This window comes from Paraburkholderia dilworthii (genome assembly GCF_000472525.1).
GTDB lineage: Bacteria > Pseudomonadota > Gammaproteobacteria > Burkholderiales > Burkholderiaceae > Paraburkholderia > Paraburkholderia dilworthii.
Map to the genome: position 1 here is coordinate 1 of NZ_AWZT01000001.1, position 57,671 is coordinate 57,671.

At 60.3% G+C, this 57,671-nt stretch carries 49 protein-coding genes and 4 pseudogenes (1 of these 53 running past the window's edge); 28 read left to right on the forward strand and 25 right to left on the reverse strand.

Annotation, left to right across the window (positions count from 1 at the left end; all coding sequences use genetic code 11):
* Positions 1-93: 93 nt before the first annotated feature.
* A pseudogene (locus tag F759_RS40505) lies at positions 94-366 on the forward strand (DDE-type integrase/transposase/recombinase); the annotation flags it as partial.
* 133 nt (positions 367-499) lie between these two features.
* On the opposite strand, the gene F759_RS0100010 reads toward F759_RS40505, so the two are convergent.
* The 6 genes from F759_RS0100010 to catA all read right to left on the reverse strand — a co-directional run bounded on the left by F759_RS0100010 (position 500) and on the right by catA (position 5,653).
* Positions 500-898 (reverse strand): RidA family protein, encoded by a 399-nt coding sequence (locus F759_RS0100010; RefSeq protein WP_027798023.1) that lies wholly within the window; start codon positions 896-898, stop codon positions 500-502.
* Between the two features lie 34 nt (positions 899-932).
* Positions 933-1,709, reverse strand: a complete 777-nt coding sequence (gene benD / locus F759_RS0100015; protein WP_027798024.1) for a benzoate diol dehydrogenase BenD — start codon at positions 1,707-1,709, stop codon at positions 933-935.
* Complete coding sequence (gene benC / locus F759_RS0100020; RefSeq protein WP_027798025.1) at positions 1,706-2,728, reverse strand: benzoate 1,2-dioxygenase electron transfer component BenC; 1,023 nt, start codon at positions 2,726-2,728, stop codon at positions 1,706-1,708. The genes benD and benC overlap by 4 nt, the downstream gene beginning before the upstream one ends.
* 39 nt (positions 2,729-2,767) lie before the next feature.
* Positions 2,768-3,256 (reverse strand): benzoate 1,2-dioxygenase small subunit, encoded by a 489-nt coding sequence (benB, locus tag F759_RS0100025; RefSeq protein WP_027798026.1) that lies wholly within the window; start codon positions 3,254-3,256, stop codon positions 2,768-2,770.
* Positions 3,253-4,611 (reverse strand): Rieske 2Fe-2S domain-containing protein, encoded by a 1,359-nt coding sequence (locus F759_RS0100030; RefSeq protein WP_027798027.1) that lies wholly within the window; start codon positions 4,609-4,611, stop codon positions 3,253-3,255. The genes benB and F759_RS0100030 overlap by 4 nt, the downstream gene beginning before the upstream one ends.
* Positions 4,612-4,717: 106 nt before the next feature.
* Positions 4,718-5,653, reverse strand: coding sequence for a catechol 1,2-dioxygenase (gene catA / locus F759_RS0100035; RefSeq protein ID WP_027798028.1), 936 nt, complete (start codon positions 5,651-5,653; stop codon positions 4,718-4,720).
* 175 nt (positions 5,654-5,828) lie between these two features.
* Between catA and F759_RS0100040 the strand changes: the two genes are divergently transcribed.
* The 5 genes from F759_RS0100040 to F759_RS0100060 all read left to right on the forward strand — a co-directional run bounded on the left by F759_RS0100040 (position 5,829) and on the right by F759_RS0100060 (position 12,520).
* Positions 5,829-6,752 (forward strand): LysR family transcriptional regulator, encoded by a 924-nt coding sequence (locus tag F759_RS0100040; protein ID WP_027798029.1) that lies wholly within the window; start codon positions 5,829-5,831, stop codon positions 6,750-6,752.
* A 104-nt stretch (positions 6,753-6,856) separates the two neighbouring features.
* Positions 6,857-7,984: a muconate/chloromuconate family cycloisomerase gene (locus F759_RS0100045; protein WP_027798030.1), complete on the forward strand. Its 1,128-nt coding sequence runs from the start codon at positions 6,857-6,859 to the stop codon at positions 7,982-7,984.
* 74 nt (positions 7,985-8,058) lie between these two features.
* Positions 8,059-8,337, forward strand: a complete 279-nt coding sequence (gene catC / locus F759_RS0100050) for a muconolactone Delta-isomerase (protein WP_027798031.1) — start codon at positions 8,059-8,061, stop codon at positions 8,335-8,337.
* 244 nt (positions 8,338-8,581) lie between these two features.
* Positions 8,582-12,205, forward strand: coding sequence for an AAA family ATPase (locus F759_RS0100055; protein ID WP_027798032.1), 3,624 nt, complete (start codon positions 8,582-8,584; stop codon positions 12,203-12,205).
* Positions 12,206-12,262: 57 nt separating this feature from the next.
* Positions 12,263-12,520 (forward strand): DUF4242 domain-containing protein, encoded by a 258-nt coding sequence (locus tag F759_RS0100060; protein WP_027798033.1) that lies wholly within the window; start codon positions 12,263-12,265, stop codon positions 12,518-12,520.
* A 101-nt stretch (positions 12,521-12,621) separates the two neighbouring features.
* Here the strand turns inward: F759_RS0100060 and F759_RS0100065 are convergent, their stop codons facing one another.
* The gene (locus F759_RS0100065; RefSeq protein WP_027798034.1) at positions 12,622-15,900 is read right to left on the reverse strand and encodes an adenylate/guanylate cyclase domain-containing protein; all 3,279 of its coding nucleotides are present in this window, start codon (positions 15,898-15,900) and stop codon (positions 12,622-12,624) included.
* A 494-nt stretch (positions 15,901-16,394) separates the two neighbouring features.
* Here F759_RS0100065 and F759_RS0100070 point away from each other — a divergent pair, with 494 nt between their 5' ends.
* Positions 16,395-18,629, forward strand: a complete 2,235-nt coding sequence (locus tag F759_RS0100070) for a SulP family inorganic anion transporter (RefSeq protein ID WP_051377019.1) — start codon at positions 16,395-16,397, stop codon at positions 18,627-18,629.
* A gap of 42 nt (positions 18,630-18,671) precedes the next feature.
* Here F759_RS0100070 and F759_RS44965 read toward each other — a convergent pair.
* The 4 genes and pseudogenes from F759_RS44965 to F759_RS36965 form a co-directional block, all read right to left on the reverse strand.
* Positions 18,672-19,041: pseudogene (locus F759_RS44965) on the reverse strand (YciI family protein).
* Positions 19,042-20,174: 1,133 nt separating this feature from the next.
* Positions 20,175-20,327: a hypothetical protein gene (locus F759_RS43160; RefSeq protein WP_167333998.1), complete on the reverse strand. Its 153-nt coding sequence runs from the start codon at positions 20,325-20,327 to the stop codon at positions 20,175-20,177.
* Between the two features lie 124 nt (positions 20,328-20,451).
* Complete coding sequence (locus F759_RS0100090) at positions 20,452-20,649, reverse strand: hypothetical protein (RefSeq protein ID WP_027798037.1); 198 nt, start codon at positions 20,647-20,649, stop codon at positions 20,452-20,454.
* A 99-nt stretch (positions 20,650-20,748) separates the two neighbouring features.
* Positions 20,749-21,255, reverse strand: coding sequence for a phasin family protein (locus tag F759_RS36965; RefSeq protein ID WP_051377020.1), 507 nt, complete (start codon positions 21,253-21,255; stop codon positions 20,749-20,751).
* A gap of 510 nt (positions 21,256-21,765) precedes the next feature.
* Here F759_RS36965 and F759_RS0100100 point away from each other — a divergent pair.
* The 7 genes and pseudogenes from F759_RS0100100 to F759_RS0100130 all read left to right on the forward strand — a co-directional run bounded on the left by F759_RS0100100 (position 21,766) and on the right by F759_RS0100130 (position 29,589).
* A complete protein-coding gene (locus F759_RS0100100; RefSeq protein ID WP_027798038.1) occupies positions 21,766-22,011 on the forward strand; it encodes a PilZ domain-containing protein in 246 nt (81 codons plus the stop codon).
* Positions 22,012-22,335: 324 nt separating this feature from the next.
* Positions 22,336-22,807 (forward strand): annotated as a pseudogene (locus tag F759_RS40370) (helix-turn-helix domain-containing protein); the annotation flags it as partial.
* Positions 22,808-24,602: 1,795 nt separating this feature from the next.
* On the forward strand, positions 24,603-25,448 hold the full coding sequence (locus F759_RS0100110; RefSeq protein ID WP_027798039.1) for a gallate dioxygenase: 846 nt from the start codon (positions 24,603-24,605) through the stop codon (positions 25,446-25,448).
* Positions 25,445-25,804, forward strand: coding sequence for a protocatechuate 3,4-dioxygenase (locus tag F759_RS0100115; protein WP_027798040.1), 360 nt, complete (start codon positions 25,445-25,447; stop codon positions 25,802-25,804). The genes F759_RS0100110 and F759_RS0100115 overlap by 4 nt, the downstream gene beginning before the upstream one ends.
* A 102-nt stretch (positions 25,805-25,906) precedes the next feature.
* Positions 25,907-27,250, forward strand: a complete 1,344-nt coding sequence (locus tag F759_RS0100120; protein WP_027798041.1) for an MFS transporter — start codon at positions 25,907-25,909, stop codon at positions 27,248-27,250.
* Positions 27,251-27,363: 113 nt separating this feature from the next.
* Positions 27,364-27,906, forward strand: coding sequence for a hypothetical protein (locus tag F759_RS0100125; protein WP_027798042.1), 543 nt, complete (start codon positions 27,364-27,366; stop codon positions 27,904-27,906).
* A 210-nt stretch (positions 27,907-28,116) separates the two neighbouring features.
* Positions 28,117-29,589: an alkaline phosphatase family protein gene (locus F759_RS0100130; protein ID WP_027798043.1), complete on the forward strand. Its 1,473-nt coding sequence runs from the start codon at positions 28,117-28,119 to the stop codon at positions 29,587-29,589.
* 46 nt (positions 29,590-29,635) lie between these two features.
* On the opposite strand, the gene F759_RS0100135 is transcribed toward F759_RS0100130, so the two are convergent.
* Entirely contained in the window at positions 29,636-32,002 is a 2,367-nt protein-coding gene (locus F759_RS0100135) for a DNA polymerase II (RefSeq protein ID WP_027798044.1), read from the reverse strand.
* A 185-nt stretch (positions 32,003-32,187) separates the two neighbouring features.
* Here F759_RS0100135 and F759_RS0100140 point away from each other — a divergent pair, with 185 nt between their 5' ends.
* On the forward strand, positions 32,188-32,613 hold the full coding sequence (locus F759_RS0100140; RefSeq protein WP_027798045.1) for a PRC-barrel domain-containing protein: 426 nt from the start codon (positions 32,188-32,190) through the stop codon (positions 32,611-32,613).
* Between the two features lie 84 nt (positions 32,614-32,697).
* Here F759_RS0100140 and F759_RS0100145 read toward each other — a convergent pair whose 3' ends face one another.
* Positions 32,698-33,708 carry a DUF2891 domain-containing protein gene (locus F759_RS0100145; protein WP_027798046.1) on the reverse strand — a complete coding sequence of 337 codons (1,011 nt, stop codon included), beginning with the start codon at positions 33,706-33,708 and terminating at the stop codon, positions 32,698-32,700.
* Between the two features lie 356 nt (positions 33,709-34,064).
* Between F759_RS0100145 and F759_RS0100150 the strand changes: the two genes are divergently transcribed.
* Positions 34,065-34,268: a hypothetical protein gene (locus F759_RS0100150; protein ID WP_027798047.1), complete on the forward strand. Its 204-nt coding sequence runs from the start codon at positions 34,065-34,067 to the stop codon at positions 34,266-34,268.
* A 31-nt stretch (positions 34,269-34,299) separates the two neighbouring features.
* On the opposite strand, the gene F759_RS0100155 is transcribed toward F759_RS0100150, so the two are convergent.
* Positions 34,300-35,028, reverse strand: a complete 729-nt coding sequence (locus tag F759_RS0100155) for an OmpW/AlkL family protein (protein ID WP_027798048.1) — start codon at positions 35,026-35,028, stop codon at positions 34,300-34,302.
* 306 nt (positions 35,029-35,334) lie between these two features.
* Positions 35,335-36,264, reverse strand: coding sequence for a LysR family transcriptional regulator (locus F759_RS0100160; RefSeq protein WP_027798049.1), 930 nt, complete (start codon positions 36,262-36,264; stop codon positions 35,335-35,337).
* A gap of 151 nt (positions 36,265-36,415) precedes the next feature.
* Here F759_RS0100160 and F759_RS0100165 point away from each other — a divergent pair, with 151 nt between their 5' ends.
* The 3 genes from F759_RS0100165 (at position 36,416) to F759_RS0100175 (ending at position 39,940) form a co-directional block, all read left to right on the forward strand.
* Positions 36,416-37,285, forward strand: a complete 870-nt coding sequence (locus F759_RS0100165; protein WP_027798050.1) for an amidohydrolase family protein — start codon at positions 36,416-36,418, stop codon at positions 37,283-37,285.
* Positions 37,286-37,429: 144 nt separating this feature from the next.
* Positions 37,430-38,731 carry a dicarboxylate/amino acid:cation symporter gene (locus F759_RS0100170; RefSeq protein WP_027798051.1) on the forward strand — a complete coding sequence of 434 codons (1,302 nt, stop codon included), beginning with the start codon at positions 37,430-37,432 and terminating at the stop codon, positions 38,729-38,731.
* A gap of 123 nt (positions 38,732-38,854) precedes the next feature.
* Complete coding sequence (locus F759_RS0100175) at positions 38,855-39,940, forward strand: porin (protein ID WP_027798052.1); 1,086 nt, start codon at positions 38,855-38,857, stop codon at positions 39,938-39,940.
* A 44-nt stretch (positions 39,941-39,984) separates the two neighbouring features.
* Here F759_RS0100175 and F759_RS0100180 read toward each other — a convergent pair whose 3' ends face one another.
* A complete protein-coding gene (locus F759_RS0100180; protein ID WP_027798053.1) occupies positions 39,985-41,136 on the reverse strand; it encodes an MBL fold metallo-hydrolase in 1,152 nt (383 codons plus the stop codon).
* A gap of 83 nt (positions 41,137-41,219) precedes the next feature.
* Between F759_RS0100180 and F759_RS0100185 the strand changes: the two genes are divergently transcribed.
* Complete coding sequence (locus tag F759_RS0100185; protein ID WP_027798054.1) at positions 41,220-41,834, forward strand: TetR/AcrR family transcriptional regulator; 615 nt, start codon at positions 41,220-41,222, stop codon at positions 41,832-41,834.
* A gap of 419 nt (positions 41,835-42,253) precedes the next feature.
* The gene (locus F759_RS0100195; protein ID WP_027798055.1) at positions 42,254-42,436 is read left to right on the forward strand and encodes a hypothetical protein; all 183 of its coding nucleotides are present in this window, start codon (positions 42,254-42,256) and stop codon (positions 42,434-42,436) included.
* 8 nt (positions 42,437-42,444) lie between these two features.
* Here F759_RS0100195 and F759_RS0100200 read toward each other — a convergent pair whose 3' ends face one another.
* The gene (locus F759_RS0100200; RefSeq protein WP_027798056.1) at positions 42,445-42,858 is read right to left on the reverse strand and encodes a cupin domain-containing protein; all 414 of its coding nucleotides are present in this window, start codon (positions 42,856-42,858) and stop codon (positions 42,445-42,447) included.
* 88 nt (positions 42,859-42,946) lie between these two features.
* On the reverse strand, positions 42,947-43,909 hold the full coding sequence (locus tag F759_RS0100205; RefSeq protein ID WP_027798057.1) for a LysR family transcriptional regulator: 963 nt from the start codon (positions 43,907-43,909) through the stop codon (positions 42,947-42,949).
* Between the two features lie 161 nt (positions 43,910-44,070).
* On the opposite strand from F759_RS0100205, the gene F759_RS0100210 reads away from it, so the two are divergent.
* Positions 44,071-44,676, forward strand: a complete 606-nt coding sequence (locus tag F759_RS0100210; RefSeq protein WP_027798058.1) for a peroxidase-related enzyme — start codon at positions 44,071-44,073, stop codon at positions 44,674-44,676.
* A 24-nt stretch (positions 44,677-44,700) separates the two neighbouring features.
* Here F759_RS0100210 and F759_RS0100215 read toward each other — a convergent pair whose 3' ends face one another.
* Complete coding sequence (locus F759_RS0100215) at positions 44,701-45,960, reverse strand: MFS transporter (RefSeq protein WP_027798059.1); 1,260 nt, start codon at positions 45,958-45,960, stop codon at positions 44,701-44,703.
* Positions 45,961-46,062: 102 nt separating this feature from the next.
* Positions 46,063-46,989 (reverse strand): LysR substrate-binding domain-containing protein, encoded by a 927-nt coding sequence (locus tag F759_RS0100220; protein WP_027798060.1) that lies wholly within the window; start codon positions 46,987-46,989, stop codon positions 46,063-46,065.
* 250 nt (positions 46,990-47,239) lie between these two features.
* Between F759_RS0100220 and F759_RS0100230 the strand changes: the two genes are divergently transcribed.
* Positions 47,240-47,968 carry a DUF899 family protein gene (locus F759_RS0100230; protein ID WP_027798061.1) on the forward strand — a complete coding sequence of 243 codons (729 nt, stop codon included), beginning with the start codon at positions 47,240-47,242 and terminating at the stop codon, positions 47,966-47,968.
* A 25-nt stretch (positions 47,969-47,993) separates the two neighbouring features.
* Here the strand turns inward: F759_RS0100230 and F759_RS0100235 are convergent, their stop codons facing one another.
* Positions 47,994-49,964: a putative bifunctional diguanylate cyclase/phosphodiesterase gene (locus F759_RS0100235; RefSeq protein ID WP_027798062.1), complete on the reverse strand. Its 1,971-nt coding sequence runs from the start codon at positions 49,962-49,964 to the stop codon at positions 47,994-47,996.
* Between the two features lie 181 nt (positions 49,965-50,145).
* On the reverse strand, positions 50,146-50,529 hold the full coding sequence (locus F759_RS0100240) for a hypothetical protein (RefSeq protein ID WP_027798063.1): 384 nt from the start codon (positions 50,527-50,529) through the stop codon (positions 50,146-50,148).
* Between the two features lie 349 nt (positions 50,530-50,878).
* On the opposite strand from F759_RS0100240, the gene F759_RS0100245 reads away from it, so the two are divergent.
* Positions 50,879-51,157 (forward strand): HU family DNA-binding protein, encoded by a 279-nt coding sequence (locus F759_RS0100245; RefSeq protein ID WP_006049832.1) that lies wholly within the window; start codon positions 50,879-50,881, stop codon positions 51,155-51,157.
* Between the two features lie 177 nt (positions 51,158-51,334).
* Here the strand turns inward: F759_RS0100245 and F759_RS0100250 are convergent, their stop codons facing one another.
* Positions 51,335-52,453: a 3-deoxy-7-phosphoheptulonate synthase gene (locus F759_RS0100250; protein WP_027798064.1), complete on the reverse strand. Its 1,119-nt coding sequence runs from the start codon at positions 52,451-52,453 to the stop codon at positions 51,335-51,337.
* A gap of 738 nt (positions 52,454-53,191) precedes the next feature.
* On the opposite strand from F759_RS0100250, the gene F759_RS0100260 reads away from it, so the two are divergent.
* Positions 53,192-53,593: a hypothetical protein gene (locus tag F759_RS0100260; RefSeq protein WP_027798065.1), complete on the forward strand. Its 402-nt coding sequence runs from the start codon at positions 53,192-53,194 to the stop codon at positions 53,591-53,593.
* 89 nt (positions 53,594-53,682) lie between these two features.
* On the opposite strand, the pseudogene F759_RS0100265 reads toward F759_RS0100260, so the two are convergent.
* Together F759_RS0100265 and F759_RS0100270 are read right to left on the reverse strand one after the other, a co-directional pair.
* Positions 53,683-53,952: pseudogene (locus F759_RS0100265) on the reverse strand (pyrrolo-quinoline quinone); the annotation flags it as partial.
* A 154-nt stretch (positions 53,953-54,106) separates the two neighbouring features.
* On the reverse strand, positions 54,107-54,910 hold the full coding sequence (locus F759_RS0100270; protein WP_027798067.1) for a DUF72 domain-containing protein: 804 nt from the start codon (positions 54,908-54,910) through the stop codon (positions 54,107-54,109).
* Positions 54,911-55,455: 545 nt separating this feature from the next.
* On the opposite strand from F759_RS0100270, the gene F759_RS0100280 reads away from it, so the two are divergent.
* The 3 genes from F759_RS0100280 to F759_RS0100290 all read left to right on the forward strand — a co-directional run.
* Positions 55,456-56,022 (forward strand): carboxymuconolactone decarboxylase family protein, encoded by a 567-nt coding sequence (locus tag F759_RS0100280; RefSeq protein WP_027798069.1) that lies wholly within the window; start codon positions 55,456-55,458, stop codon positions 56,020-56,022.
* A gap of 378 nt (positions 56,023-56,400) precedes the next feature.
* Positions 56,401-57,072, forward strand: coding sequence for a peroxiredoxin-like family protein (locus F759_RS0100285; protein WP_027798070.1), 672 nt, complete (start codon positions 56,401-56,403; stop codon positions 57,070-57,072).
* Between the two features lie 94 nt (positions 57,073-57,166).
* Positions 57,167-57,671: the 5' portion of an SDR family oxidoreductase gene (locus F759_RS0100290; RefSeq protein WP_027798071.1), read on the forward strand. It continues 212 nt past the right edge of the window; only the first 505 of its 717 coding nucleotides appear in the window; it begins with the start codon at positions 57,167-57,169; its stop codon lies off the right edge, out of view.

Consider the following 57,671-nt stretch of genomic DNA (forward strand, 5'->3'; position numbering starts at 1 on the left):
GAAAACGCTTTGGCCACTCGATGAAAAAGACTCCAACGCCACGAACGACGCTTGCTCCGGGAATTGCCAAGGTGCTGAAGCGACTGCACTATCCGGGCAGTGGATAAGGCGGGCAACACCATCGATTTTCTGTTCCGAGCCAAGCGGGACAAGGCTGCTGCGCGGCGCTTCTTTGAAAAAGCAATCGCTCAGAACGGTTCCCCCGAGACGGTAACCATCGACAAAAGCGGCTCCAATCTGGCCGCGCTTCACGCGGTGAATGCCGAGCGCGAGATGCCCATCAGGGTTCGTCAGATCAAGTACTTGAACAACATCGTGGAGCAGGACCATCGGGCCATCAAACGCCGAACCCGACAGATGCTCGGTACTCGGACACAATCCCGAATCCTGCCGCGTCGTTCGCTCGACCAGGCAGTACTGCCGCAGCATAGCGGGTTGCTTGCCGGTTACTTCGCCAGACACGTTGACTCGGTGTTTCGGAAAATTGGTCGCTCCACCGTTAATCAGGCAGGACAGCGACAGCCTTTATTTCAACGATATAACCGGCTGTGCCCCCGAGCATGTGCGCGCCGATGGCCGTCCATGCGGGCATAGGGTGCGTCGTGAGATAGCGGTCACGTATTTCTATGAATAATGGTAAGTCGCGCATATCGGTGTGAAACGTGGTGACGTCCACCACGTCGCTCAGCGAAGCACCTGCAGACTCGAGTACTTTCTTCAGGTTCTCGAACGCTTGAACTGTCTGGGCTTCGCGACCTTCAACGAGTTTCATTTTGTCGTCGCGACCAATCTGGCCAGACACGTATACGGTGCTTCCGACCTTGACCGCGGGAGCGTAGCGAATTCTTTCGTACACCGCTTCCATTCCGGCCGGCACGACGGCTTTGCGTTCCTTCATTGCGGCGTCTCCAGACTAATTTCGTTTCAAGGCTCTAGCCGTTGTCGCCGCCGGCAACCGGCAACACGGCACCCGTGATGTAGCCAGCTTCGTCGGATGCAAGAAAGAGAATCGGCGCGACTTGCTCTTCAAGCGTCCCATAGCGCTTGAAGAAGTTGGACTCAGCTACCTGCTTCACGGCTTCGCTCATCCAGGCCCTTTCCTGGTCATTATCTCCGACTGCGTTGCGAGGCACGCGTCGCGGAGGCGCATCTGTCCCGCCCGGGGCAGCAGCGACCACGCGGATGTTGCGTTCGCCGTACTCCATCGCGAGCGACTGGGTTAGGGCATTGACGCCGCCCTTGGCAGCCGAGTAGGGCACGCGGCGAATACCTCGTGTAGCATTCGATGAGACGTTGACAATGGTTCCCCGACCTTGCGTCAGCATCTGAGGAAGGACCGCGTGGCACGCATACAGGGTTGGCATCAGCGAGCGGCGGATTTCAGCATCGATCTGGACCGGTTCGAATTCCGCGAAAGGCCGCATTCGAATGGCACCGCCCACTGCATTGACGAGGATGTCGATCCGGCCAAACTTTTGCGCTGCGAAAGTCATTGTCGAAGCTGCACCTTCATACGTCTCGAGGTCTGCGACGAAGCCGGCTGTCTGGGCACCAATTGCTTCGGCGGCGACATCGGAGACAAACTCGGCACGGTCCACCAACAGCACTTTCGCACCCTCCGATGCTGCACGCAGGGCGACGCCGCGCCCGATTCCCTGCGCCGCTCCAGTGACTACCATCACCTTGCCTTCGAACCTTTGCGCGTTCATGAGTCCACCAGTACTGCGTTGGGGGTAAATTTCTCGTAGTGAAAGCTCGTTGGCTCTACACCGTTTTCGTCGAAGTATTTGCGTACAGCATCCACCATTGGCGGCGGGCCGCACAGGTACACGTCGACATCTCCGTCGTTCAAACATTCTGCGGGCATGTGCTGGGTCACCCAGCCCTTGCGCGGGTGGCTGGATTCGGCCGCAGCCACAACGGTGCTAAACGTGAAATTCGGAAGCTTTTCCGTGTATGCCTGGATGGCTTCGACCAGCACCAGGTCGAGGTCTCGGGTCACGCCGTAGACGAGGTGCACCGTCTGCTGAGAGTTCGCACTGGCCAGTACTTCCAGCATCGACAGGAAGGGGGCGAGCCCCGTGCCGCCTGCGAGGAACAGCAAGGGCCGTTTGACAGGACGCAAATAGAAGATGCCCATCGGTCCGGTTAGCTGAACCTTGTTACCAGGCTGGGCCGATTCGAGCCAGGTGCTCATTACGCCACCGGGAATCTTCTTGATCAAAAAGCCGATTTTCGATTCGCCGGGCGACGATGAGAACGAGTAGGAGCGATGTTCGCTGCTGCCGGGTACATCGATGTTGACGTACTGACCGGCAAGGAAGACGGGCGGGGCGCCGTCCACGTCCATCTCAAGCACGACGGCCGCGTCGTTGTGCTCCTCGACCTTTGTGACCGTCGCGGCGAACTTGCTGTGTTCGGTCTTGCAGGCCGTCGACGATGCCGGGACCGCGATGACACAATTGCTCTCGGGAACCATCTGACATGTGAGGACGAGACCGCTCTGCTTCTCGTCGTCGGTAAGCGCGTCCTCTATGTAGTCATCGCCCAAATCGTAGCTGCCACTCTCCGCCCGACATTTGCAGGTACCGCATACGCCGTCAGAACAGTCCATCGGCAAGTTGATCCTGGCGCGAAAGGCGGCATCGAGAACCTTCTCTCCGGCCTTGCATTCGACGAAGCGGGTCACTCCGTCTTCGAAGTTCAGTGCAATGTTGTAGCTGGACATGTTGTCTCCTACTTCCTTGTCTCTATCCGACCGGTCGCATCAAACGTGATAGACGTCGAGCACCTGTCGGATATAGTCGTTCTTGAGTGCAATCTTCTTGCTGGAAATCAGCAGACGGTCGTCGACCGTGCGCACGGTTACGTACATCGTGCCGAAGAACTGGTCCGTAATCTTGTAGCGGTGAATAAGCGTGTTGAAGTTGTATCGAAGGTCCACTTCGCCATCACGTTCAGCCAGCACTTCCACATTGGTCACGTTGTGGCTCGTGCGCGGTTCTGGCATCGAAGCGCCGCTTCGTTCGGTCTTGATGCGGAATACGCGGTCTTCGAGGCCACCCCGGTCCGCGTAGTACATCAACGAGATTTGCCTCTGCGGATCCTCCGTCAGCGTGTCATCGTCGTCCCACGCCGGCATCCAGTAAGTGACGTCCTCTGTGTAGCAGGCGAGCCACTCGTCCCATTGACGGTCATCCAGGAAGCGGGCTTCCTGATAAAGGGCGCGACAGAGTTTTTGATAGTCGAAGCTCATACCGTCGCCTCCGCTTGTTCTTTTCGCAAGGCTTCGCGCATCACCTGCAACCAGTATTCGTGCTGAACCACAAAGAGGCCCTCATCTTCGCTACGTTCTCCAGAGATGAGCGGATTCAAGCCCATGCTCCTCGCGTTTTCATCCGGTCCGTGAATCCACAGCGGAGCACCGCGCGAGAGGTCGTTCCACATCGCCGTTGAACCGGCGTACCCGGACTGACACGCGCGAAATTCTTCAAGGTCGTCACTGGTCCCCATGCCCGATACGTTGAAGAAATCTTCGTATTGGCGAATGCGGGTCGCGCGGTCTTCGGCACTCTCGCCCTTGGGGGCGAAGCAGAATATGCTGACTTCGGTCCTGTCGACGCTAATCGGACGAACCACACGAATCTGCGTGCTGAACTGGTCCATCAGGAAAACGTTGGGATAAAGGCACAGATTGCGGGTCTGGTTGACGACGAATTTCCCCTTGTCTTCGCCGACGCGCGCTGTGATTTCGGCGCGGTGCCGATAAACCGGCCTCACTTCCGGGTTCATGGTGTTGGTCCACAGCAGGATATGCCCGTGCTCGAATCCGTACACGCCGGCAACCGACTTGCTCCAGCTATCCGCATCCACTGCCTTGGTGCCTTCGACCTTGCGTCGGCCCATCGTTGCGGCGTAGTTCCAGTGGACCGTGCTGACGTGATAACCGTCGCAGCCGTTCTCCATCTGCATCTTCCAGTTGCCGTCGTAGATATACGAGGAGTTCCCGCGCAATACTTCCAGGCCGTCCGGCGCTTGCGCAACGATCTGGTCGATGATGATCTTCGTCTCACCGAGGTAATCCTCGAGCGGCATGACGTCGGCATTCAGGCTGCCGAACAGGAAACCGCGGTAGTTCTGAAAGCGCGCAATTTTCTTCAGGTCGTGTGAGCCGTGTTTGTTGAATTGCACAGGGTATTCGGTGGTTTTCTCATCCTTTACTTTCAGGAGCTTGCCAACGTTCGAGAACGTCCATCCGTGAAAAGGGCAGGTGAAACTGCTCTTGTTGCCGTGCTTGCGACGACACAGCATTGCACCTTTGTGCGCGCAGGCATTGATGACCGCGTGTAATTCGCCGGTTTTGTCGCGCGTGACAACTATCGGCTGGCGACCAATCCACGTGGTGTAGTAGTCGTTGTTGTCAGGAATCTGGCTTTCGTGCGCCAGATAAACCCAGTTACTCTCGAAGATATGCTTCATCTCGAGTTCGTACAAATCGGCATCGGTGAAGATGTCGCGGCGACAACGGAAAACACCGTTTTCTTTGTCATCCTGCACGGCGTTACTCAGCAGGTCTTCCAGCTTAAACGCCTTGTCGATAGTTGCACACATGTCTGCTCTCCCTATGCGGACTCCGCGGACGAGCCCTTGCATCGGTTTAATGATTTATGCGGAGAATCAGGCAGCTAGCCGGTCAGAAAGCCGCCGTGTCGAGCGGTTACACTGCAGCTGATGCCCGCGGCCGATTGACGAGCTGGTTGTCTTTACCCTTAATCAGGGGACTCAGCGCGATGTCGAACTGAATTTCTTTGTACGCATCGGCTTTGAGGCCCAGGGCAATGCCACCCGTCTTGTCGACGACTTGAGGAACGAGTTCCTCGCGAGTCGCATAGGCGAAGTCGTCCCAAATCAGGGGGTCGCCTTCGATGTTGATTTGCGTCGTCAGCTTGCGCGTTTTATCGCTGGTGACGAAGAAGTGCACATGCGCCGGACGATTACCGTGCCGGGCAAGCATGTTCAGCAGTTGCTGCGTGGCTCCGTGCGGCGGGCAGCCGTAGCCTACCGGCATGAGTGTGCGGAATTCATATTTGCCATCGGCACCCGTTCGCACTGCGCCGCGAAGGTTGAACTCGCTCTGTGCGCCGGTCGGGTCGAAATGCGAATAGAAGCCCTTCGAGTTGGCGTGCCAGCATTCGACCACTGCGCCCGCCACGGGCTCGCGGTCGGGCCCAGTCACAGTGCCATGGATAATGAGCGGGTCAGCGTCTTCGTCAGGGTTGACATCAATTTTCGATACACCGTCACGCACCGGCGCGCCAGCGACATACAACGGCCCTTCAATGGTTCGCGGCGTGCCGCCATGAATGTCTGCGTCCAGGTCCTGCGCATCCATGCGGATGTCGAGATACTTTTCCAGACCGAGGCCAGCAGCCAGAAGCGCCGCTTCGCCGTCCTGTCCGAGTTTATTGAAGTAGGTCACGCCGGCCCAAATTTCATCGGGGGTCATGTCGAGGTCGTCGATGGCCTTGAACAGGTCGCCCAGCAAGCGATGGGTAATCTCCTTGGTGCGGGCATTGCCGCCCTCGCCACCAAGATTGGTGGCGGCCTTGAGAAGGGCCTGCGCTTCGTTTGTTTCGAACACTTTGACGTTCATTGTCTGCTCCTGATCTCTGTATTTTTCGATGGGGTTAACCCTTTGTTTCTGCCCGGTTGGAGTATGCTCAGAAGGTATAATCGGGTGTGAAACTCGGTATAAATGCAGGATAGTCGAGGGCAAACGGACCGGTCCAACACCGATTTAGTATCGGCCTATATCTGAGAGGTATTGAATGGAGCTGCGACACCTCCGGTACTTTGTGGCGGTTGCCGAGGAGCGGAACTTCACGCGGGCCGCGCAGCGCCTTCATATCGCGCAACCACCGCTCAGTCGGCAGATACAGCAACTGGAAGACACCTTAGGCGTGCAACTCTTTGAAAGAAACTCGCGCCCTCTGAAACTGACGGAGACGGGCAAGTTCTTTTACGGCCACGCAGTGCAATTGCTGGCACAGACTGCGGAGCTCGAGTCGATGACACGACGAGTGGGCAACATTGAGCGCAGCATGTCCGTCGGTTTTGTCGCATCGACCCTGTACGGGTTGTTGCCAAAAATAATTCGCCGCTTTCGCGACGAGAATCCGACGGTTGAGCTCAGCCTTCACGAGATGTCGACCACAGACCAGATAAGGGCGCTCAAGGACGGACGGATCGATGTCGGTTTTGGCCGCATCCGGCTAGAGGATGCGAACATTCGGCGAGTGGTTCTGCGAGAAGAGAAGATGATTGTCGCGTTTCCTCTCGGCCACCCGCTTTCGATTTCCAAGCCTGTTTCAGCCTTGCGGGACCTTGTCAACGAAACGCTGATCATCTACCCGAAAACGCCGCGTCCGAGCTACGCAGACCAGGTCCTCGCCGCCTTTCACGACCGAGGATTGAAGCCGCGAAAGGTCTATGAAGTCCGGGAAATCCAGATTGCGTTGGGGCTAGTCGCGGCCGGCGAGGGGATTTCCATTGTCCCGAGCAGCGTTTATGGCCTTAAGCGAGACGACGTGAGCTATAAGGAGCTGGACGACCCGACTCTGGTGTCGCCAATCATCATGAGTGTGCGTGCGATGGACGAGTCGCGCGACATCAGCGAGATGCTCGATCTCATTTATCGACTGTACGAAGAAGAGCAGGTCGCTTCCGTCGCCCGCACAGATGGGGGGCGGTAAGCCGGTTATACCTTGGCGGTATGACACTAGACGTCGATGGTCTTGGACAGGGGAAGATTGCGCGCGCAATACTTCAGCAACCCACCAACTTCGTCCCCTCAGGTATGAACCCCCAAATCACCTCCGTCGAAGCGATCTTAGTTGACCTTCCAACCATTCGCACGCATCAGCTTTCCATGGCGACGATGCAGCAACAAACCATGGTCATCATTCGCCTTCGCGCGAGCGACGACATCGAGGGCATTGGGGAAGCCACGACCATCGGCGGTCTCTCTTACGGCGAAGAAAGTCCCGAAGGCATCAAACTGACCATCGACACATACCTGGCCCCGGTGTTGGTCGGACAGGATGCGACGAATGTTAACGACGCGATGCTCAAGCTGAACAAGGTTGCCCGTGGCAATCGGTTCGCCAAGTCCGGTATCGAAACGGCGCTGCTGGATGCGCAGGGCAAACGTCTTGGCGTGCCGATGTCGGCGCTGCTCGGCGGAGCTGTTCGCAAGACCCTTCCGGTCCTCTGGACGCTCGCGAGCGGCGACACCGATCGCGACATAGAAGAAGCTGAAATGCTTCTCGCTGAACGTCGGCACAATACGTTCAAGTTGAAGATTGGACGGCGTAGCGTTCGCGACGACGTAGCTCACGTGTCAAAAATCAAGGCAGCCTTCGGCGACCGCGCCAGAATCACCGTGGACGTGAATCAGGCATGGAATGAAATTGATGCCGCGCTGGGAATTGCCGCGCTGGAAGCCGCCGGCATCGACCTCATCGAACAACCCACGCCTCGCGAGCAACGCGGCGCACTTGCCCGACTAGCTGCTCGTTTCATCGTGCCAATAATGGCAGACGAGGGGGTAACGGGTCCCGAAGACGCTCTCGAACTCGTACGTGGCTCCTGCGCTGACGTTTTCGCATTAAAGATTGCGAAGTCAGGTGGCATCTACGGAATGATGCGGACTGCGGCCATCGCTGACGCCGCCGGCGTGGCGCTGTACGGAGGCACCATGCTCGAAGGCAGCATCGGCTCGATTGCTTCCGCGCATGGATTCGGCGCGCTTCCTCAACTGTCATGGGGTACTGAGCTCTTTGGTCCACTCCTGCTTAAAGATGACGTGGTGACGGCTCGCCCCCATTATCGCGATTTCGACTTGCACATTCCTGAAGGGCCAGGGCTCGGACTCCATATCGATGAAGAGAAGCTCGCTTTCTACCGCCGGGATAAAAAGGCCTGAGCACACCAGGTCATTCGCCAGTCGAAATGACGCAATCACCCAGCCACTCAAGAAGCGTCTCGTAAGGAGCAACAATGCTGTATCTCGCAAGAATGGATGTACACCTGCCGCAGGATATGCCGGTTGCTCAAGCCGATGAAATCAAGGCCCGTGAAAAGGCATATTCGCAAGAGCTACAACGACAGGGGAAATGGCAGCAGTTGCACCGGGTCGTTGGTCGGTATGCGAACTACAGTATCTTCGACGTCGACTCGCACGACGAACTGCACGAGATTCTTTCTGGCCTACCGCTATTTCCATACATGTCGATTGAGGTGACCGCGCTTGCACGGCACCCATCGTCGATACGGTAGAGCCAGCGCCGTTAGGACGGCATTCGAACGTCGGCTCCCGCCGGTCTGTGAGGAGCCCGGCATCGCTGATCGCAGGGTCGCGAGTCGCCGCAATGTTCGTTGCTCTTACTTAAGCGGTGTCGCCTCACGCGGCTGACATTCCCGTCGCCTGATCGGGCAATCGTTGGAATGGGCGAGAACGTGCATGGACAAGTCGCGTTAGCACGCCGATCATAGTCCTCGACGGCACAGCAGAGTTCTAACGATGACGGACGATCTGACGACATGGCTGGTGCAGATTGGCCTCGGTGGGCACGCCACGAAGTTTGCATCGCAAGGGATCGACTGGGACGTGCTCGGCGACCTGTCCGAGGGCGATTTAAAGGAGCTCGGCCTGACGCTCGGCGACCGCAAGCGGCTCGCAAAAGGGCTTGCGGCACTGAGCGAATCCCACGCGCGATCGCTCGACCGCGCGAAGGAACGAGCAGACTTGCCTTCGCCGGCTGCGCGCGAAACCGTCGTGGCCGAGAGGCGGCAACTCACCGTGATGTTCGTGGACCTGATCGATTCCACGGCTCTCGCGGAGCGCTTCGATCCCGAGGACATGCGACGCCTGCTAGGGATCTATCATCAAGTTTGTGCAAGCGTGATCGAAGTTCATGAAGGTCACATCGCGCTTTACATCGGTGACGGCCTGCTCGTTTACTTCGGCTACCCGAATGCGCACGAAGACGATGCCGTCCGCGCGGTACTTTCCGCTCTCGCTGTCGTTTCGGCGCTTCGAGAGGCCAACGAGCGCATCGAAGTCGAGCACGGCGTACGCCTGCAGATGCGTATCGGGATCGAGACGGGACTTGTCGTCGCCGGCGCGATTGGCGCTGGATCCACGCGGGACCACCAGGCGATCGTCGGAGAGGCGCCAATCATCGCCGCAAGGCTGCAGTCGGTCGCTCCGCCCGACGCGATCGTCGTGGGCCCGGCCACTCAGCGCCTGATCGAAGGATCGTTCCTGCTCGAAGACCTCGGTTGGCAAGAACTGAAAGGGATCACTGGTCCGGTTCGAGTCCAACGCGTGCTGGCGCAAACGGATGCGATCGACCGCTTCGGAGTCAGGGCGGTCTACGGCATCACGCCGCTCGTCGGCCGAGCCGCGGAACTCGACATGATCCGGCAACGCTGGAAGCAGAGCGTCGACGGCGAAATGCGCTGCGTCGTGTTGAGCGGCGAGCCGGGTATCGGCAAATCTCGCGTGCTGCGGGCATTCGGCGACGGCATCAGGGGCGACAACCATGCGGTCGTTTCGCTCCACTGTTCCTCGTACTATTGCAACAGCCCTTTCTGGCCGGTATTACGCTGGCTGCGGCGCGCCTTTGGCCTTGGTCCCGACACGCCCGACTCATCGGATCTGAAACGGTTGGAGGTGGCAATTGCAAGACTCCGACTGGATGCCGACGAGACGCTTCTCGTGCTGACGACCTTGCTCGGAATTCCGGCGGGCGGGCGCCATCCGGTAATCGATGCCTCATCCCCGTCCTTCAAACGCCGCACGCTCGACGTGCTCGTCGCCATCATCGAAAAGTCGACGCAAGTTCAGCCGGTGCTCGTCATCGTCGAGGACGCGCACTGGATCGATCCGTCATCCCTCGAGTTCGTTCGGCTGGTGCTCGAGCGGCTCGTGGCCGCCCCGCTGTTGCTACTGCTCACGGCGCGGCCGGAGTTCGAACCGGGATGGATTTACCCTCATCTCGTACAGGTAAACCTCGATCGGCTCTCGCGGCGCGATTGCATCGCGATGATCGAAAGGCTTACCAATGGAAAGCGGCTGCCGCCTTTAGTACTCGATCAGATCGTCTCCAAAACGGACGGCGTACCGCTCTTCGTCGAGGAACTGACAAAGGCCGTTCTCCAAGGCGAATTGTTGCAGGATGCCGGCACGAGCTACGAGTTGAAAGGAACGCCGCAGACCATTGCGATCCCGGACACGCTACAGGGCTCGCTACTATCGCGGCTCGACCGGCTGGAGCCAGCCGTGAAGGAAACCGCCCAGATCGCGGCCACGGTGGGGCGGGAGTTCGGCAGGAAGCTGCTTGGCCTGATTGCGTCCAGGCCGGAGAACGATCTGCAGGAAACGCTAGACCGCCTGATCGAAGCCGAAATCATCCTCCCCGCTTCTGGTAAACCGGGGGAGGGAGACGCGTATCTGTTCAGGCACGCGTTGATCCAGGAGATCGCCTATCAATCCCTGTTGCTGGCGCGCCGCCGCCAATACCATGCGCTGATCGCCACTGCTCTGGAGGAGCATTATCCGGAAGTCGTCAATCGGCAGCCCGAATTGATCGCTCAGAACTTCGCTGCCGCCGACCTGCCGGATCGCGCAATCGGCTACTGGCAGCGTGCCGGGGAACAGGCGCTTGCCGGCGCAGCCTACGACGAGGCTATCGCTCACGCGCAGCGCGGGCTTGAATTGATATGCCGATGTTCCTACAGTAATCATGATCGGGCAGCCCACCTGGTGCCTCTGCTGCTGACAAGAGGCGGAGCGGAGATCCGGTTGGCCCGCCGCGAGGCGATAGCGACCTTCCGGCAGGCCGCGCAAATTGCTCGCGAGCAGAACTTGCCGTCGTTTCTTGTCCAGGCGGCGTTGGGGTTCGACACCGCCGAGACGTTCCTCGAAGGCTCCGGCAAAGCATCGCTTTCCTTGCTGGAAGAGGCGCTCGGCTTGATCGGTACCGAGGAGTCCGTCGAGCGCTGCCGCCTGTTGAGTCGGCTGGTCCGCACCGTTCACATGACCGGTGCAGGTGAACAAGCCGACGAACTGGTTTTGGAGGCTGTCGCTCTAGCCAGACGCCTGAACGACCTGCCGAGCCTGTTCGACGCATTGGCGTGCGACATGATGCATATCGGGGCTCGCCCTTTGCCTGCGGACAAGTTCCCGGAGCGTGCAAGCGTGTTACAGGAATTGAGCCAGATTGCAGAAGATCTCGGTGATGCGCACACCATAGGTCACGCATGCGCTCGATGTCTCGCCGGCTACCTGGAGATCGGCGCGGTGGAACGCTTCGAGAGCGCCCTGGAAAGATATCGGCAGATTGCCACCAGTGGGCAGCATTTCGTCGACAAATGGTGTGTGACAGGTGCGCAGGCGATGCGGGCCATACTTGTCGGGGACTTCGCTGTGGCGGAGCACAAGGCGCGAGAGTCGTTGAAAATGGCGCAGAGCGTCGACGCGAAACTGGCAACGGGCGTCTACGGCATGCAGATGTTTTCGATACGTCGCGAACAAGGCCGGCTCGCCGAGGTAGCCCCGCTCTTCAAGCGGTTCGTCGACGAGCATTCCGAAGATGCTGCGTGGCGGCCCGGGCTCATGTTGATCTGCAGCGATCTCGGCTTCGAAGCTCAAGCCCGCGACAATCTCGAACGGCTTGCGGAATCGGAATCCAGCATCCCTGTAGATAGCAAGCGGCTCGTCACGTTGACGTATCTGGCGGAAGTCGCTGCGCGGCTCCACGACGTCGGCCACGCCGAACAGATTTATGCCCGTCTCCTGCCGTTCGGGGACCAGGTCGTCACCGTTCCTGTTTTTACGCTGTGCTGCGGATCGGCGGCACGGCATCTCGGCATGCTCGCCGGCACTCTTGGCGATTGGTCCGCCGCCGAAGAGCATTTCGAATACGCGCTGTGCATGGATGAGCGCTTGCGGGCGCCGCCCTGGCTGGCGCATAGCCGGCACGAATTCGCCCTCATGCTGGCAGCGCGCAATCGCATCGAAGATAGAGCAAGAGCGCAAGACCTACTCGCCGCGGCGGCCACGGCGGCGAGCGAACTGAAGATGTTTGCCCTCGTGGAGCGCATCCGTGCCGCTCGGACAAGCACGGGGTTCGCAAACTAGTACACGGCTGCATGTTGCGAGGCGCAGCGATGAGAGCCACTAATCAAGGAGGATCCGATGCCACGTTTTATGATTGAACGAAATTTTGCGGAACAGTTGGAGGTCACCGGCGCAAGTGCGAGTGCCGTGAAACTGATCAACGACGAGGAGGGTGTCGAGTGGCTCTTTTCGTTTCTCAGCGCGGACAAGAAGAAGACTTATTGCCTGTACGAGGCGCCCAACGCCGAAGCCATCCGCGCTGCGGCACGCCGGGCGAACCTGCCTGCCGATGTGATCATCGAGGTGAGCGACTTGCGGCCAGAAATGTTCAATTAAGGGACGGGCGCGAATGGCACTGTTGTGTCGCGAGGACGATGCAACGACAGGAGCGCCGCCCGCGTTATCGAATCGATGGAATGCATCGGGGAACGCCTGCGCTACGAGGCAAGCGCAGCGTCTACCGCAGGCAGATAGCTGCTGTATCCCGCTTCCACGAGGTCCGCGCATACGCGCTCGAGTTCGCGCCGCGTTCCTTCAGAATGGTCGTGTTTCGCACGAGCGAGGGCGCGCCCGCGCCTCACAAACAGTTCCGCCCAGGGCAGCGGCTCCACGCGGGTATAGTCTTCGAGGGCAGTGGCGTAGTGCAATGCGCCGGCTGCGTCTCCGGCGGACAACATCGCTTCGATCGCATCGCGGTAGAACCACAGATGATTGTGCCCGACCGCGCCGCGCCGCAACATGTCCGCACCTTCGGCAAGCAGACGTGTGCGCTCATCGTCGTCCTCGACGGCGCGGCTTAGTGCGCTCACGGCCTTGGGGGCGCTGAACTGCGTTCCCACCTCGCGGCAAATCGCCAGCGCTTCGCGCAGCAATTCGGCGGCCTCTCGCCGATGCCCGCTGTCGAGCAGTCCGCGCGCTCGCATTTCCATGTTCTGTGCTTCGAAGCGGCGAGCGCCCAGTTGCCGGATGATCTGCATCTCGCGCTCGAGATGAGCGAGAGTAGCCGGCATGTCACCCATTTCGTAGCAGGCATACACGCCCAACGTTTCGCACAGCATCTGCGCACGCGGCTGGCTGACCACCGCCGCAGCGCGTGCGGCGGCGCTTACGTCCTCGCGCGCCGCGCATGCCTCGTTGAGGAAGATTCTGCTGAAGCCGGCCATCGAACGATTGGCGACCTCGATGCGGCCGAAACCGTGTTCACGGCTCAACGCAACGCACAGGCTAAAGTGCTCGAAGGCGGTGCGCATGCGCCCTTGCGCGTAGGCAGCGTCCGCGAGGCCGCCGAGTGCGCGCGCTTCCGCTTCGGGCAGGCCGAGCCGCCGTGCGTAGGCGAGTCCGCGCTCGTGCTCGGCGCGGCAATCCTCGATCCTGCCAAGCGGAAACAGGATGTTGCCGCGCAAGTGATGCAGGCGTGCGAGTTCGGGTAGCTTGCCCAGACGTTCCGCCACTTGCTGCGCGGCGTCGAGCAGCGGGAGGGCTTCGGCGAGGCCTTCGCATACCCGCAGACCTTCGGCGAGCCCAAGTTGGGACTGACAGAGATCCGTTTCATTCGGCGCGGTGGCCACGGCCGCACGGTACGTCGCAATCGACCCGGGGATGTCGCCGAGGTCTCGTTGAAGTTCGCCCTTGAAGCAGGTCAGCGCGTAGCGATCCGTATCTTTTTGCGCAATTTGCAGACCTCGCTCGACTAGCCGGAATGCCGCCTCGGTGAAGTAGGCCGCGCGTTGCGTGAGCGCGGCGTCGAGGTAGGCCAGCGGCGCCCGCTCGTCCTCGGCGCGATCGAGATGCTGGGCGCGCAGCACCGGGTCGGTCGCTGCAAACCAGTCGGCCGCGAGGCGGTGCAACTCGCGGCGGCGTGCCCGCAGCAGCGTCGAGTAGATGCTCTCCTGGATGAGCGCATGGGCAAACAGGAAATCTTCGCCTTCCGGCAAGACGAGCGCGTTGCGGACGAGCCCGTGACAGACGTAGTCCGGTGTATCGATCAGCCGCCGCAGCAAGGCGAGGCCAAAGCGCTGTCCGATGACTGCGCCGGCCTGGAGTGCCTCGCGGTCGCGCGTAGCCAGCCGGTCCATGCGCGCCAGCACGAGGCTTTGGATGGTGGCGGGGACCGCTTCCTCGCTGCCTTCCTCGGCGTTACGCAGGAGTTGTTCGAGGAACAGCGGGTTGCCGCCGGCTCGTTCGATGCAGGCACGCGCGACACGGCTGGTTGCATCGATAAAGCTGCCGGCAAGGTTCAGCGCCTCCTCGCTGCGCAGCGGGCCAAGGTCGATCGTGGCAAAGGGCGTGCCGCGGCAACTGGCTCGCCATGCCGCGTCGAGGGGATCGCCGTCCACGCGCGAAGTCATGACGAGCAGGCCCGGACCGTTCGCGATCGCCGCGGCGAAGGCGGCCAGGTAACCGAGCACCTGCGGATCGGCCCAATGAAGGTCTTCCACGACAATCAGGGTTGGCCGATGCCGGCAGACATCCTCCGCGATCGCTGCCGCGACCGTGCGCTTGCCGCGCGCACGTGCAGCATTGTCCATTGCATCGTAAAGCGTGCGCCCTTCACCGGTTTGCGTGAGGTCGAGGATGTCGTGGAGAAACATAAGCTGCTCGGGGCCGACGGCCCCGGAGGCAGCAACCCGTGCGGCGGCAGCGCGCCTTTCATCGACGCCGGCCGCCAGCGCGAGGCCCACCATGCTGCCGACAATGGCGCGGATGGGATCCTGGCCTTTCCCCACGCCGAAATCAAGCACGAGGCCGCGGTGGCCGGCAAAGCACAGCGTTTCGACGAAGCGGCGCATTTCGTCGACGAGCCGCGTCTTGCCGATGCCCGCCTCGCCGCGGACATAGACGACGTGGCCGGCCCGCTGCTCGAGGCACGCGCGGGCGAGGCCCTTGAACTGCTCAAGTTCAGCCTTGCGGCCGACAAAAACACTTCGGCTTGCGATGACGGTTTCACCGGCGAGACAGCGCAGACGCCACACGCGCACCGGCGAATCGATCCCCTTGAAGCGCATCGCGCCGCCGGCGTCGCTTATCACGCATTGACCGAGTGCGCGATGCGCGCCATCGGAGAGCAGTGTTTCTCCAGGGCCGGCGGCGGCAACTAGCCGGGCCGCCAGGTTCACGGACTCGCCCAGCACGGTGTAGTCTTGAACGTCCGCGCGCTCGAACGAACCCGCGACTACCTCGCCGCTGGCAATGCCCACATGCGCCTTCAGCGGAAGCGACACTTGCTCGGCCAGTCCCTTAAGTGCCTCATGAATTTCCAGCGCGGCACGCGCCGCGCGAAGCGGATCGGTGTCGTGCGCGCGCGGTGCGCCGAAGATGGCCATCACGGCATCGCCGATGTGCTTGTCGATCGTACCGCCGTAGCCGAGCACGATCCCATCGACGAGCGCGGTGTAACGACCGGTCAACTCGCGCAACTCTTCAGGATCGAGTGTTTGCGACAGCGCTGTGAAGCCACACAGATCGGCGAAGAGAATGGTGACTTGCCGGCGCTCGCTCGCGGGCGCATCCACGGCAGGCGGCGCTGCGCCCATGGCGACACGCTGATCGGCAATTGCCGCGAGTAGGCGCTTGCGGTGGCCGAGCGAGAGGACGCCCAGTTCTTTGAGGTCCGCGTCGTCTAGCTGTTCCAGCATCGTGAGATCAATGTCGTTCCGGGCAAATGCCGGTGCGTATTGCCCAAGTCCCAATGCGTGCAGCCACTGATCGATATCCATCGCCGCCACCAATCCGATGCGCTCGAATCTACTCCGCGCCGCTCATTGCCGCGCAGCTTATCGAACCCTAGGCCCGGACCGGGCCGTGTTGGACCCACGGATCATACGAATCGACGCCTCGTCCATTGCCGCGCTGCGACGGGCGCAATGGTCAGATACGCTCGTTGAAGGTATTCCCGATCAAAACACAGTGTACGTCCAGCGCGACGGAGACGGATACCGTGCATGAGCGACGCGGGGAGGGCAGATTCCGCCCGCCGCGTGCCGCCTTGCCGCGGTGCCGCGGTGCGTTTGACACTGGCTGCGGCCACGACGGATACTGCACGACGGGCCGGGCACGTTGTCTCGCGAAGAGGCGAGCGCGACCTGCGGTCGTTCGTCATCCGAAACGATAGGTGATGTTCGAACACGGCGCAGCCGCGGCGCGCCGAGCGAACTACACAGCCCAGGCAAGATCGCATCCACTCTCACGGGGAAATAATGTGAAGCCAGCCATGTCAGGTTCCTCATCCGGCCCCCGCTCCGGGCTACGCATTCGGGGCCTGGCCGGAGATCTGACGGCCGGCATGGTGTCGATGCTGGTCATGCTCTGCTATGCAATGAGCCTCGGTACCATGATCTTTAGCGCGGATCTCGCCCGTTACGCCGGGCTAGGGGTGCCCACCGCTCTCATCAGTTGCGTAGTGACGGCACTCGTGATCGCCTTGATGAGTTCGATGCGCGTGAACATCGCCGGACCCGACGGCAACGCCACAGCGTTTCTTGCCGGTGTGGCGGCCGGCGTCGCGAGCAGCGTGCGGGCCGACGGCGGAACACCGCAAACAATCTTCCTGACGGTGCTGATCGCCATCGCGTTGTGTTCGGTGGTGACGGGCGTCATTCTGTATGCGCTCGGGTCGTCCAGGCGCGGGCGTTCCCTGCAATTCCTGCCTTACCCGGTTGTAGGCGGCTTCCTTGCCGGGACGGGCTACCTCCTGCTGGCCGGCGCGTTTCGGGTCGTGACCGGCGAGCCCTTGAACTGGCACACCTTCCCGCTGGTGATGCACCTGAACTGGCTGGTCTGGACACCGGCTTTACTCGTGTCCGCGTCAGCCACACTTTTGTCGCGCACCTGGAAACACGCTGCAGCACTACCCATCACGCTTGCACTCGGCGTCGCCCTGTTTTACGTGCTCCTCTTTGCCGCCGGCCTGTCGATCGACGACGCACGCGACACGCGATTGTTGCTTCCACGCGTGGCGCCGCACGCCATGAGAATTCCCGAGTTGCATTTGCCGGCATCGCTCATGCACGGCGGGGTCGACTGGGCGGCAATCGGTGCGCATTTGCCGGAGACCCTCGTCGTTACGTCGATTTCGGCGATTTCGATTCTGATGAATTCGACTGCGATAGGCGCAGCCACGGGTGAAGATATCGATCTTAACCGCGAGATGCGTGCGGCAGGCATCGCCAACATCGCGAGCGGGATGTTAGGCGGAATGGTCGGCTACCAGTCTTTCAATCGATCGATGCTCAATGCACGCGCTGGCGCGACAAGTCGTTTAGCCGGCGTGTTCGCTGCCCTTGCTTGCCTGTTCGTGCTGGCCGTCTCACCGGATCTGGTGGCGCTATTCCCGGTGCCGGTGCTGGTCGGGTTGCAGCTCTTCATGGGAGTGCGTCTGTTGATCCAGTGGCTGGTCGGTGCTTTTGGCAAGCTCAACTGGCATGAGTACCTACTTGTACCGCTTATTCTGGGCGCGATTGCGTTTTACGGCGTCGTCACGGGGGTGGTCGCCGGAGTGGTTGCCGCATGTGTGATGTTCGCGTTGCTGTACGGCCGCGTCAGCTGCGTTCGTATGGAGTTCGACGGCAGCACGCGCACATCGGCTGTCGAACGCAGTATGGAGGCCACCGAACGGCTTCACGAACTCGGTGCACAGGTGTGCGGAACATGTCTGCAGGGGTTTCTTTTCTTTGGTACGGCCAATTCGATCTTGCAGCGCGTGCGCGAACGGCTGGCCACGCGCGGGCCCTTGTCCGTTCGCTTTGTCGTGCTCGATTTCGCGTCGACCAATGGCATGGACGCATCGGTATCGGTTAGCTTCGTCAAGCTTTGGCAGTTGTGCGCAACGACTAATGCGGACCTGGTGCTGACGGGGTTGCCGATACGCTCGCGTGAACTACTTATGAAGACCGGCACGCTGAATCTCCGGATCCACGAGTTTTCCACGCTCGATGCGGGATTGGAATGGATCGAAGATACGCTTCTCGCCTCGGATTCACGCGCGTTGCCCCGCGCCGAAGAGGATTTCCACACGATGCTCGCGCAGTATTTCACGCCACCTGCGCTCACAAGGCTGCTGGCCCTTCTGGAAGTGCGCGAGCTTAGGGCGGGGCAGCCGGTGTTCCGTCGCGGCGAGCCGGGGGACGCCATGTACTTCGTCGAGAGCGGCCGTGTCACTGTCTCGCTGCCGCTTGCCGATGGGCGCAACCTCAGGTTGCGCTCATTCGGGCCGGGTACGATCGTCGGCGAAATGGCGGTGTACACGCAGCAGGCGCGCAGTGCGGATGTGCTCGCGGAGGGTCCCGCACGCGTCCTGGGTTTGACGCTCGAGTCGTTGCATGCGCTCGAACGCGACGACCCTGTAACCGTGCAGCAAATTCATCGTTTTGTCGTCAAGGTCATGGCGTCCCGTCTGGCTGTCGCAGACGAGGCCTTGCACGCCGCTCACTCCGTCCCGAGCGGGTAGAGTACGGGCGCCAACGCATTCTTGAGGCACGCGTCCCAGCCCTCATCGGGCCAGGTAAAAATCCAGGGGGATAAACTTGACGACCCATCCGCCTTCTTCGCCCCGCGTGGCTGCGGGGTGCATGGAGGCGATGCGCAACGCCTCGTCACGGGTATCCGCCTCGATGACGAACAGGCCGCCCACGACTTCCTTCGACTCGGTGTAGGGCCCATCGGTGATGTGCGTCTTGCCACCGTGCGGGCGGAGCGTCGTCCAGCTGTCCAGATCGCCAAGCGACGCGGAAATCAGACCTTGCCGGTAGCCCGCATCTTTCGTCCAATGCGGGGCATTGGCTCACCAATTCCTTGACGTCGCCTGGCGCCATCGCGGCGAATTTTTCGGGTGTGAAGTAGGCCAAGCCGAGGTATTTCATGGGAGGTCTTTGGGGATGGATACCCTGACGACGAAGCTGATGATCGAAAATCGACAATCTTCTGGGAAAGTTTGTAGCAGGTCTCGCCAGCCTGTCCGCTCTGGGTCCAGAAACGATCAGTTACCCGCACACGGAAGCTGTCATTCCACGGGCCGGTCCGCGCCGAAAGCGACTGGATAACTTAGGAATGTATTGGGCGTCATTCAAAGTGTCTGACCTGAGACATTCGCTTTCTCCTTCTAGCAAAAAAACGTTCCGCAATGGAAACACGCTTTTTTCTTGTCGTTTCTCTACCGGCAGCGTTGCGCCGGACGCTCGCTACCGGGGGGCGGTGCAATTTCATGATTGATTCGCGCAGGCCCAATGAGTGATCCAGTATTTCTCGCAACAAAGCCCGAATGCATGGACTCACTTGGCGTTAAAACAGCTGCCATTGGCAGTCGGTAGGCGCGCCGACGCTATCGACGACACATCGTAGACCACGGCTGCTGAAAGTAACTCGAATGGCGGCTGTGTTCGATGACTTGTCCTCGAACGACGGCATGACATGACCGTTCTATCGGATGTCGTTGATCGAGCCGCCGGTTAAATCTTTTCAGCGCCCGCAGCCGGACCAAGGCTAAGATCGTTCTACAGGCTGCTCGCGCATGCGGGGCAATGGCTCAAAGCCGAATGGGCTCAGCGCCGGGCAGCGGGACATAGGCGACACACTCGTCCGGTGAACGAATTTCATCGCGGTTGATCGCAGGGCGGATGCTATTTCGGTTACGCTTGATGCCGGGCGCGTCGGGCATTAGCCCGCGAGCCTACGTGGAGCCGATCCAGTCTCACAAGAAGTTCCGAACCCTGCTTCTGGATGTGGATAGGTATGTTGGGTAGCGCAAGCACTGCGCGAATGCGCGTTCGCCAGTAGTCTGGTTGCATTACGACATTTGCCTTTGCGGTATTGCGGGCGTGATCCAGATACTCCAACTCAGAGATCATCGTCTGGATATGAGCCAAGTCTTTTTCCGCGTGCGTTTGCGTTGACATAAGCGCTTGATGTTTTCTGATTTATTGTTCGTCAGTGTTCAAAGGTCGTGAGGTTCGTACCGTTTTGTGCGCGACTTATCGCGCTGTCGCATAGGAAACCGTCACCGCCGGGTCCAGCGGCACCAGTCGTGGTGATCCAGGTTCCTGAGTAACTCTGCACGGCGATATTCACGACGGTAGTGAGCGATTACGCCGGTTGCCGCAATCACCAGTACGAACATACCGATCACAACCCCAAGCCAGGATTCACCCATTGCAGTCTCCTTCGTTACGTCCAGTCCGCGCTTACGGACCGGCTGACGGTGCATTACAGGCGTTTCTTCTATCCTTGCGTTGAACGTTCGTTTGAACGACAGGCCGCAAGTCGACGGACGTTGCTCAACACACCCGCCCGACGGCTTTCAGGACGGCATGGCCCTGTGGGGTGATGCTTAGTTGCCGCTGTCCGGTCGTCAGCAGTTCAATGTTCACGAGTTGACATGCCAGCAGTGTGTGAATTTCCTCTCGGTCGGGTCTGATCTGGTCGGGTGCAGCGTTCACCAGCATCAAGGTGGTGAATTCATGCGGACTCAACATGCGTGCCTCCTCACGAAGCGGTATGTCTTCGAACTGACGGGTGACTGATGAAACCGATGTCCGGCGTCGCGATTACTGGCTGGACATCTTCGCATTGACTTATTTGATCGCCGTGCGGGGTCCCTTGGCTGTTTCAATGGCCTGCTTGGCCGCTTTGCGGACGGTCTCTCTCGCATGTAGGGAGGTTGGGAAGGTCGATTCCAATACGGTGGTCGTGGGTTCAGTCCCGGCGGGTGCGTTCTTCACAAGGTTGTCTGCAAGTGTTCGTGCAGTGAGATTCGCATGCTCGTAATGTGCTTCGGCAACCTTCGTCAATTCCGCTTTGGCGTTCGACGCGATGTCATATAGCTGGCGGCTGTATGAAAGAGCCTGTTCGGCTGCGGGCTGTATCAGACCTGCCTGCCACGTGAGGTATTCCTCGGGCGTCTTAACCGATAGCGCTTCATGCCAGTAAGCTTCGCTCGTCGCAAGTGCCGAATGAATAGTTTGCAGATTCAGTTCGATCAGTCTCTGGAAGCTCTCGAACGTCGTATTCGTCAAGGCGAAGAGGGTGACAGCGTTGTCGGTTTGCGATGCGATGAATTGATCGGGTTCGAAAATGCTCATTCATGCTCCTTAATTATCGTCAATTAGCGTGCGATGGTCGTCAGGCAGAGAAAACCCGGCGCGCCGCCGGACCACCGGCCCCGCAAGGCTGTACCTGACCGAACGGATGCATTTCCCAATAAGTGGAATCATTCTAGCGTCGTGTAAGCAACATTTGTCATGCTCTTTTGTAGGGGAATCCCCTAGCTCTGAAGACATCAGAATGTCATCGGTGTGCCCGGCGCACCCAGGTCGTTTTTAATCGGCTAGACAATGCAATCGAACACTCGGACAACCGTACGCAACAGTGCGCGATGTGCGGGTGCAAATCGTCGTAGCGACAAAGGCATTGGCATCCCGGTATCGCAACTTGACCGTATGTTTGAGGCGTACGTTCAGCTAGCCATCCGCGAATGGCCGGTGGCGATCGGATTTCGGCATCGAGCTGTCTCTTGTCCAGAACTTGGTTGATATGCATGGCGGCCGCATCACCGCTGCAAGCGATGGAGCTGATCGTGACAGCGCCGATGGATGATCGATGGTGTTCAATTGTCATTGCGCAATGCCGCACCGATGCCTGGCGAGCACTTCAAGCTCGCATTGCGTTTGCCGACCGATGGCAAGACACACGCTGTCCTATGGAATTGCGTCGCAAGAAACGTCAGGCGCAAAAATGACGGTGTGCTGGTCGGTGCCGAGTTCGGCGCGCGCACCGACGAAGCCAAGGTCCTGCTCAAGGACTTCATTCTCGAAATGGCCACGGGAACCGCATTCTAAGACCGGCGCTCATCGACAGATTTGCTCGGACCATGCCCGGATAAACGGTGATCCACGGGCGACACCCGTAATGATCTCGGAGGAAGCGTGGGACGGAATGATGACGCTATCCGACGACGTCGCGATCCGAATGACAAGTCGCCTAGAGGAACGGGTCGTACTGCACTGCGACTTCTGTGGGAAACCAAGTTGACGTAATTAAAGTTGTCGTTCGGAGTGATTGTAGCGGCTAAGTTGTAATGCCCGCTTTTAGCCAAGTTCAAATGTCCGCTTTTTCGCAGCGTGCGCTGACCGGCCGCCGGCGTTTCGGCGCGGGAGGCTTCAATGGCTGCAACCGAACGGATAACGATGACGATGCGCGAACTGGACAGGTTCAAGGTCATTCAGGACGTCGCCGACGGCAGGCTCAAGCCCTGGCGCGCGGCGGAACGGCTCAGGCTGACGACGCGGCAGGTTCGCCGTCTCGTTGGACGGTTGCGCGAACATGGACCCGTCGCGTCGGCGCTCGAAGCCCAGCAACAACCAGCTGGACGCGGTGACGGCCGATCGGGCACTCTCGATCATCCGTGAGCGCTATGCCGATTTCGGGCCCACGCTGGCCTGCGAGAAGCTGTACGAATGTCACGGCATCCGGCTTGCAAAGGAGACGGTCAGGCGCCTGATGACGGATGCAGGTCTCTGGATTCCCCGCCGGCAGCGGCCACCGAAGATTTACCAGCCGCGCGTGCGGTGCGCGTGTGTGGGCGAGCTGATCCAGATCGATGGCAGCGATCACCGGTGGTTCGAGGACACAGCCGGATCGGCAAAGCGCCTTCGCGAACCCACCTGGGCGTCGCAACGAGGGTTCAAAGCCGCTCGCCAGGCAAGAAGAAGCAATGCGAGTTCACGCAGGCCGATATCGATGGTGTGATTCTGGAACAGTCGCAGCAGTGGCAGGTTCAGCAGGCACGCAAACCTGGCTGTCGGTCTGCAAAGGTGGGCGACGCAGACGTAAGCGCCCTGCCAGTTCAGGCGTCGTCCTTCAACAATGTGTGAGACAAAAAGCGTTAGAAACAAACCCCTAAACCTGGACATTTCAACTTAGCCGGAAAGCGGACATTTCAGTCTGGCCTCGACAGTGATCGTAGCGGCTAAGTTGTAGTGCCCGCTGTTCCCCACGGTCAGGATCCAGTGCCCGGCAGCTCGGCGGGCAGGGCGCGATAACCTGCGCCTCATCACGGCAAAAGCCTCCGCCTGCGCGCCGTATGCGGGAGAGGAACGGCGGCGGTCGGCAATTCGGCCATTGCGGTCATTGGGCCGATCGCCGGCCAAGGGTCGCTATATTGCTCTGCGGTCGTTGGACGACCTGTCACCTCGAATGACAACTTTCGCTCTGCCAGAGGACGGCACCTGTTGAGTGTTGTTCGACGTCTGCCCACCGCTGCCGTTGAGTCCGGACGCGGCGCTTGCCCTCGCTTTGCGTGTGCACGAGAGCTTAAGATGACTGACTTAACCGAATGCGAATCCGAATCCGAAGTCGCGGCCGTCTTGCACATGAGCGAAGCGTATCTGCCGCGCCTAATTGCGGTCGGCGACCTTGCGCTGGAGCGCGACAGCGTGCTTACATACAGGGAAAAGCTGCGTAGCGCTCGGCCGCCAAGGGCGGGAGACAGCGAGCACGCATACTTTTACATGAGTGCGGTGGTTGCTTTAGTCGGTGGCAGGTCCGCTTCCGCTCAGAGCAGACGTCCGCCAAACGAGTTTCACGCTTTGTATGGATTGTGTTTTTGTAATGGAGCAAGTTGAAACTCGCCGCCGTAATCGTTGCACTTCCTTCCTCATTACATCAAGAATCTGACTGTCATCAACTCTGTACTGTCCTCTAACGCCGGGCCGACAGAGGCGATTACATATCCCAACGGGAAACTCGCGTGGCGGTTGCGCAATGCCCGACACAAGCGCTTGGGAAATCAGGGGCGGTCGAAGCCCATTGGCGCCGATTCACTATCACTTCTCGAGCTCCCCGACATCGCACAAGCGGCGGGCGTTATCGCGACGACCTGGAGCACGGTGCTTATGCGAGCGATTGCATCGACAAGTCTTCCGACGAACGCATGAAGGTAATGAACAATTCTGGCTAGGTGTTCTGCGGCTCCGCGGCGCATATGGATGGAATCAAGGCACTCAGTTCAATGCGGTTCCTGCACGGGCCGGGATGATCACCGTCGAGTGAGGTGCCGCGACCATAAGTTGGGAGGGCAACCAACGGTTGAAAAAGGGCTTGCGAGTTGGTTTCATAGGTATCTATTTTATTTATTGCGTGACGTCGCGAAAATGCGCGCGCGGACGCGGCATAGATCCGTATGGGATACCAAGCGAGCCCGGCGCGATGCGGCTTCCAGCGCTTGAAAAAGATGCGAAAAGCACACCCCATAGCGATGGTACGGCCGCTATTTGCCTCTCAACCGAGGTATACCCGTACTTTCCCAAAAGCCGCACAATTCCTATCTTTGTATCCCAAGATGGTTGCGATGACCGTTTCGCGGCTCTGAACAACCTATCCGATTGGCGCGCGGACGGCGCGCAGCACGAAGTAACGGAAGACAAACGAAATGGCAAGGATCATTGGTGGCATCGGCACCTCGCATGTGCCGACTATCGGCATGGCGTACGACAAGGGCAAGCAGAACGATCCCGCATGGGCGCCGCTTTTCAAGGGCTATGAACCGGTGGCAAGCTGGCTCGCCGAACGCAACCCGGACGCGATGGTGATGTTCTACAACGACCACGCGAACAGCTTCTTCTTCGACTGCTACCCAACGTTTGCGTTAGGCGTGTCGGGCAATCACGAATTCGCGGACGAGGGCGCAGGCAAGCGTCCGCTTCCGGATATCGCGGGCCATCCCGATCTGGCCATTCACATTGCAGAGCAACTGGTCAACGACGAGTTCGACCTCACGATCTTCCAGGACCGTCCGCTCGATCACGGCTGTAATTCACCGCTTTCACTGATGTTGCCGCATGCCGGCGGCTGGCCACTCGCGCTCGTGCCTGTCGAAGTCAACGTGTTGCAGTATCCGCTGCCGACTGCGAATCGCTGCTATCGCCTCGGACAGGCATTGCGCCGCGCGATCGAGTCGTATGAAGAGGATCTCGACATCGTGGTGGTCGGCACAGGCGGTCTTTCGCACCAGGTGCACGGCGAGCGCAGCGGCTTTAACAACACCGAATGGGACATGGAGTTCCTCGACCTGATCGTTCACGAGCCGGAACGTCTTGCTGCGATGAAGCATGTCGACTACGTGCGCCTCGGCGGCGCGGAAAGTGTCGAAACGATTATGTGGCTCGCCATGCGTGGCGCGCTCGGCCCGAAGGTTCGGGAGCTGCATCGCAATTACTATCTTGCAACCAGCACCGCAATGGCCGTGACGATTTACGAAGACGAGGTGGCGCAATGAATCCGCAATTGATCGGCGTCGAAGAATTGACGGGCACGTATCCGTTCGATATTCGCCAGAGCATCAAGGCAATGCGCCTGAACCGCTTCTTCTGGCAGATGCGCGAAGCGCCGGCGCGCGCACTGTGGCTGGAAAATCGTCAGGCGGCTTACGACGCAACGGGTCTCACGCCGCAAGAGCGCACGCTCGTCGACAACGCCGATTGGATCGGCCTGATTCGTTACGGCGTGTGCTTTTTCGTCCTCGAGAAATTCGCGCGCGTGGTGAAGATCACCAATCTGGGCATGTACGCAAGCATGCGAGGCGAAACGCTCGAAGCATTTCTGAAGACGCGCATGGTGCCGGAAGCGGTGTAGCGCGCAATTGCGCCGCGCGCTGGCGGCTGTTCATTTCGACCACAACGCAACCCGGTTTCCACAGAAGGTCGGGGCGGGAAACTATTTTCTTCGGAGACATGCATGAAATCTGCCGACTCAGTCGACATCAAGGCGTTTATCGACGCACGCAAGGTGTCGGCCTACCAATGGCTCGTCCTGGTTCTCTGTTTTGTGATCGTCATGATGGACGGCCTCGATACGGCCGTGATGGGTTTCGTCGCGCCCGTCATCATGCATGACTGGAATGTGAGCCGCACCGCGTTCGGTCCGGTGATGAGCGCCGCAATGGTCGGCCTCGCGGTCGGCGCAATGGCAGCGGGTCCGATTGCCGATCGCATCGGGCGCAAGAAGGTGCTGATTGCTTCGGTGTTCTGCTTCGGCTTGTTCAGCCTGATTTGCGCCTTTGCCCAGACGCCTTTTCAACTCGTCGCGCTGCGCTTTCTGACCGGGCTCGGCCTCGGCGCGGCCATGCCGAATTCCACGACGCTGCTTTCCGAATACGTGCCGTCGCGTAACCGGTCGCTGCTGCTTACCATCATGTTCACCGGCTTTAATTTCGGCTCGGGCGCGGGCGGCTTCGTCGCGGCCTCGCTGATTCCGCACTACGGCTGGCGCGCGGTGTTCATGTTCGGCGGGATTCTACCGATTGTGAGTGTGCCGCTGCTGCTGTGGCTGCTGCCCGAGTCAGCGCGTCTCATGCTGGTGCGCAAGATGCCGACCGAACGTATCGCGGCAACGCTTGGGCGTGTATGCGGCCACGCATTCGGCAAGGACGTGCGCTTCACGGCGCCGGAACCGGCGGTCGCGGCGAAGGCGCCGGTGCGCATGCTGTTCGCGGACGGCTACGCATTCAGCACGCTAATGCTGTGGGTCACTTACTTCATGGGACTGCTGATCATTTATCTGCTGACCGGCTGGCTGCCGACGCTGATCAAGGACGCAGGTTTGCCGGTCGAGCGTGCGGCCGCGATCACCGGCATGTTTCAGTTGGGCGGCACTGTCGGTGCGGTCGCAGTGGGCTTCGCGATGGACCGTATCGATCGCAACGGCGTGATCGGTGCGGCGTATCTGCTTGGCGGCGTGTTCATCTTCGCGCTCGGCCTGGGCACGCTCAAGTCGAGCTTGCTGCCGGTACTCGTCACGTGTGCGGGCTTCTTCATGAGCGGCGCGCAGACCGGTCTCAATGCACTTGCGCCGACCTGCTATCCGACCCGGGCACGCGCGACGGGCGTGAGCTGGATGCTGGGGTTCGGACGCCTCGGCGGGATTCTGGGCTCGCTCGTGGGCGGTGCGTTGCTGTCGCTCGGGTTCAGCTTCCAGGTGGTGTTCTCGGTGCTGGCCGTGCCCGCGATCATCGCGGCCGTGGCAATCGTGATGAACCGGCTCGCTCTGCGCTTCATTACCAGTCCGGTTGCCGACGCATAAACGTGCTGGTGCAGCGTCTTGCGAGAGCTTGCGGCCTTCTGCTTGCGCCGCAACTTTCGCGTCCGGTGTGATGACAGCGCGCTCATTACGGCGTGCGTATAAGGAGTGCAGACATGGACGGCAATTTGAGCGCGGGCAGAAGCGAGCTGAAGAGAACAGGGTTGCCGTCCGCCTGGACATGGCCAAGCCGCCAGGCGATGTTTCGCGCCGGCGTGGCGGGTGGTCTGCTCGGCGCGGTGATCATCTGGATCTACGAGGCGCTGATCTGGGTGGGTGCACAGCATCTGATGCCGCTCGCCGGGATTCCGCGCAACGCGACGGGGCTCGTGTTCGGCAAGCAGGTGCAGGAGTCGATCGGTGTCTGGGCCTATGTGGTGGGCACAGGTATCCACTTTATGTTCGCGATCGCGTGGGGCGTGCTGTTTGCCGCTATCTGGCCGTACTTCCGCCGACGCGGCATCGAAGCGACGCTGTTAGCGCTCTTTTATGCGGTGCTGGCGTGGATTGTCATGCATGTCGCAATCATGATCGCCTCCGACAACCATCCGAACTACTACGACCCGGCGGTGATCATCGGCGGATTCATGTCTCACATCTTCTTTACCGTGCCGCTTGCCTTGACGGTGAAACGCCGGTTCGAAAGACACGCGCAGTAACGCGGCCGTTTTCGGAGTGGGCATCATTCAGCGCTTCTGATAGCCGATTTCAGTTTGTTGTCATGCGAAAAGCCGGACTGCGTTTTAGGCCCGGTTTTTTTCTCCGCGGAATGGAAATTGCTGACTCGTTGCACGAATTCGTCGGCTCGCGTCGAGACCGCCGCGCGAATTCTTCCGCGAGAAGCAAGCAATTAACAAAGGGAGACAGTGATGACGACCAAGCCCACCAATCCGCCCGATGCGGGCCGGCGCAAAATCCTCGCCGCGCTTGCCGGTTCCATCGCACTGTCGGCTTGTGGCGGCGGTGGGGGCGGCAGCAGCGGTGGTTCGGGTTCTGGAGGATCGCAGCCGATCGGCACGATTCCGCCCGACCGCGCTAATCTTCCCCGTCCCGCGTTGCCGGATCCTGCTACCTCGGGTATCGATCACGTAGTGCTCGTCACGATGGAGAACCGCTCGTTCGACCATCTGCTGGGCTGGCTGCCCAATGCGGAAACCGCACAAACCGGCCGAACCTTCAAGGATGCGTTCGGCGAAACGCACACGCCGTTCTCGCTCCCCGCGAACCCGGCTTATGGCTTCCAGGCGTGCTCGTTCGCCGACCCCAATCACTCATACGACGCCGGACGCGTTCATCTGGCCAATGGCGCGATGAACGGCTTTCTGCTCACGCCCAACACGAGCCTCGCACGTGGCGACCTGCTGCCGATCGGCTATTTCCAGGCCGCGGATCTCGACTTCTATCGCGGCGCGGTAACGCAGTACACGGTGTGCGACTACTACATGAGCGGCATTCTCGCCGACACCTATCCGAACCGTGTCTATCTGCACAGCGGCGAAACAGATCGCTTGTCGGACACGCTCGACACGTCGTCGCTGCCGACCATCTGGGACCGCCTCGATGCAAAGAACGTGTCGTCAACCTACTACTTCCACGACGTACCGTTCACCGCGCTTTATGGCACCCGTTACGTGGGCCGCTCGAAGCTCTTCTCCGACTTCCTCTCCGACGCGGCTGCGGGCACGCTGCCTTCGTTCTGCATGGTCGAGCCCAGCTTCGGCGGCGAAGCGCAGGGTATTTCGAACGACGACCATCCGCATGCCGACGTGCGCAACGGCCAGGTGCTGCTCGGCCAGATTTACGACGCGTTACGCACGAGCCCGAACTGGAGCAGGACGCTGATGATCATCGTGTATGACGAGTGGGGGGGCTTCATGGAGCACGTCGCGCCGCCAGTAAAGCCGGTGTCCGCCGCCGAGGCTGCACTCGGCAACGACGGCCGGCTCGGTTTTCGCGTGCCGTGCATGCTGCTCGGGCCGCGTGTGCGCGCCAATTACGTGTCGCGCTATCCGTTCGATCCGAGCTCGATTCATCAGTTGCTCGCATGGCGCTTCGGCCTCGATCCGCTCGGCGTGCGTGCGGGCGATTCGGCAACCTTCAACTTGGCGTATGCGCTCGACTTTACCGACGCGGCCAGAACCGACGCGCCGGCCATCGCGGTGACACAAGGCACATTCGGCTCGGCATGTTCGAATATATCGACGGCCGCGTCAGGTGCGAGCGGCATCGCGCAGCTGGACAAGAGCCAGGTCGTGCCCAATACGGCTATCAGTGCGCCAGGCGGACGCTTCGCCGAGTTGCGGACCAAAGCGGACGCGCTCGGCTTTCCGGTGCCGAAATAAGCACGATTGAGATGAACTGCTCGCCGTTGCGGCGCTGCGTCCAGCGTCAGAACAATTGCTTTTGTCCGGACGTGAGCCGTGTGAAGTCGTCGCGCAGCAGTGGCAAGATCGCATCCGCAACGGGCTGCAACTGCCGCGTCAGATAGTGCTCGTAGTCGATGGCCGAGCGTAGCGTTTCGAGCGGCTCGGGTCCGGCAATCGTCATCACGTAGCTGATCCAGCCGCCGTTCTGATATTGCAGCGGACGTCCTTGCCGACGGTTGAATTCGTCGGCGACGCGCGCTGCGCGCACGTGGGGCGGCACGTTACGCTCATAGTCGCCGAGCGGTCTGCGCAGGCGCTTGCGATAGACGAGCTGGTCGTCGAGCTTGCCCGCGAGCGTATCGCGCACATAGTCGCGCACATAGTCCTGATACGGCTGCTGTGTGAAGATGCGCCGATAGAGCTCCTGCTGGAACTGCTGCGCGAGCGGCGTCCAATCCGTGCGCACCGTTTCGAGCCCTTTGTAGACGATCTCTTCGCTGCCGTCCGGTAAAACAGTGAGCCCTGCATAGCGCTTCTTGCTGCCTTCTTCCGCGCCGCGAATGGTCGGCATGAAGAAACGCCGGTAATGCCGCTCGAATTGTAATTCGAGCGCACTGTCGAGCCCGAATCGCCGTTGCAGATCTTGCCGCCACCATGCGTTGATCTTTTCGACGAGCGCGCGACCAATGCGGCTCGCTTCTTCTTCGCTGTGCGCATGTTTGAGCCAGACGAAGGTCGAATCCGTGTCGCCGTAAATCACTTCATAACCTTCCGCCTGAATCAGTTCGCGCGTGCGATGCATGATTTCGTGGCCGCGCATCGTGATCGACGACGCAAGACGCGGGTCGAAAAAGCGGCAACCAGTCGAACCGAGCACGCCGTAAAACGCGTTCATGATGATCTTCAGCGCCTGCGAGAGCGGCTTGTTCTGCTCGCGCTTCGCTGTCTCACGGCCTTGCCAGACCTGGCCCACGACCGACGGCAGGCAATGGCGCGTGCGTGAGAAGCGCGCACCGAGAAAGCCCGGCACCGATTGATCGTCGCCGGGATTCAGCATGCCTTCGACGAGCCCGACCGGGTCGATCAGAAACGTGCGAATAATCGACGGATACAGGCTCTTGTAATCGAGCACCAGCACCGAATCGTAGAGACCGGGGCGCGAGTCCATGACGAAACCGCCGGGACTCGCGGCGCCCGCGACGTCGCCGAGATTAGGCGCGACATAGCCTTGCCGATGCATTCGCGGCATATACAGATGCGTGAACGCCGCCACGGAACCGCCGCTGCGATCGGCGGGCAGGCCGGTCACGGTGGCGCGTTCCAGCAGGAACGGCAACAGTTCGGTCTTCGCGAAGATGCGCGTGACGAGCTCGCAATCCTTCAGGTTGTACCGAGCGAGCGCGGGTTTGTCCTCGTCGAAGCGGCGCTGGATTTCGTCCATGCGCTGATACGGATTGTCGATAGCTTTGCCTTCGCCCAGCACGGCGCGCGAAACGTGTTCGAGGCTAAACGATGGAAAGCTCCACGTAGCCGAGCGCAGCGCTTCTATGCCGTCGATAATCAGCCGCCCCGCGGCGCCCGCAAAATAATGGTTCTGCTTAAGGCCATGTTCGCGCCATTCCATCGCCGCGCCGCCGCGTCCGAGCCGCAGCGGAACGCCGTATTGGTCGGCATGCTGCCGCAGCACACGCAAATCGAACTGCACGAGATTCCATCCGATGATTGCATCGGGATCGTGCCGCTCCATCCACGTGTTCAGCTTTTCAAGCAACTGTGCGCGCGTTTCGCAGTATTCAAGGTCGAAGTCGAGCTCACTCGCGGCGCCGTTCGGCGGTCCGAGCATGTACACCTGGCGCTGGCTGCAACCTTCCAGTGCGATCGAATAGAGTTCGCCGTGAACGCTCGTTTCAATGTCGAGCGACACGAGTTTCAATGAAGGACGGTAGTCCGCCGCCGGTTTCAGTTCGCCATTGACGAGCGCGCCGTCGCTGCCGATGTCGCCGCTGAACGCGACCGGCGCGGTGATGAAACGCTCCATCATGTAGCGCTCGGGCGGAAAGATGTCGGCTTCATAGACATCGACGCCGCCTTGCTTCAGGCGTTTCTCGAAGCCGGTCAACTGACGATACTGCGGGCAATAAAGTCCCATCACCGGCCGATGATGAAAGTCGCGCAATTCCAGTGAACGCAGATCGAGCGGCGCCTCGCGGCGCAAAATGGTTTCGACCCGTTCGCGCTGTTCGGCGGGAACAAATGCAACGGATGTCTGATGACGCAAGCGGATGTGACGGGGCCCGCTGTCGGTTGCCAGCCAGAAATCGACTTCGGTGCCGGCGGGCGTGTCCCGCCAATGCCGCGTCAAGATGAAACCCTGCTCAAGCTCAGTCAAACTCACTACCTCGCAAACGGTGCGTCGTCGCCCGATGCGATTTTACCGCCCTGTGTGCGCAGGCGTGTTCCGTGCTCGTGTCACCCAGCATGCAGCCGCGCGGCGTAGCCGGTATGATGGTTTCGCAGCGATTCATTCGGCGCGTTCATGCGCCGGTCAAGTCTTCTAAAAACGGAGTAGATCGAATGACTTTGGGCAAACTTCTGGTGGCCGTCGCGGTAGCTGCAACGAGTTTCGGCGCGCAGGCACAAGTCGCCGGCACGCAACCTCTCAGCGTGACTGTCGAGCAATCCAATGCGCTGCTAAGCGGCTGGAGCGTCAAAAAGAGCATTCTCGGTAAAGCCGTGTACAACGACCAGAACGAGAAGATCGGCTCGATCCGCGATCTGGTCGTTGCACCGGACGGCTCGCTGTCCGCTGCAATCGTCGCCGCCGGCGGCTTCCTCGGCGTGGCGTCGCATGACGTAGCGGTGCCTATTGCAGCACTCGACATTCGTTCGGGGAATTTCTATCTGGCCGGCGCGACGAAGGCAGCGTTAAAGGCAACGCCGGAGTTCCAGTACAACAAGGTTCAGGCGCCGGCGAAGCCCAAGAAACTGTCGGCACAGTGATGAATGAGCCGGCTGATTGCCGGCTATTCATGTGCTCCAGTACTCGCTGTATTGCAGGCCGAACATATACCGGCCTGCACCGGCTCACGCTTCCAATGCGAGCGTGGCGAACGTGCCGAGCCAATGCTCGCCCATGTAATCACCGGCCACATGAGGCAGTGCGCTCTGCAAATGCCGCTCCGCAGAATCGAGCAGCACGGCGCGGCGTAAATCGCCCGCCGGCAACGCGCGGGCCAGCGAGCGTTGACACCATGCGCGGCTCAGATTGAGGCCGTCCAGGTGAGCAATCTTGCCGTCGGTGCGATCGGTCACCGTAACCGGTTCGAACAGCGTCGCGGGCTTTTTCGCACCGAGCTCGGGCAAAAAGCGTCCAAACCAGTCGACGAATTGCGCGGGCGGCAAAACGCGCCGCATCAATTCCGCTTCCATCAGCGAGGGCGACAGGAACTCGTCGCCGGCGGGCTCCCATGCCTGGCATCCAACGTCGTGCAAAAACCAGCGCTCCGCGGTGCTGACAATCAGCGCTTCGAGCGAGCCGCGCGATGTTTGCCGCGCGAAATCCAGCGTGAGGGCGAGCGCGAACGCCATGTTGAAATGCGTGCCGACGCGTAGCGGATACGTGGCTTTCGGCAGGAACGTTTCGAAGCGCTCGACAAAAACCTCGGTGAGCGGCGCCAAAGTTTTCGACCAACGCGCCGCGTCCGACAGCTTCAACGCGTGCAGTTGCGTGCTGAGCGCGAGCAACCACGCCCAACCATAAGGCCGCTCGAAGCCGAGATTGTGCGGCAAGTCCAGATAAGCCCGCTCGCCGGCCACGTTCGCCGCGGTAAAGTGCTCGTCGACCACCGCGACGATACGTGCTGCTTCAGGCAAGTCAGGAAAGCGCTCAATTAGATGAAGAATCAGCCAGTACCCATGCACACACGAATGCCAGTCATAGCTGCCATAAAAAATCGGATGTAACGCACGGGGGCTTTGCACGTCCTCGGGACCGGCCAAAGAATGCGTGAGTTTGTTCGGGTATTCGCGTGTGAGGTGAGCAAGCGCGAGATTGGCGAATTTCGAAGCAAATTCGCGAGTGAGCAGGGCAGTCATCGGCAGTTCCTTGGAGGCGGAATACGATCAGGTCATTAGTATCATATTGGCGGCCCACAATAGTAAAGCGGCAGGCGTTGCACGCCGCCGGATGCCTTCGGACTATTCCGGTCGCTGCGGCGGGAATGGCGCGATGTTGGCGTGTGCGACCGTGAACGGCAGGCAATTGCTGTTAAAGCTGCGGCTAGAGTTTTTTCAAGCGAATGGAAAAGGGCGAGAGTCGAAACGGGCGGACGCGCAGCGTTCCTTTCGGGTTCTTTGCGTCGTTCTTTTCTTCCGTAGGCGCGTGCTATGGTCGCTTTCCGAAATAAGCAATGCGTCCTTGCACTGACAACTCGAAGATGGAGCAGTTCTTTATGCGGCGCACTAGCGCCGTCAATTTTCTGCTGGCGCGCCGACGCATTTGCCTGGATAAGATTGCGGCTGCAACGAATGGCGACGCGCAACGCCAGCGCGAAGTCGAGTTCCTCGAGCGTCTGGTGCTCGACGTTCGCGCGGGCCGGCTCAGCACATTCGAATTGACACAAGCGAAAGCGGTTGCGGTGGTGATCACGGATTAATGCTTTTAAGCTATTCCAGGCATTAAACGCGTTAAAAGCGATAGCCGATCGAGACGAACGAAATGATCGGATTGAGCTTCAGCTTCGTCGTGCTCGTCACCGTGCCGACTGCCGACTTCGTTGTCAGCGTCGCACGCGTGGAAAGCCACATATACGACAGCGACAAATCGACGGACCAGTGCTTGTCGATGTTATAGGCAAAGCCCGCGTTGATCACAGGCGCAAACGAACTGCCGAGCTTCGCGGTCGTGGTTCCTTCCAGCGCCGTGCCATACGCGGATGAATAAAGGAAGCTGCCGCTCGACACAGCCGAGCTCAGCTTCACTCCGCTATACCAGACATACGATGCACCTGCGCCAAGATAAGGACGGAAGCGGCTCTGCGGATCGTTGAAATAGTATTTCATCAATAGCGTCGGGCTCCATTCATACGCGGAGCCGATCTGGCCTAGCGCCGCGAGCGAGCCTGTGCCGGTCAGATTGAACTTCGGCGGTATGCCGAGCACCGCGGTGGTTGCGATGTGGTCGGTAAAGAAATAGGTGGCCGTAAGACCGAACGTGTCCGAGTCGTCAACGCTTGCGCCAGTGCCGGTTTTTGTAACGCTCGTACCCAACGCATTGACCGCGAGCGGTTTGCTGGAGTCTTGCGGCGCGAGATGGAACCACCCCGCGCCCAGAACGAAATCGCCGGCACTTTGCGCGTGCGCTGCTGTGCCTGTGAACAATGCAGCGGCTAAGGCGAGTACCCGTGTGTGCTTCATCTCCGTCTCCTTCTTTTGTTATCGGTGATTCGTCAGAGACGATTCTATGCGCACGGTCGTTCGGTTTGTCGGATGCTCTATCGAGTCTTGCCTCTGTAATTTCGTAAGGAATTTCAGCAGCCAAGTTCGCGGACCAAAGCCAAAAGCCCACTGGTTAAGGCGGGCTTCCGGTTGCCTTTTTTTGAAAGAGAGAATCGCGTCGTCACGCTGGATAAATCGCGATGGCGCTGTTCTATTTAACCTTGGCGGAAACTGGTTGCGCAAGCGCTATAGTGAAGATGTCCGGCTCAATCGCCTTCTCTTTTCTTACTTGTTGCGCATCGCGCTGTAGAGAGGCAATGCCCGCTGTTCGAGCATTGCAATGGCCTGAACGGCAAGTTGCGACAGCGTATGCTTGCTGCTCGTCGCGATGGCAAGCCGGCTGAACAAAGTTGGCTCTGTAATGCGGATCACGCGAAAGCGCCGCTTGAGCGCGTCGCTCACGGTTGCGTTGAGCGGCAGCACCGCGTAGCCGATGCCCTCGCTGACGAGATCGAGAATCGACGAGACGGCATCTACCTCCAGTTCGATGTTAAGCCTCACGCCTTGCTCCGCCGCGACCGATTCGAGCATGCGCCGGATCGCGTGCATGCGGCCGGGAATCACCAGCGGATAGCGTGGGATGTCGCGCAATGCAATGGCCTCCACCGGCTTGCGCGCGAATTCCGCTTGCGCCTTGCTGTCGTCTGCGCTGATCAGAAAGAGTTCTTCGGTAAACACCGTGCGCTTGTCGATCAGCGGTGTATCGAACGTGTCATAAAGAACCGCGACGTCGACACGGCCCATCATCAGCCATTCGATCAGGTAAGTAGAGAGCCCCTCAGCAACGGAAATGGTCGCGCCGGGAAACGACGTGCGAAAGCTGCGCACCAGTTCGTTGGTCGCGACCTTCGCAAAGCTCGGCGTGATGCCAATGCAGAAATGGCCGCTCACGGTGCCGCGCAATTGGTCCAGGTCCTGCGATGCGCGCTGTACCTGCGAGAGGATTCCTTTCGAATGAGCGAGCATTCGCTGACCGGCCGGCGTGAGCGTCACGCCACGGCCATTGCGTTCGAGCAGCGTGTGGCGCAATTCGACTTCCAGTTGGCGCACGAGCCTGCTCAGCGCGGGCTGGTTGGTGTCGAGTGTAATCGCGGCGCGCGTGAAGCTGCCGAGCTCGGCCACATGCACAAACGCTTCGAGCTGCTTGAGGTCCATTGCGAGGTATGCGTGAATTACATATCAGCTAGTTTGGTATAGCGATTGTATCGAGCGGCGCTCGCCTCCACAATCCGGCTTACCCCAGCTTACCTGCAACGTTACATATAGAGCCGCGCCGCGCGGCCATCCTGATAGAGACGAAGCTCCGATGAAATCCTGTTTGCCGCCTGATCCTCATCCTGTCCGGCCCGCGCAGCAATTGCCTGCTGGCGCCTGCGACGCGCATTGCCACGTTTTTGGCCCCGCCGATATTTTCCCCTATGCGCCGGATCGCAGCTATACGCCGCCCGATGCGCCCTTCGAGCGACTGGTCGCGCTGCATGATTTCCTCGGCGCGAGCCGCGGCGTGATCGTGCAGGCGAGCTGTCACGGCACCGACAATACGGCGATGCTCGACGCAATTGCGCGGGGCAACGGTCGTTATCGTGGTGTCGCGATAGTCGATGGCGATGTCACCGACGCACAACTCGCCGACCTCGACGTACGTGGCGTGCGGGGCGTGCGCTTTAACTTCGTCGCGCATCTCGGCGGCGCGCCGGATCTCGATGTGTTCGACCGTATACTCGAGCGTATCGAGCGGCTCGGCTGGCATGTCGTGCTGCACCTCGATGCACAAGACATTCTGCAATACGCGGAGCGGATCGCGCGTATCAAGGTGCCGTTCGTAATCGACCACATGGGCCGTGTGCGCGCTGAGGCGGGACTCGATCAGCAGCCGTTTCGCCAGTTGCTCGACCTGATGAGCAATCCGCTCGCGTGGGTCAAGGTCTGCGGTTCGGAGCGTGTATCCGCCGGCCGTCGGCCTTTTGACGATGCGATCCCGTTCGCCCAAACGCTGATCGAAGCCGCGCCCGACCGTGTACTGTGGGGCACGGACTGGCCTCATCCAAACATCAGCAAGGACATGCCGAACGACGGCGAACTGGTGAATCTGCTATTCCGCTTCTGCCCCGATGAGGCATTGCGTGAAAAGCTGCTGGTGACGAACCCCGCGCGGCTTTACGGCTTTCCTGCGTAGTTGCCGCTGCAACCATGTCTTGAACTGCCGCGTGAGACGGCAGGCATGCGGAGAGCGACACTTATCGACTTTCCGCTACTTAATTTCGATGGAGACAAAGATGACCATAACTAATCCCCGCGTTTGCCGGCCCGGAGCGGCTTCATGAGCGAGAGTGCCGTCATGACCTCGTCTGCGCCCGGCGCAAAGAAGCCGTTCTACCGAACGCTCTATTTTCACGTGTTCGCCGCGATCATTATCGGCGTGCTACTCGGGCATTTCGCGCCGTCGCTCGCCGTGAAGATGAAGCCGCTCGGCGACGCGTTCATCAAGCTGATTAAAATGGTGATCGGTCCCATCATCTTCTGTACGGTCGTGACCGGCATTGCCGGAATGGGCGACATGAAGAAGGTCGGGAGAGTAGGCGGTAAGGCGCTGCTGTACTTCGAAATCGTGTCGACGCTCTCGCTCGTGATCGGGCTTGTGGCAGGGCACATTTTTCACCCGGGCAGCGGCTTCAATCTGAATCCGGCCACCATCGACACAAAAGCTCTGGCCGGTTATACGACTGCGGCGCATCAGCAGAACACGGTCGAGTTTCTGATGCACATTATTCCGGACACCGTCACCGGCGCATTTGCATCGGGCAATGTGTTGCAGATCCTGCTCATTTCCGTGCTATTCGGTGCGGCGCTCGCTGCGACCGGAGAACGTGGGCGGCCGCTCATCGCAATGATCGACTACTTTGCGCACACGTTTTTCGGCATCGTTCACATCATCATGAAGGTGGCGGCGATCGGCGCGTTCGGCTCGATTGCGTTCACGATCGGCACTTATGGAATCGGCGCGGTGGTGCCGTTACTGAAGCTGATCGGTGCTTTCTACGCGACGCTGCTCATATTTGTGATCGTGGTGCTCGGGGCGATTTCGCGGCTGCTCGGTTTCAGCATTCTGCGTTTCATGAGCTATATCCGCGAAGAGATCCTGATCGTACTCGGCACGAGTTCTTCGGAGGCTGCGCTTCCGCAGATGCTCGAAAAGCTCGAGCGCCTCGGTTGCTCGAAATCGGTGGTTGGACTCGTCATTCCGGCGGGCTACTCGTTCAATCTCGATGGCACCAACATCTATCTGACGATGGCGGTGCTCTTCATTGCCCAGGCGTTCAACATCGAGCTCAGCCTAACGCAGCAATTGACGCTGGTGGGTGTGGCGATGCTGACGTCGAAAGGGGCAAGCGGCGTGGCGGGCGCTGCGTTCGTCATGCTCACGTCCACGCTACTAGTTTTCCCACTGATTCCGGTGTCCGGCATGGTGCTGATTCTCGGCATCCACCGTTTCATGGGTACAGGTCTCGCGATTGCGAACACCATCGGCAATGGGGTCGCGACACTTGTCGTGTCTGCATGGGAGCACGAACTCGACCGTTCGAAACTGAATGCAGGCATGTCGCGCCGACGCGCGGATTGACCGCGTGAATTGACGTAGCCGCTGTAAAACATCCAGAGATTCTTTCTGACTGCGTGCGCACACGCGCACGCAGTAGGGAAAGCTCGCGCTAAAAAAATACAAGCTGGTCTGGAGACACCATCCATGTGCACAAAAACAAACGGCACGCACCACGTGGCGCGCTTTAACGCAACATGCATTGCAACAGCCTTGCTCGCGTTAGTGAGCGGCACAGCGAAAGCCGATTCTTCACAAGCCGCGGCGGGCGCGGCGTCGATATCGACTTCGTCGGTGCAAATGTACGGGCTGATCGGCATGTACATCGACAGCGCGAGACTCAGCACGACGCGCGCCAGCACTGTGCAATTGGGCGGTGGCGGAATGACGACATCATTCTGGGGGATTCGCGGCCGCGAGGATATCGGCGGCGGCAATGCGGTGATCTTCAGCCTCGAAAGTTTTTTCAGGCCGAATACCGGACAGATGGGACGCAATACGACCGACGGGCTTTTTTCGCGCAACGCGTACGTGGGACTCACCGGTGCATACGGTACGTTCAAGTTCGGCGAGCAAACCAATCCGACGTATATCAACCAGCAACTCGTCAATCCGTTTGGCTCTTCCGTGGTCTTCTCGCCATTGATCGTGCAGTCGTACACGGCGAGCTACAGCAATACGGTGATTGGCGACACCGTCTGGCAAAACGCAATCGAGTACGTATCGCCGAACTACGGCGGGCTGACAGGCACCGCGATTTATAGCGTGAGCAGCACGACAGGACATCAGGGGCGCGACAACATCGGCCTGCATTTGACGTATGCGAAAGGACCGCTGACGGCGGTGTTCTCCGCGCAACGCGTGCGGACTGCGGCGGTTTCGCCGTCGACGGGGCAGTACCTTTATCTCGCCGGCGCTGCATACGACGCGAAGTTCATGAAGGTGTACGGCGCCGCGCAAATGACGAGTAACAACAATGTCGAAACGGGCTCGCACACGTATGAACTGGGCGTTTCCGTGCCGCTCACGCCGTCCAATGTGATTCTCGCCGAGTGGGCGCGCACGAAACACAGCGCACCGCAAAATCGGAGCAACGTGCGCAATACGGCAAGCCTCGCCTATGAGTACATTCTGTCTAAACGCACCTTCGTGTACACGGTGTATTCATACGACAAGCTCACCGCCAATCCGTCCGGCAGCACCTATGGCGTTGGAATGCAGCACACGTTCTAGATGAGCGGCGGAACTCCGGAACCGGGTTCCGCGCTGCCCATTGCTCAGGAGTTGGCCCGCCCCGCGCTGTTGCATGAGGACAAGCGTGCGAATGAACGTGCGAGGAAGCCTCGCGATGCTTCGGGTGCCTTCGACACCTCGATGACATTGCGCCACCAACGCTCCCCGCGATGCGGCGCGCACAGATCGAGCCGCTCGCCCATGCGCGGGGTCGAAAGTGCGATGCCACGCGCGGCGGCGAGTCCCAACACGCGCTCGAACGGGTCGTACCATTTGTGCATAGCCAGATCGAACGTTCCGTTGTGAATCGGCACGAGCCAGCGGCCGCGCAAGTCGACATGGGCTTGGACGGTGTCTTCGGGCTGCATGTGGACATACGGCCATTGCGCGTCGTATGCGCCGGTTTCGACGAGCGTCACGTCGAATGGTCCGAGGCGCTCGCCGATGGTCCTGAAGCCGTCGAAATAACCGGTGTCGCCGCTGAAAAACACGCGCAAATCGTCGTCGACGATTACCCACGACGCCCACAGCGTGCTATTGCCGTCGAACAGGCTGCGTCCCGAGAAATGCTGCGCGGGTGTCGCCGTGAATGCCATGCCGTCAATCTCAACGCTTTGCCACCAGTCGAGCTGCCGCACCTGGCTTGCGTCGATGCCCCATTCGATCAGCCGGTCGCCCACGCCGAGCGGCGTGACGAACACCTTCGTCGTGGCGGCAAGCGCGAGCACCGTTTCGCGATCCAGATGATCGTAGTGGTCGTGCGAAAGAATCACGCCGGCAAGCGGCGGCAAATCGGCCAGCGCGATGGGCGGCGCATGAAAACGCTTTGGACCGAGACGCTGGAACGGCGATGCCCGTTCGGCGAATACCGGATCGGTCAGCCAGAATTGACCGCGCAACTTCAGCAGCACAGTGGAATGCCCGAGCCGGTAAAGGCTGCGGTCGGGCGCTGCATCGAGTTGCTCTCGCGTCAACGTGTCGACGGGCAGTGCGCCTGCCGGGGCGGTTCCCTGCGGCTTGTTCAGCAACACATTCCACGCGATGCGCAAGGTTTTGCCGAATCCTTCGGCCGGGCGCGGCTTGACGTTGCGAAAGCGCTCGCCGTCATGCTGCGGCGACAGTCCGGAGAGCTCGCGCCCGCGCCGCGCCGCAGTGAAACCCAGGACACGGCCGATGGAATCGATGAGCGCTGTCATGTGTGACGTCCTGATCTGGAAAGTAGACTGCCTAGTGTAATTTATAATCTCGAAAAGTAAACCGCTGAGTGTAAAATTTCGGGATGGACCCGACCGTTACTCATCAACGCCTGACCGACCGCAAGCGCGTCGCCGTGATTTCCGCGGCGATCGAGGAATTTCTCGCGGCCGGCTTCGACGCCACCAGCATGGACCGCATCGCCGCGCGCGCGAATGTCTCGAAGCGCACGGTCTACAACCATTTCCCCAGCAAGGAAGTGTTATTCGCGGAGATATTGCGGCAGTTGTGGGACGCGAGTCATACGGGCGAGGCGTTCGCTTATCGGGCGGCCGTGCCGTTGCGCGAGCAACTGATCGAACTGTTGATGCGCAAGCTCCGGCTGATGAACGACGAGGCGTTTGTGGCGCTTGCGCGCGTGGCTATCGCCGCGGGCATTCATTCGCCGGAACGTGCGCGCGACATGGTGGCTCGCCTAGGCGAACGCGAGGAAGACCTGACGGTGTGGATACGCGCGGCCGCCGCCGATAAACGTCTGCGGATTTCGGATCCCATGTTTGCCGCGCATCAATTGCAAGGGCTCGTGAAGGCCTTCGCGTTCTGGCCGCAAGTGACGATGGGGCAACCGCCGCTCGATAAGGCCGAACAGCAGTCAATCGCGGAGTCGACAGCCGATCTGTTTCTCGCGCGCTATGCGTGAGCGCCGATGTGCGCAGGCGTCATGTCCCCGGTCGTTCGATACGACGCGATGCGGTTACGGGTAATTGCCGACCGCACGTCCTGCCATTCGCGTGCGACGGCGCGCGCCGATTCGCGCCTGGACATTCGATAGCGGTTAGCGCTGCTCTGAACTCACCTCTTTAACTCGTTCGTCAAAACGGGCGCAAGTCATGCGTGTGTGACGGCTATGCGTCGCCGTTTTTACCCTGAAACGCGAACTCGCAATCAGTGCAAGCTTCTGCGCGAGCATGCATTGGCAATCGGGCCGTGAAGCCATGCTCGTAGCGAGCCGCGTGCCGCATGATCGTTGCCCGGTTTTTACACGGCATTGCAACTTGTACAGGGACAGAAGACGGCCGCTTTTATGACCGCGTCGCGTCGGCCGATGAGGAGATGATGATGGAACCAGTGCTAAGGAAGGTGATGACCGCCGTGTTGATCGCGGCGCTGGCAGGCGGCAGCCTGGGATGCAAGCGCTCGGGCTCGAACGATACGGCCGGAACCGCGGGCACCGGCGGGCCGGCTGCCATGAGCAGCGGCACGGCGGCGCCTATGGGCGGCGCATCGGCAGCGAGCCAGTAAGCAGCGCGCTACGCGCTCGCAGGATCGTAGGGCACGACGCGTTCGTGTTCCTGGGGTTGATTGCGCGCGACGATCGCTCTTGCTGCAACGGTGTCGTCCAGATTGAACGGCTGATGCGGCACGTCCGGCGGAATAAAAAGAAAGTCGCCCGCTTCGGTAATCACGGACTCGCGCAAGCCGGGGCCATAGCGTGTCTCGACTTTTCCTTCGAGCATGTAAATCGCCGTTTCATAGTCGGCGTGATAGTGCGGTTCGGCATGGCTGCCGGGCGGCACCACCACCATGTACATCGACAAACCCGTAGCGCCCGCAGTGCTTGCGCAAATGCCGACAAAATACGGCAAGCGCTGGTTTGTCATCATCGCCTCGTCGGGGCGGACCCTGACGACGCCTGGCTTTGCATCGTGCAAAACGTTCGACATGGTGCCTCCTTTGCAACAGCGTTATCTGCGTCATGGACGAAAGTCTAGACGATAGACGCGCCGCTTCGGCATCTTGTTCGGAGCCTTATCAACTATGCGATGCGCGTTTCTGTCTGGCGCGCGGCGTGTCTTTCGCATGCAAGATGTCCTTGTCCCGAGCCAACGCCGCGCGCAAACGCGGTACGGCGAAATCGATGAAACTGCGTGTTTTCAGCGGCAATTTTCCCTGCCCCGCGTGCATCAGGCTCACAGGAACGGGCTCCGGTTCGTAGTTGCGCAGCACGAGTTTCAGCCTGCCTTCATCGACCGCGCGCGCCGCCTGATACGACAGCACGTTGGTCAAGCCGACACCGGCGATGGCGGCGTCGATGGCCGCCTCCGCTGTATTCACCGACAGCCGCGCACGAATCGCAACGGCCTGCTGCCGCCCTTGCCCTGGGGCGAAATTCCACACGGTTCCCGAAGGCAGCGAATCGAAATTCACGCAAGAAAAGCGCGCAAGATCGGCTGGCGTTTCGGGCTCGCCTGCTTGCGCAAGGTACTGCGGACTCGCGCACACGACGCGGCCCACCGTGCCGACCTGCATCGCAATCATGCTGCTGTCCGGCAGTTGACCGATGCGCAGCGCGACGTCGATATGTTCGTCGAGCAGATGCAGGTTGCGGTCGGCCAGCACGAGCCGCACGCTTATCTCCTGAAACGTCGCGAGAAAATCGCCGACGATGGGCAGTATATGCAGCCGCCCGAACACGATTGGCGCCGTTACGACAAGCTCGCCGCGCGGCGTGCTGTATTCGCCCGCTGCGGCGCTTTCTGCTTCGCTAACCTGCTCGAGAATCTGCTTGCACGCGGCGAGGTAGGCCACGCCCGCGTCGGTCAGTGCGAGCTTGCGCGTTGAGCGTACGAGAAGACGCGCGTTCAGATGCGCCTCCAGTTCCGCGACTTTACGGCTGACGGTAGGCAGCGGCATATTCAGCTTGCGGCTCGCCGCGGAGAAGCTGCCGCTTTCGGCCGCGGCTACGAGAATCGACATTGCTTCAAGACGGTCCATGAATCCGCGCTCATCGAGGATGAATCGATGGAAAATACCGGATTGCACCGAGTTCTGGAAGAGCGCGCACTCGTTTATGTGAAGCGGCTCGCGCTGTACCCGGCAAATGCGCAGGAGCGCTACAATCGTCATGACATATAGCGATATAACGGAGACACAGCATGCCAAATCTTCAGCCGATCAGCCGCTACCCGGTTCCCGATCCCAGCGCATGGCCCGAGGACATCAGCGCACGCATTCTCGAAGTACAGCAGAAAGCCGGGTTCGTGCCGAACGTGTGTCTGACGCTCGCGCATCGGCCCGACGAGTTCCGTGCGTTCTTTGCCTATCACGATGCATTGATGCTGAAAGAGGGCGGCCTCACTAAGGGCGAACGCGAGATGATCGTGGTCGCCACGAGCGCGGTGAACGATTGCCTCTATTGTGTAGTCGCTCACGGCGCAATTCTGCGCATTTACGAAAAAGCGCCGCTGCTCGCGGATCAGGTTGCGGTGAACCATCGCAAGGCGGACATCACTGCACGGCAAAAAGCCATGCTCGACTTTGCGTTAAAGGTATGCCGCGAATCGGGCTCCGTCGACGAAACCGACTTCCAGACCTTGCGGGAACATGGGTTCTCCGACGAAGACATCTGGGACATCGCCGCAATCACAGCCTTTTTCGGCTTGTCGAATCGCATGGCCAATGTCATTTCGATGCGCCCCAACGACGAGTTTTATCTGATGGGCCGTGTGCCGAAAACCGCTTCGGATACCGCGCAGAAATAGCACTCCTGCGTGCTGATGCAGGACTCATGCGCTCGCCAGTTTCGAACCCAGTGCGGGCGCGTGGAGTTCGGTGTCGTCAATCGGAAAATGCAGCAGTGCGGCGATCAGCCCGCTCGCCACGGTCGCTTGCCACAGCAGAGAATAGGAACCCGTCAGATCGAAGACGACGCCGCCCAGCCACGCGCCGAGAAACGAGCCGATCTGATGGCTTAGAAAGCAGACGCCGAACAGGGTGCCGAGATGGCGTGTGCCGAATACTTTCGCAACGAGCCCACTCGTCAGTGGAACGGTGCCGAGCCACGTCAGGCCCATCACGGCTGCAAATACGACTACCGTCAGGGCACTTTTCGGCAGCAGAAAGAATGCGCCGATCGTCGCGCTACGAATCAGATAGAGCCAACCCAGCACGTAATGCTGTCTGAACCGGCCGCCTAACCAGCCGCAGGCCCAACTGCCGATCATGTTGAACAAGCCGATCAATGCAAGCGCAGTGGCGCCGAGTCCGATCGGCATATGGCATAGCGACAGATAGCCGGGCAAATGCGTGGCGATGAAGGCAAGTTGAAACCCGCAGGTAAAGAAGCCGAGCGTGAGCAGCCGGTATCCTCGATGCCGTGCCGCTTCGGCAAGCATGCTGCGTAGCGACACCAATGGAGCGAGCGGCGGTTCACGAAGCGGCGCGCCGGTTTGCGCGCGCCGGTCCAGTACGATGCCAAGAGGGGCAACCATCAGCATCAGGAAAGCCAGCACGAAGAGCGACGTGGCAATGCCCGCATTGAGCCTGATGCCCTGAACGAGCGGGACCATCAATACCTGCCCGGCCGAACCTCCTGCACTGACGAGGCCCATCGCCATGCTGCGTTTTTCCGGCGATGCCACGCGGCCGACCGCCGGCAACACGACGCCGAACGTGGTGCAACTTACGCCGATACCCACCAGCAAGCCCATGCCGACGATCAACATCGGCCCGCCCGGCGCCACTGCCGCGAGGCCGAGCCCCGCCGCGAAAGTCGTCGCGCCGAATGCGACCACCGGCGCGGACCCGTAGCGGTCCGCAGCCGCGCCCGCGAACGGTTGCGCGAAGCCCCATACCAGATTGTGCAGCGCAATCGCGAACGCAATGAGCGTGACGGGCAGGCCTCGATCGAATGAAAATGGCCCGATGAATAGTCCGAACGTCTGCCGGATGCCCATTGCCGCACTGAGAATGAGCGCGGCGGCGAGAATGACGAGCGTCGTGTGATTGAACGCGGGGGCGAAGCGCTTGCTGTTGGCGGTCGACATGGTTCTGATCTCCTTCGACGCAATGGTCGCAGCGAGGATCAGAAGCAGCAAAAGAAAAGTTTTTGACGACAGATGAGCGCGGCTCACCTGTGCGCAATACCGCTATTGCGATGCGTGCTCATCAACGGTCGTGCCGCGCGAAAACTGCTCGGCTTCCGCGAGTATCCATTGCCTGAAGTCGAGTAGTTCCTGCCGGCGTTGGGCGTTCTCCGCGCCGACGAGCCAGTAGGCGGTGGCCGAAGCGATCGTGCTGGAACCCGCTTCGACGAGCGCGCCGCTCGCGAGGTCGCGATCCACCAACGGCCTGCGGCCGAGCGCAACGCCGAGGCCCATGCTTGCGGCTTCGAACGCGAGTTGGATCGTGTCGACGCGCAAGCCGTCGCCGGGATCGACTCCTTCCGTACCGGTAGCATCGAGCCACGCCTGCCAGTCTTCGCTCGCGGCATTCACGTGGATCAACGTGGCCTTGCGCAATAACGGCATGCCGTGCACGTCACGCAGGGACGCGAGGTAGGCGGGGCTGCATACAGGGACGAGCTGTTCCCCAAAGAGCCGCGTCCACGCAGTTCCCGCAACGGGCGCACGGCTCATGCGCACGGCGAAATCGAACCCGTCCACCGGAAAACCGACCTGGCGACGCGACGTGTCGACGGTCACATTCACATTGGGCCAACGCGCCCTGAAGTTCTGCAAGCGTGGCAGCAGCCAGCGCGACGCAAACGTTGGGGCGCAACTCAAGGTTATGGGGCGGTTCGCGCGATGGTTCGGCAGACGCTGCGTGCCGATTGCGATCAGCGAAAATGCCTCTGAAACATATGCCAGATAATCCGCGCCGCTGGCCGTCAACGAAATGCCGCGCGGTTCGCGCACGAACAGTTCAACGCCGAGCGCCTCTTCGAGACCGACGATACCGTGACTGACCGCACTTGGCGTCACATTCAGTTCGGCGGCGGCGAGTTTGAAACTTTGATGCCTGCCGGCCGCTTCGAAAAAGCGAAGCGCAGGCAAGGGCGGGAGACGTAGCGGCATGTTGCATTCCCTATGACGGCGCGGCGCCCGCGAGGCCGCGTGCGCGCTGTTTCGCGACAGCATACCTCGATGTGCGGATCGTTTCGCGACCGCGTTTCGTTGCAGTGCGCAAACGCGTCGACGAACGTCATTTGGAAAATCTTCGCGCGTGCTGTCGATTCACCGCGGCTTCGATCGTCGTGTCGATATGCGCGGCGATGCGCAGGCCGCACGCCGCGCATTTGCCCATTCCTCCACAGGGAGATTGCAGATGACTGAACTGAACGAAGCCGCGCCGACCCTCAAGCCGGCCCGCGAACTAGCCGACTCGCCGCGCCGCTTTCCCGGCGAAAGCGCTGAATATCGCCGCGCGCGCAACGAGTTGCTCGCTGAAGAAATAGACTTGCGCCGCCATATCGAACGCGTTGCCGCGCAGCGCCGCGCGTTGCCGCCAGGCGGCGCCGTACCGGAGGACTATCGTTTCGAAGGTGAGGGCGGCCCCGTTACGCTGTCCGAAATGTTCGGCACGCACGATACGCTCGTCACGTATAACTGGATGTTCGGTCCGGCTCGCGAGCGGCCTTGCCCGATGTGCACGTCGCTGTTGAGCGCCTACGACGGCGAAATGCCCGACATTCTGCAGCGCGTCGCGTTCGCGGTGATCGGCCGCTCGCCTATAGAGAAGCTTGTCGCCTTCGGGAGAGAGCGGGGCTGGCGCCATTTGCGGTTGTATTCGTCGGCGGGCAATACGTTTAATCGCGATTATGCGGGAGAAGATCCGAATGGCGACGACGTTCCCGCGTTCAACGTCTTCATGCGATCCGGCAATACGATACGGCACTTCTGGGCCGAGGAGATGGGTCCGTGGACCGCCGACCCCGGGCAGGATCCGCGCGGCGCGCCCGACGTGATGCCTCTGTGGACCCTGCTCGACATGACGCCCGGCGGTCGTGGCCGTGACTGGTATCCGAAGTTGGAGTACAACGCAGCGCCGCGTTAGCGCTGTTTTGCGGCGGTTGCGATGACTAAGTCGCGTCTGCTATGCGGCTTTGCTCGAGCGCTGCCTGCAAATAGCCCGGGACGGCGCCCGAACGCATGGGCCGGCTGAACAGATAGCCTTGCACCGCGCGGCCGCCTAATGCCTTAACTACTTCCGCCTGCGACGATGTTTCGAGTCCTTCAACCACGCATTCGAGCCCGAGGTTCTTGCACAGGTCGAGTACCGATTTGACAATCTTCTTCGATGCACTGTTCGAATCGACGTCGGTCATGAAACTGCGGTCGATCTTGATCGAATCGAATGGAAGACGGTGCACGTAACTCAGGCTCGAATAGCCGGTGCCAAAGTCGTCGAGAGAAACGCGGCAACCGGCATGCTTGATCATCGTGAGGGCCGAGCGCGCCTGTTCGAAATCGCGTGTGAGCGCGGTCTCGGTGATCTCAAACGACACGCGGTGCGGCGGCACGCCGCTTGCCGCGACGATCTCGATCAGGCGGCGTGCGCGTGCCGACGTCGAAATGTCGATTGCAGAAAGATTGAACGACAGATAGAGCTCGCCCGGCCAGTGCGGCACTTCGGCGAGCGCTTTATGTAAAAGCACTTCAGTAATGCGCAGAATGATCTCGGTTCGTTCCGCGATCCGGATGAACTCTTCCGGCTTGACGGCGCCGAGCCTCGGGTTATGCCATCGCCCAAGTGCTTCCAGCCCGATCGTCCGGTTGGTGACGACATCGGAAATCGGCTGAAACTCCAGAAAGAGTTCCGACTCCAGTTCGGCGTGACGCAACTCCTGCGTGACGAGGCTCGAGCGTCGAATGCGCGTTTCATGCTCGGTCGAGAAGATCACTGCCGTACCGCGCCGGCTTTCCTTGCCGACGTACAGCGCCGCATCCGCGCGTTCGAACACTTGTGTAACGGTCTGGCCTGCATCCGGAAAGGCGGCCCAGCCGATCGTGCCCGACAGTTCGGCGATATTGCCCGCGACGCGATACGGCTGACTGAGCGCGTCACAAATGCGCTGGCCCAATTCGAACAGCGTCTCTTTCGACTGCGTGTGTTGGGCGAGCACGCCGAATTCGTCGCCGCCAAGCCGCGCGAAGAATACACCGGGCTCAGCCAGCGCGAGCAGTCGCAAGCCGACTTCCTGGAGCACGAGGTCGCCGCTTGCGTGGCCGTAGATATCGTTGACCTGCTTGAAGCCGTCGAGATCGATGAGCCCGACGTTGAAGCCGCCGCCAGTGGCAAGCGCCTGTTCGGATAGCGCCCGCAGCGACGCGAAGAAGCTGCGGCGGTTGGGTAGGTCGGTCAGGCTGTCGATGCTCGCAAGGCGAAAGTTCTCGTCGCTGAGCCTTTGGGTTTTCTCCTGACTCGCTTGCAATTCGCGTTGCGCATGCACGGCGCCAGAGAAGGTCCGGTAATACAGTTCGATGATGAAAGCGAGCGCGAGCCCGACGAGCGACATGTCGATCGCCATCGCAATGAAGACCGGCGAGCCCGTGAAGACGAGGAACGTCGCAAAGCTTAGGATCACTATGGACAGAAGCAGCAATGCGGCCGCGCGCAAGTGCATCAGGCAGAATACGCAACCCACTACGGTGGTCGCCATGTAGAACGCGACCTGCACCTGCTGGTACGCGGTGCCGTACGGCAGCAGCATCAGCGACCAGGCGGTGAACGCAATGCCGAAAGTGCCGGCGAGCCAGATAAGCTTGCGTGCCTCGGACACGGCCTTCTCGGGCGTGGGCACACGGTGCCGGGCCCGCCACCACCGTATGCATCGAACGACGCACAACGTGCACAGCGCGCCCGGCGCGTAGACCGACAGCCACGCCGGCGCGCTATGCAAATGCGTGACGGTGACGGCTAACGTGTTGACGAACAGGATGAAGTAAAGAAGCGGAATCTGGCGGCCGACCGCCTGGAGCTGCGAACGCACGAGATCGGGGTCTTCTTGCGCCCCGGACAACGCTTGCCTCAATCTGGCTATTCCAACCATTCCTGTCCCTTAACGTTTGCGCCGCATGCGCAGCCTGGTATATCGGCAGATGCCGATCGGACCTTGAGTGCGTTAATGCGCCGTTCAGCATCGCCTGTAAAGCGGTAAGTACGACCTACGGGACTGCGGCGACAATGCGCTTGCGGGTCTTTACGGGTAAGTTTGACCTTGGTACGGCCGTTCAAAGCCTGGGACACGACAGCACGCGCAAAGGGCCCAGCATCGTACCCGGCTCCCCATGCGTGGCCGGACTGCCCTGCGGCACCGTGGAGACGAGGCGCACTGCATTGTCGCCGGCATTTGCCAGAACATATTTTTCGGCGCTGTTTTCCGGCTGCCAGTAAGCGCGAAACACGTCGTTTTCGCCGAACACGAGTAGCTTGCCGTGCACCGTTTTTGCTCCGCTAATGAGGTCGACGGGCTCGCCGTCGCGAACCTGAAACGCTTGGGGTGTGGCCGAATTCGTCCCGCCCGCGAGCATCGCGCAAGCATTTTCATCGGCTAAGGCAGTCGTGCACGAGAGCGCGCCGAGCAGCGCAGATGTTGCTATATGGCGAAAAATCATCTTTTTCTTTCTCCCGATTGTTGGCTCAGATGGCGCGACATTGGGCGAATGCGCGTAGTCGTCCCAACACCGTGACATAGTAAAAATTTGTCCGCGAGCCTTTCGGTCTGCGCTAAAGCACTGAAATTGCAACGGATTGTGATACGCGGCCCGCGCCGGTCAAGCGGGAGAAACACGTAAGCGCGCGTTTCTTATGGCACTTTGCCGACGAAAATCGTCAAATCGGCTGTGGGCGGGTGATACAAGGCTTACACGCAGCGTTTGCGCGAAAGCGCGCCTATGCGTTAGTGTGTCGGTCCCGGCGCGACAGATGTAGCGCCGGTTCCATGATTACCATACGGGAAGTGCTATGAACAAACAGGAACTGATTGATGCAGTCGCCGCAGCAACGGGCGAAAGCAAAGCGGCCACTGGCCAAACCATCGACGCTATCGTTGAAGCGGTGACTAAAGCCGTTGTTGGTGGCGATACGGTGCAACTGGTCGGTTTCGGTTCTTTCTCGACAGGCGCGCGCGCAGCACGCGTGGGCCGCAATCCGTCGACGGGCGCCGAGATCCAGATCGCCGCAGCCAAGACGGTGAAGTTCACCGCAGGCAAGGCGTTCAAGGAAGCCGTCAACGCGTCGTAATGCAACGCGCTCCACGCCGGAGCATCCGCAATGCGCTGTGATAGCGCGGCGCGAGCGATGCCTCGGGTGTGAAGAATCACGCGCTGCCCAGCCCCGGTAAGATGGACCCATCGGGGGAAGGGGCGGCGCGTGTGCCGGCTTTCTGCGGTTGGCTTCGCATTGAGGCCGCGTACCCGATCAGCCCGCGCGGCGTTTACGGGTCGCTTCAGCGAGTGTTTCGAGCACCGGTTCGGTTTGCGCCCAGCTTACGCAGGCATCCGTAATCGACACGCCATAACGCAGCGGCTCTCCGGCCTTCAGATCCTGACGGCCTTCTTCAAGATGACTTTCAAGCATCACGCCGATAATGCGACGCTCGTGCGCGCAAAGTTGTTGCGCCAGATCCTGCACTACATCGAGTTGACGCAAATGCGATTTGCCCGAATTCGCGTGCGAGCAGTCGATCATCACCTGTTCGCGCAAGCCTGCTGATCTAAGCGCTGCACAGGTCGCGGCCACCGACGCGCTGTCGTAGTTCGGTCCCTTCTTGCCGCCGCGAAGAATTACGTGGGCGTCGTCGTTGCCGCGCGTTTCGAAGATCGCGGCCATGCCCATTTTCGTCATGCCCATGAACGCGTGGCTCGCGCGCGAGGCCACGATCGCGTCCGCTGCGATTTGCACGCCGCCGTCGGTGCCGTTCTTGAAACCGATCGGGCAACTGAGGCCAGAAGCCAGTTGCCGATGACTCTGGCTTTCCGTTGTGCGCGCACCAATTGCGCCCCACGCGATCAGATCGGCGATGTACTGCGGACTGAGCAGATCGAGGAATTCGGTGGCGGTGGGCAAGCCCAGGCCGTTGATGTCGAGCAGCAATTGCCGTGCGAGACGCAGTCCTTCGTTGATGCGGAAACTGCCGTCCAGACGCGGATCGTTGATATAGCCTTTCCAGCCTACTGTGGTGCGCGGCTTTTCGAAGTACACGCGCATGATGATCAGCAGGTCGTCTTTATACGCACTGGCGGCGGCTTTCAGCTTATGTGCGTATTCGATCGCCTGGTCGTGGTCATGAATCGAGCAGGGCCCGACGATCATCACGAGGCGGTCGTCGCGCCCGTGCAGAACATCGGCGATCTCCACGCGTGTCTTTTCCACCAGCGATTGCACCGCGACCGGCACGGGCAATTCATCCTGCAATAGAGCAGGGGAAATCAGCGGGCGGACCGCGCCGATGCGAACGTCGTCGATGCGCGTAGTGTCCTGCGTGGCGTCGGCCGAGCCGACTTCCTGGTCGTGCAGAGGATTGTCGATGGCGCTCAAGGTATTCTCCCGGACTTTCGATGTGAGTGGGCCTCGCGGCCTTGAATAGGGGTGTCTTTGCGTGTGATTCGCTGCCGGGATTATGACACTCGCATGCCGCCGCCGAAACGGCGCCGATCGGAGCCGCTCGATGAGCACCATTGCAGCCGCCGGATTGCGTTCCTTGAAGCCGCTGATCACGTAGAAATAAACATCGCGTGCGGCTGCTTTCGCGGGCGGTTCTGCACACGTTTCCAGATCGCCGCGTGTAGTGCCCACAGACAGTTGAGACGCGCGTTCAGCCCATGCGTCGCGTGCTTTCGCCGAATAACCTTTGGCCTTTATCGGTCGTGGCCGATGATGCGCGCATACCAAGGCTACGATCGGCGCGTCGGGCCAACTGCCGGCGGCTCGCGCATTGTGTCGATTGTGCCGGTGCCCGCGCAGTAGTAGCGCGTATTGCGTCATGCCGCTTTCATCAGCCGGGCCGCTGCGCGATACCCGTATAGGAAGGAAGTCAGCAGGACGGTCTTCGCACTTCGTCGAAGAAACCCGCTTGCCGAACGGCGGTCCCAGTTAAAGCGGCGACCGCCAGACTGCGGTGTAGCATTCCACCATGCCCACCTTCTTGCCCGGCCCCGGCGCTGCGCAGATTCAACGCATACCGACAAAGGTCGCAAGCGGGTATAGGGCAGGGACCCGCGCCAACGATACGCATGGTGGCGTCGGCCGTGACGACGGCATTGATGGGAATACATCATGTCAACCGAGTGGAAGCGCCGCGCCAGGCTGTTCATCCAGCGTTTCTGGCAGCCGACCAGTGCCTGCATGACCTGCATGCCGGGTAGTTGGGGCAATGTCACAAGCCTTGCCCACTGGACGATTGCATTTCAAACAGGCCTCTTCACCGGACTCCTCGCCGTGCTTCTGACTTTCACGCCTGCGGCGAAACTTTACGCGCATCGATGGGGTAATGCGCTGGTCGTCGGCCTCCTGACAGCGTTGGGCGACGCCTACTCGCACGAGAGCCACTACCGCATCCCCTATGCCGAGCACATAGTGACGGGCGTTATTTCAGGTCTCCTGACGCTCGTTGCCTCATACCTCTTCGAAGATCGCGCGCGTCGCATTCGGCAAGCATGGACGCGTGTTTTCGGATAGTTACCCCTAGATTTCCTGAACCACCCCGATCGAAAGGAAAGAGGCTCGCCGGCTTCTGCCGGTCGTCCCTTGAACCGTCATTCTCACCTCTACAATCCGAACGCCGCCACGCGGCTGGTTGTGCCGACGTACACGTGACCATGCGCGATCATTGGCGTAATGAACTTGTTTCCCGCGCCGAAGGTGTGCGTCGCGCCAGACTGATTGCTGTTGTAGAGTTCCTGGCCGAGATCGCCGGCGTTAAAGGCATGCAAGGCGCCAACGGGGCCGTTCTCGGCGGCCCAAACGATCGCACTCGACGTGCCATTTGCCGAAACGCTCGGCGTCGCGCCAGGGTAAGGGAAGGTGCCGGAACTGCGCAAGGTAGACGTTCACGTTCACGAGCGTTAGCGCCTGCCGCTGGACGCACAGATGAAGCCGATACACGCTGTGAATCAGCCCCGCCGCTCATCTTGCTGGACGCGCGCGATTGAACGCTCGACAGATGTTCGCGCATTGCTTAATTACGGCCTGTCACAGCCGCTCGATAATGGCTCTTGCCGCGGTCGGATTGCGCTCCTTGAAGCCGCTAATTACATAGAGGTACACATCACGCCCGCTTTTTGCGGCGGTCGTGGCCTTGAATGGCCCGAGATCTTCAGGAATTGTGCCTGCGGCAAGCTGGCGTGCCCGATCCGCCCATGCATCGAGCGCCTTCTTCGAATAACCTTGGGCTTCCTTTTCAGACGTGCCCATGATGCGGGCGTATACAAACGGTGCGGTGAGACTAGCGATCTGCGGATAATCGCTATCGCCGGCTAGAACAATCGCCACGCCGTATTTGTTCGTCAGCGCGACAAAGGCTTCGTTGCGAAAACTCTCGTGCCGGACTTCGACCGCATGCCTCAACTTAAGTCCGTCCAGCTTCTTCGGCAGCAAAGCGAGAAACGCTTCGAAGTCCTCGGCGTCGAATTGCTTGGTCGTCGCGAACTGCCAGTTAATCGGACCGAGCTTGTCTTTCAGGTGCACAAGGCCACTGTCGAAGAAGCGTTCGATACTGTCACCGGCTTCGGCCAATACCCGCCGGTTGGTTGCGTAGCGCGGCGCCTTGAGTGTAAATGCAAAATCGTCAGGCGTCTCGTCGTGCCACTTCATATAGCTTTCGGGCTTCTGCAAGCCGTAGAAGGTCCCATTAATTTCGATGGTCGAAAACTGGCGGCTCGCGTATTCGAGCTCGTGTTTTTGCGTCAGATCCTGCGGATAAAACACTCCGCGCCATGGGGCATAGGTCCAGCCTCCAATGCCGACCCGGATTCGCGGTTTCGTGCGTGTTGCCATATGCGGTTTTCCTCGTCGCTCCGGTTTGCCTAACGGCGCTCCGGTGCCGATACCAACGTTAGCAGTTATATCTTGCGTCCATACCGGGGTGACCTGCAAGTCGCTGTTACAGTTGCCGTGCCAATGGTAGCGGACGCGTTGTCATGTTACCGAAATCGGAGAACTCGTTAGCATAACTGCTCACTGCTCACTGCTCACTGCTCACTGCTCACTGCTCACTGCTCACTGCTCACTGCTGACGCAGGCCAGACTTGTCTTTAGTCCTTCGGTGCACCGGTTCGCGACAAGCGCAGAACATTCCAGGTCATCGAACGCGCCGAAATGCAGAAAGACCAACCCCAATAGACAGTTGACAATCGAAACCCGTCGGGCAAACGAAACAATCCTTCCCGTCGCGACCATCTGTGTCCTCATGCGTGCGGACGCCAACGGCACCGCCATCGCTTTATGCCTGCCAGGAATGACTGTTATCGACGGCGCCTGCCTTCTTCGAGCGGGCGCCGACCTTCATCATTTGCTCACCGTCAACCAACAGGAGCAAAGCGATGAGCAACTTCCAAGCCTACACGGTCGATAACGCACCGGCCGCGTCGAAAGCCAGCCTCGAAGACACGAAGCGTGCCTTCGGCTTCGTCCCCAACCTGCAGGCGCATATGGCGCAATCGCCCGCGCTGCTGGCCGGTTACTCGACGCTGTGGGATCTGTTCTCGAAAAGCACACTGACGCCGCATGAGCAGCAGGTCGTCTACCTGAGCTCGAACTTCGAGAACAACTGCCACTACTGCATGGCCGGTCACAGCACGCTTGCGAAGATGATCAAGATGGACGCAGGGGTGATCGCCGCGCTGCGCGCGGGCACGCCGCTGCCCGATACCCAGCTCGAAGCGCTGCATCGCTTCACGACGCTCGTGGTGCGTGAGCGTGGCTTCGTCCCCGACGCCGATGTCGACGCGTTCCTCGCCGCTGGCTACACCCGTCAAAACGTCCTCGAAGTGATCCTGGGCGTGGCAACCAAGGTGATGAGCAACTACACGAACCACATCGTCCACACCGAACTCGACGGCTTCATGGCTGGTAACGAGTGGACTAAACCGGTCGCTGTCGCTGCTTAGGCCGTCTTCGGGAGTCCTCGCGGCTTCCGTCAAACCCCATACCGAAGAAGCGCACCGAGGAACCGAAGTGTCCCCGCTCACCGCTATAAAGATGCATACCTCAACGCCGGACTGACCCGTACGCGGGACGGCGTGCTCGAAATCCGGTTCCATACCGACGGCTCGCTATCGCAAAGCAGCCGCCGCTCACCACCAGGTAAGCTCGCATCGGACTCACCCGGCGCTTGCGTCGCGTGTTCGACGAGGCATCGACTACGGCCTGGCGCTCGAAGGCATCACTGCGGCCGAAGTGGCACGCATTGCATCAGCGCAAAACGCAGCCTGAAGCTACTGACTCGTTAGTTCCTCTTCCTCTACACCTCTCGACGGAGAACACTCATGTCACTGCAAGACAAACTCGACGCATTCCGGGCCGACTTCAAGGCAGGCAAGCCGCCGTTCAACGCACCGCCGGAGATTCATCCGGTGATGGAACGCGCCACGGCAGAACTGATTGCGAGCGGGCAGGCGGGCCGCGCGATCAAGGGCGGCGACCGCGCGCCGCATTTCGAACTGAAAGATCAGGATGGCAACGACGTGTCTTCCGCTGCGTTGCTGGTGAAGGGCCCGCTGGTGGTGACGTTCTATCGCGGCGTCTGGTGCCCATACTGCAATATCGAATTGCAGGCGATCAACGAAGCGCTACCGGAGATTCAGGCCTACGGCGCGAGCGTCGTGGCGATCTCGCCGCAAACGCCGGTCAATAGCCGCAAGTCGGTGCGCGTCAACGAACTAGGTTTTCCGGTGCTGAGCGACGTGAACGGTCAGACGGGCGCCGACTTCGGATTGCGTTTCACGTTGCCCGACTATCTCGTCGAGTTGTACAAGAACCTGAAGAACGATCTGCCGGCGTTCAATAACGACCCCAACTGGACATTGCCGATGCCCGCGCGCTATGTCATCGGACAGGATGGGATCGTGCTGTATTCCGAAGTCAATCCGGATTACACGCGTCGTCCCGACCCGTCGGACATGTTCCCGGTTCTGGAAAAAGCGGCGTCCAACGCCTGAGCTTACCGCTCAACGCTCAAAGCTCGCCACGCCACGCCGCGCCGGAGAACCCGTCGCGGCATTTCGATTCCTTCCGGTTCGTCAAGCACATTTGATGACACAACGTACGTTTCTCGTAACCGGCGCGAGCAAAGGCATTGGCCTCGCGTTGACAGAACGGCTGATTGCCGACGGCCACCATGTGGTGGGTCTCGCGCGCGAAGCAAGCGATTTTCCGGGCGAACTGGTCCGCGTGGATCTGGCTGACCGTTCCGCAACGGGCGCGGCGCTCGATGACCTGGTGCGTCGTCATGCATTCGATGGCGTGGTGAACAATGTCGCGCTCGTCAGGCCGCAGCGTCTGGGCGAAGTCGCGCTAAACGATCTCGATGACGTTCTCGCGCTGAATCTTCATCCTGCCGTGCAGACGGTGCAAGCGCTGCTTCCCGGTATGCGGGCTCGCGGCTGGGGACGCGTCGTGAACATTTCGAGCCTGACGATTCTCGGCATCGCGCAGCGCACGGCGTATGCAGCGGCCAAAGCAGCGCTGGTGAGTTTTGCGCGTTCGTGGGCGCTGGAACTGGCCGGCACGGGCATCACGGTGAATGCCGTCGCGCCGG

Coding starts and splice junctions, on each gene's coding strand:
- F759_RS0100010 (WP_027798023.1), bottom strand. CDS start 898: ATGAAGGAACGCAAAGCCGTCGTGCCGGCCGGAATGGAAGCGGTGTAC.
- benD (WP_027798024.1), bottom strand. CDS start 1,709: ATGAACGCGCAAAGGTTCGAAGGCAAGGTGATGGTAGTCACTGGAGCG.
- benC (WP_027798025.1), bottom strand. CDS start 2,728: ATGTCCAGCTACAACATTGCACTGAACTTCGAAGACGGAGTGACCCGC.
- benB (WP_027798026.1), bottom strand. CDS start 3,256: ATGAGCTTCGACTATCAAAAACTCTGTCGCGCCCTTTATCAGGAAGCC.
- F759_RS0100030 (WP_027798027.1), bottom strand. CDS start 4,611: ATGTGTGCAACTATCGACAAGGCGTTTAAGCTGGAAGACCTGCTGAGT.
- catA (WP_027798028.1), bottom strand. CDS start 5,653: ATGAACGTCAAAGTGTTCGAAACAAACGAAGCGCAGGCCCTTCTCAAG.
- F759_RS0100040 (WP_027798029.1), top strand. CDS start 5,829: ATGGAGCTGCGACACCTCCGGTACTTTGTGGCGGTTGCCGAGGAGCGG.
- F759_RS0100045 (WP_027798030.1), top strand. CDS start 6,857: ATGAACCCCCAAATCACCTCCGTCGAAGCGATCTTAGTTGACCTTCCA.
- catC (WP_027798031.1), top strand. CDS start 8,059: ATGCTGTATCTCGCAAGAATGGATGTACACCTGCCGCAGGATATGCCG.
- F759_RS0100055 (WP_027798032.1), top strand. CDS start 8,582: ATGACGGACGATCTGACGACATGGCTGGTGCAGATTGGCCTCGGTGGG.
- F759_RS0100060 (WP_027798033.1), top strand. CDS start 12,263: ATGCCACGTTTTATGATTGAACGAAATTTTGCGGAACAGTTGGAGGTC.
- F759_RS0100065 (WP_027798034.1), bottom strand. CDS start 15,900: ATGGATATCGATCAGTGGCTGCACGCATTGGGACTTGGGCAATACGCA.
- F759_RS0100070 (WP_051377019.1), top strand. CDS start 16,395: ATGTCAGGTTCCTCATCCGGCCCCCGCTCCGGGCTACGCATTCGGGGC.
- F759_RS43160 (WP_167333998.1), bottom strand. CDS start 20,327: ATGGGTGAATCCTGGCTTGGGGTTGTGATCGGTATGTTCGTACTGGTG.
- F759_RS0100090 (WP_027798037.1), bottom strand. CDS start 20,649: ATGTTGAGTCCGCATGAATTCACCACCTTGATGCTGGTGAACGCTGCA.
- F759_RS36965 (WP_051377020.1), bottom strand. CDS start 21,255: ATGAGCATTTTCGAACCCGATCAATTCATCGCATCGCAAACCGACAAC.
- F759_RS0100100 (WP_027798038.1), top strand. CDS start 21,766: ATGATCGATGGTGTTCAATTGTCATTGCGCAATGCCGCACCGATGCCT.
- F759_RS0100110 (WP_027798039.1), top strand. CDS start 24,603: ATGGCAAGGATCATTGGTGGCATCGGCACCTCGCATGTGCCGACTATC.
- F759_RS0100115 (WP_027798040.1), top strand. CDS start 25,445: ATGAATCCGCAATTGATCGGCGTCGAAGAATTGACGGGCACGTATCCG.
- F759_RS0100120 (WP_027798041.1), top strand. CDS start 25,907: ATGAAATCTGCCGACTCAGTCGACATCAAGGCGTTTATCGACGCACGC.
- F759_RS0100125 (WP_027798042.1), top strand. CDS start 27,364: ATGGACGGCAATTTGAGCGCGGGCAGAAGCGAGCTGAAGAGAACAGGG.
- F759_RS0100130 (WP_027798043.1), top strand. CDS start 28,117: ATGACGACCAAGCCCACCAATCCGCCCGATGCGGGCCGGCGCAAAATC.
- F759_RS0100140 (WP_027798045.1), top strand. CDS start 32,188: ATGACTTTGGGCAAACTTCTGGTGGCCGTCGCGGTAGCTGCAACGAGT.
- F759_RS0100145 (WP_027798046.1), bottom strand. CDS start 33,708: ATGACTGCCCTGCTCACTCGCGAATTTGCTTCGAAATTCGCCAATCTC.
- F759_RS0100150 (WP_027798047.1), top strand. CDS start 34,065: ATGCGGCGCACTAGCGCCGTCAATTTTCTGCTGGCGCGCCGACGCATT.
- F759_RS0100155 (WP_027798048.1), bottom strand. CDS start 35,028: ATGAAGCACACACGGGTACTCGCCTTAGCCGCTGCATTGTTCACAGGC.
- F759_RS0100160 (WP_027798049.1), bottom strand. CDS start 36,264: ATGGACCTCAAGCAGCTCGAAGCGTTTGTGCATGTGGCCGAGCTCGGC.
- F759_RS0100165 (WP_027798050.1), top strand. CDS start 36,416: ATGAAATCCTGTTTGCCGCCTGATCCTCATCCTGTCCGGCCCGCGCAG.
- F759_RS0100170 (WP_027798051.1), top strand. CDS start 37,430: ATGAGCGAGAGTGCCGTCATGACCTCGTCTGCGCCCGGCGCAAAGAAG.
- F759_RS0100175 (WP_027798052.1), top strand. CDS start 38,855: ATGTGCACAAAAACAAACGGCACGCACCACGTGGCGCGCTTTAACGCA.
- F759_RS0100180 (WP_027798053.1), bottom strand. CDS start 41,136: ATGACAGCGCTCATCGATTCCATCGGCCGTGTCCTGGGTTTCACTGCG.
- F759_RS0100185 (WP_027798054.1), top strand. CDS start 41,220: ATGGACCCGACCGTTACTCATCAACGCCTGACCGACCGCAAGCGCGTC.
- F759_RS0100195 (WP_027798055.1), top strand. CDS start 42,254: ATGGAACCAGTGCTAAGGAAGGTGATGACCGCCGTGTTGATCGCGGCG.
- F759_RS0100200 (WP_027798056.1), bottom strand. CDS start 42,858: ATGTCGAACGTTTTGCACGATGCAAAGCCAGGCGTCGTCAGGGTCCGC.
- F759_RS0100205 (WP_027798057.1), bottom strand. CDS start 43,909: ATGGACCGTCTTGAAGCAATGTCGATTCTCGTAGCCGCGGCCGAAAGC.
- F759_RS0100210 (WP_027798058.1), top strand. CDS start 44,071: ATGCCAAATCTTCAGCCGATCAGCCGCTACCCGGTTCCCGATCCCAGC.
- F759_RS0100215 (WP_027798059.1), bottom strand. CDS start 45,960: ATGTCGACCGCCAACAGCAAGCGCTTCGCCCCCGCGTTCAATCACACG.
- F759_RS0100220 (WP_027798060.1), bottom strand. CDS start 46,989: ATGCCGCTACGTCTCCCGCCCTTGCCTGCGCTTCGCTTTTTCGAAGCG.
- F759_RS0100230 (WP_027798061.1), top strand. CDS start 47,240: ATGACTGAACTGAACGAAGCCGCGCCGACCCTCAAGCCGGCCCGCGAA.
- F759_RS0100235 (WP_027798062.1), bottom strand. CDS start 49,964: ATGGTTGGAATAGCCAGATTGAGGCAAGCGTTGTCCGGGGCGCAAGAA.
- F759_RS0100240 (WP_027798063.1), bottom strand. CDS start 50,529: ATGATTTTTCGCCATATAGCAACATCTGCGCTGCTCGGCGCGCTCTCG.
- F759_RS0100245 (WP_006049832.1), top strand. CDS start 50,879: ATGAACAAACAGGAACTGATTGATGCAGTCGCCGCAGCAACGGGCGAA.
- F759_RS0100260 (WP_027798065.1), top strand. CDS start 53,192: ATGTCAACCGAGTGGAAGCGCCGCGCCAGGCTGTTCATCCAGCGTTTC.
- F759_RS0100270 (WP_027798067.1), bottom strand. CDS start 54,910: ATGGCAACACGCACGAAACCGCGAATCCGGGTCGGCATTGGAGGCTGG.
- F759_RS0100280 (WP_027798069.1), top strand. CDS start 55,456: ATGAGCAACTTCCAAGCCTACACGGTCGATAACGCACCGGCCGCGTCG.
- F759_RS0100285 (WP_027798070.1), top strand. CDS start 56,401: ATGTCACTGCAAGACAAACTCGACGCATTCCGGGCCGACTTCAAGGCA.